Below are 57671 nucleotides of genomic sequence, written 5' to 3' on the forward strand. Positions count from 1 at the left end.
GCGTTGCGCTCGAATCGCACCACGGCACTCAACAGCGATTCGGTGGTCTGTTCATGGAAAAAGACCCCGGTCGGCCGCTCCGCGGGCAAACCCACGACGGATTCCAGCGCGCCGCCCCTGCCGAAAGCGATAACGGGCGTTCCGCATGCCTGCGCTTCCACCACCGAAATGCCGAAGTCCTCTTCCGCCGCGAATACGAACGCCCGCGCTCGCCGGAGATGATCGACGAGAACGTCGATGGGCTGATGTCCGAGGATCGTCACGTTCGCTCCGGCGACGGCCTTGATCTTCTTCATCTCCGGGCCGTCTCCGATCACCACCAGCCGCCGTTCGGGGGTCTGCGAAAACGCCTGCACGATGAGGTCGATACGTTTATACGGAACCATGCGCGAGGCCGTCACATAGAAGTCCTCCTTCTCGGCGGACATCGTCATGTTCTTCAAGTCGACAGGCGGATAAATAACCGTCGCTTCGCGTCGATACGCTTTCCTGATGCGGTGAGCGATGAACCTCGAATTGGCGATCAGGTAATCGACGCCATTCGCCGAGCGGGAATCCCATCCGCGGATGTAATGCAGCAGCACCCGCGCCATCATGGACTTCATGCCGCGTGTCAGGTGCGACTCCCTCAGGTACTGATGCTGAAGATCCCACGCATAGCGAATGGGCGAATGGACATAGCTCACATGAACCTGGTTGGGGCCGGTAAGCACGCCCTTGGCCACCGCATGGGAACTGGAAATAACGAGGTCGTAACCGGACAGGTCCAACTGTTCGATCGCCAGCGGCATGAGCGGCAAGTAGCCGCGGTAGCGCTTGCGGGCAAAGGGCAGGCGCTGAATGAACGACGTCTCGACGGACTTGCCCTTCACACAGTCACGGTCTTCCATGAAGTCGACAATGGCGAAGATGTCCGCTTTCGGAAAGCACTCGATGATGTTCTGGAGCACCTTTTCAGCACCGCCCGAAACGACCAACCAATCGTGAACAATAGCGACTTTCACTTCGACCTCCGTTGAGAGCACAACCCGGCACGACGCGTCGGAAAGAACCTTTTACTTATCCTTGGCGCCCGGCGGCACGCGAGCACCCCATGCCAGTCTGAACATACCGAGCGCCCGTTGCCCGCCGGGAACCAGTCCGACCAGTTCGAGGCGAACCATGATGCTCATCAGCATGACGGACAGCGTCGCTTCTCCGATCACGCGAGCCCATGCCATACCGATCGCCCCATAGCGCGGTGCGAGATAGAGCGCCGCCGCGAGATTCGCCACTCCCGAGACGGCGCCGGCTATCGCCAGCAAGCGGTCTTTCTTGCGAGGCACGAACACGTAGAACGCGACGAATTCATTGAACGCGGCAAATGGGAACATCCATGCGAAGCACTGCAGCACACGGGCGCTCGGTTCGAACTCCGCTCCCAGGATCAGGGGTAGCAAGAAAGGTGACAACGTCAGCGCGCCGCACAGAACAATGAACCCGTAGCCCATGAGCAACGCCGCGCCGCGCCGCGTGGTGACATGCGCGCCATCCTTGTCGCCTCGCGCGAGTTGCGCGGATATGGTGGGCACGAACACCTGCGCCGCCGGTCCCATCAGGCTCAACCCGATCGTCGCGAAGCGCTCCGCCGCGCCGAAGTACCCCACCTGCGCCGGCGTGGACAACAACGTAAGCAGATAAGTGGACGAAGCCGTGAGCACCACCGAACCCGACGAATAGCAGAACAGCATCGTCGAACCGCGGATCAGCGGTACGATGCCGGCGGCCCTTAAACGCGGCAGTCCGAGCTGCCAGGTGGTCAGCCCATATGAAATGATCATCGAGGCCACGCCTGCAATCAACAGACTTGCCAGCACCCATTCGGAGTCGGCGGGGCCCTTCACCAGATTCAGAACCAGCACCAGGCTCAAGGCGAAGCCGAACACCTCGATCATGATCGGCGTGCGAAAGTGCTGACGCCCCTGAAACAGCCAGCCGAGGTTGAGCGCGGAGACGACGCCGAGCAGCGTGGCGAGCACACCGATCAGCGGTCGTTCGGACAAGACCGGTGAACACATCGTGGCGACGATGCCGACGCATCCCCCCAGCAGCCCGAGACAAAGACGTGCGCTGGTATGCAGCGAATAAATGCTGTTGCATTCGCCGTTGGACTGCGCTCTCGATACCTCGCGCATGCCGACAAAGGTAAAGCCGTAGCTAGCCAGCATCCAGATGACGTTCATCAGCGACATCGCCGCCAGAACGCGACCGTACTCCGCCACACCGAGTATGCGTCCGTAAAACGGCACCACGATGATGAGGTAGACATACCTCATCAAATAGCCGCCATACACGAATGCGATGATATTGACGTGTTTTCGTCGATCCATCCCGCCTCCTTCAGGCCGATGCAACCGCTGTTCCAGGTGTTATTGCTCAACCGCTCGCCGGCGGGCGAGCGGGTTGTTGATGTAGCGAACCACGAAGTCGGACAGCGGCGAGTACGGTACGAGACAGAGGCACGACAGAACGAGGGTGCCGACTTTCTTCTTCAGGCTCCAGAACGGGTTCGCCACGATCGTATGCAGATAATCGTGCGAGTCGCGCATCATCCAGCGCCACCGCGTCGCAACCGGTGCGTGATAGACGCCCGAGCAGAACAGCGCCTTCTCATGCGAGAAGTCGTAAAACGCTTCTGGAAGATCGATCTGCAATCGGGACGCGGCGGTCGTTCTCAGGATCTGCCATCGCATGGTGAAGGCTTTTGGCGCTTTGTTGATCTGCTCCGAGTTGGCGAACGAGACGTTCGAGCTCTTCGTGTTGTGGACGCGATAACCGCCCAGCGATTTCGGAATGTCCGCGACCGGACCCACCAGGGCCGTTCCGTAGATCGCATAGAAGTCCGCGCCGTAGCGGTCGGCAATCGCCTCCGGAATCGGAAACACCTGTTTTAAAGCGCTTACCCGATAAGCGTTGCCCGAAGCAGGCGGCGAGGGATAGAGCCAGCCGCCTCGCAACAAGGTGTCGCAATTTCGCGGAGCGGAGGAGTTCGGCACATAAGCGCCGGTCGTGTTTCCGGCCGAGTCCATCACGTCAAGGCGAAACTGCACCTTCGCCCAGTCGCCGGTGCCGAACACCTGCATCACTTCCGACGCCGCGGACGGATACAGCAGATCGTCCGAATCGAGAAAGATGGCGAACTCCGCATCGACAATCTCGACCGCATGGTTGTACGCCGACACCTGGCCGCCGTTGCTCTTGAACACCGACTGTATCCGGTCGCCATAGCCTTCGATGATTGCGCGCGAGCCGTCGGTCGAACCGTCATCGATCACGATCACGTGCGTTGCCGCATAGTCCTGTTGCAGCGCCGAGTCGATTGCCGTGGCGAGATACCGCTCGTAGTTGTAGTTGCAGATGACTATTGTGATTCTGTCCATGATCTCGCAATGCTCTGTAAAGAGTTTAATCGGCCGGCAATCGCGGGTTCCAGCCTCCGCTTCGCCGATTCAAATGCCTATGCCGCGCGACGCACCACGATATATGCAAGATGTCTGGGGGGCTTCGCAAGCGGTCCGTTCACCTCGGACGGCACCTTGAAGCGGACATTCAACGTCGCGTCCTTCCACGTCAACGCGATGTTCTCGCCGTCGCTCCGTGCGCCAGTGAGGCCGTCGATCATTTCAACGGTTGCCGTTCTGGCAGCCGGCGGCTTCACGCCGGTCGCGGTGACGCTTCGCCAACCGGTCGCGGCGCTGACCTGAATCACGATATCGCTGTCGGACAGCACTGCCGTCCCCGATGTATCGCCGCCGAACGCAAGCGGTGCCGGAAAGCGCTGCAGCGATCCCGCGACGGTCCGGCGCAGCACCACGAGACTTTGTCCCGATACGTTATAAGTGCGCGCCGGCGGACCGCGATGCGTCAGACGGAAAGGCTCGTAACCATCCCAGTGATAAATCATCGATACGTACTTGTTCGGGTCGTTCCACTCGCGATCGAGCGCCCACGCCGCAAACTCGAAGAAGTAGCGCGGCAAGTAGTGGGGATCCTTCATGTACGTATCGCCGATCTCCGTCTGCCAGATGCCGCGGGCGGGACCGTGCTTCACGTATTGCTCGTAAAGCGGATCGAGCTCGTGGACAGGAAGATAATGGGTGTCGATGTAATCGACCTGGTCGAGCATTCGCTCGTCATAGAGCGGACTTCTGTATTCGAGCCATTGGCGGAAATTGTCGAGACCGCCCTGGTCCGGCCAGCCGCCATAAACGACATAGGCGCCGTAGCTGCGAATGATTCGCGCGGCGGGAAGATGGATTCGCTCGACATAGTCCTGCATGGCGCGCTCGTAGGGCCGTGACAGTTTCCGATCCTCATTGAAATGCGGGCCGTGCCAGAACGATGCCTGCACTTGTCCGCCGGACAATTTGCCCGCCGCCTCGTTCCAGATCTGAAAGTGGCGCAGATTGTAGGGTGGCGCGGAGTACTTGCGCACCACCGCGTCGACGTACCGCTTCCACGCGTCCACATCGACGGGAGCCGATTTCGAGTCGCCCGGCACCGACGCATTCCATTTGGGCGTATAGGCGAGCAGCAGCAGCGAGCGCACGCCATTGCGGTTATTGCGGATCACGACAGGCGGCAGTTCGCTGTTGTATTGAACGCCCGTCCTGTCGACACGCATGGGGTCGCGCGGCGAATCGGGCTGGCCGGGGCCGACCGAATCGCGGCCCCACGTCAGTCCCATCTCGCGCCACATGGCGAGGTCGCTCGCCGATCCGGCCCAGCCGTTGGTTCCAAGCATGTCTGTGATCCGCCTGCCGCGGCTTGCTTGCAACTGCGAGTCGGCAACGGCCGCAAACGACGCCGTCGGGCGCGCGAGCGGTAGCATCGCAGCCGCAAGCGCTGCCAGCTTCGACAACGCCCGGCGCCTTCCCGACACATTGCGGACTTGATAACGTCGCCACCTCGTCAGCATCGATTAACCCGCCGATACGTTCGGTGCAAGCGAGGCGAGGCTGTCGCTCGTCCGACCCTGCAGGATGTCCAGCAACTTCTGCGCCGAACGATCCCAGCGATACTCCCTTGCGTGAAGCAGGCCCTTGGCGCGGTAACGCTGCCGCAGCGCATCGTCCGTCATCATCAGGGAAATCTTTTCGGCAATATCATCCACCGACGTCGCGTCGCAGTACATCGCGGCGTCTCCACATGCCTCGGGTATCGAGGTGCGCGTCGAGGCGATCACCGGGCATCCGCAGTACATGGCTTCGAGCGGCGGCAAGCCGAACCCTTCGTAAAGCGACGGAAATATGAGGCAGCCCGCGTTGCCATAAAGTGCTTTCAATTCCCCGTCGGAAACGAATCCGGCCCAGGTCACCTGCTCGGCGTTCGTTGAACTCGAGACGGAGCCGTTGCCGAAAATACGCGGGTTCCTTCCGCCGACCACCACGAACCTGATGTCGCGCCGGTGCTTGAGCCGGCCAACGGCATCCAGCACGCGCTGAAGATTCTTGCGGGCATCGAGGCTGCCCACGATGACGCAATAGGCGTCCTTCTCGAGTCCTAGCCGCTCGGTTATCGACGCGTCGGAGACAACGCGATCCAGATGATCCGCGCCCGGCGTGACGACCGAGACGCGTGATTCGGCAATCTTCAGGTGTTCGCAAATCCGCGCTTTCGAAAACATCGACACGGTGAGTATCGTGGGATCCATTCTCGGCAGCATCGCAAAGCAGAACCGGTACCAAAGCAGGAACTTGCGCGAGAACCCGTGAGGCACGTCGTACACGGCCATATCGTGAACCATGACGATCTGCCGGCGTTTCAGAACCGGATTGGTATTGCAGAAGTTCAGAAGCGTCACGCCTCTTGCCGCAAGCGGAAGCGTGATCTGTTCCCAAAGCGTGCCGCGCAGCCACGGCAGGCGCCGCTGCCGCTTCAGCAACGCGCCGGGTTCGATGATGTCCTGCGGCACGAACACCTCCACTTCATCGCCCGGATGTGCGCGCATCTGCATGGCTCTCGTTAATTCATAGGCGACTCGCTGAACACCGGTGATCGGCTGCGAGGTGAACTTTCCATTGATTGCGAAGGGCATGGCACTCTCCGTTTTACGCAGTCACAAGAACTCTGACGACAATGTCCCTACTCGCCCACGTATGTCATTTCGTGGTTTCCACGTCGCCGAAGTCGCTCGCATAGTTAGTCGGATAGCCATAGTTCCGCGTGCTGGGCCGTAGCGGAATGCCATTGAAGACCGCACCGGCGATGCGCCCGTCCGAGCGGTCCATCTTCTTCACCGTGTCGGCAATCTCCTCCTCGCTCTGCATCCCGGAGCGCAGAACGAGCAACGAAGCGCCGGCCTCGCTCGCCATGATCGAGGCGTCCGTCACCGCGAGAAACGGCGGCGTGTCGATAATGACCAGGTCGAATTGATTGCCGAGCCGCTGCAGCACCTCCTTGAAATGCGGCTTCATCAGCAGGGCGGCGGGGTTCTCCGGGCGCGCGCCACAGGCGAGAAAAGACACCCCGTCGATACAGGTGCGCCGCACTGCGTTGCGCAAGGGCATTCGCTCGGCGAGTACTTCGGAGAGACCCTCACGATTGCTTTGCTTGAAGAAGGACGCGAGGTGGCCGCGGCGCATGTCGGCGTCGATCAGAACGACGCGGGCGCCGATCTCGGCGTGCAGGACAGCCAGATTGGCCGCCACGAAGCTCTTGCCCGCCGACGGCGTCGGCCCGATGACCATCACCACATTGTTGGGCGTATGCACGAGCTCACGCGCCATCGCGGTTCGCACGGCGCGCAGCGCCTCGACCGAAGGATCATGCGGAAAGCGCGCCGCGAGAATCCGATTGCTGCCTGTACTGAACGGATCCGCCGCATCGACCCGGTTTCCGGAAAGGAGCGGTTCGAGGCGGGCTCCGCCTCGCTGAAACGGCAAACTGCTGCGTCCGCCCGCCGGCAATGGCTTGCGGGTAGCGCCTGATGAATTCGGATTGAGCAGCGCTTGCTGCTGGCTAAACAGGATCTCGCCGAACACCGGCACGCTCAGGCGACGTTCGACGTACTGCGGATCCGTCACGCCGATCATCACGTGGCGACGCATGAAGACGAGGAGCATGCCCGACACCACGCCAAGCGCGAGGCCGGCGGGCAGTACGACGCCGGGCTTGGGTTTCACAGGCCGGTACGGTACGATCGCCGGGTCGACGATATGCGCGCCACCCGTGGTGCTGGCACGCCGGACCTGCAATTGCTCGGCTTTCTGCACCATGCCCAGATAGATCGTTTCGGCAACCTTCTGCGCGCGAAGCAGATCCACGCTTTCGCGCTCGGACGCGGGCATTCCGCCAAAGCGGTTATCGAATTGCGCCTTTGCGGCCTTCAATTGCTCCAGTTGCGTATCGATGCTCTGCACCCAGCGGCTACCCGGTTGAAAGCGATCCAGGAGTTGGGTCCGCTGCAGTTGCAAGCCCGCAATCTGCTTATCGAGGTCGAGACCGCCTTGCAAGTAGGCTTGGGCTTCGGAACCGGGCTGCATGGATTGTGAACTGGACCGAAAGCTCTTCAGCGCAGCCTCGGTCTTCTTCAGATCAGCCAGTAACCTGGGGAGTTCGCCGTTGATGAATGCGAGCGTCTGCGTGTCGTTCGCCTGACGGCTGGCGATGGCGGTTGCCAGGTATTGCCGTCCCAATGCGTTCGCCACTTCCGCGGACTTCGACGCACTCTTGTCCGAGTACTCGATTTCAAGCAGACCGGAATCCTTCACCTTGTCCGTCACCTTCACAAGGTCGTCGAAGCGCTTCAGGGCGTCGAGCGCGTTCCAGCGAATCACCGTAAACCGGGTTCCGGGCCGCGCGACCAGTTGCTTGATGAGCACCGACACGTCGTTTGCGTTTGCGTTCGCGACCGCACCTACCCTGCCTTCGACGAGCAGATCGCCTGATGGAGCGCGCAATTCGTACGCGCCGCCTTCGAGAGCAACGAGCGTGAGCTTCTCCTCTTCGAGATCGCGCGGAACTTTCAATGCGCCGACCTGAACGCTTTCTCCGCCCCATGCGAACGACTTCAATCCGAGCCACGGCGCTGCGGGCTTGCCCGGCGTGGCAAACCTCGCGGCGATGTCGCCCAGTAGTGGAATGGCTTGTGGCGTGACGCTGACGTCGAACCGGTATCGCTCGATGACAGGCCCCAATACCGAACGGCTGCGCATGACAGCCATTTCGGTCACGGGCGATGGTGCGGGAGGCGGTAGCGTCTCCTGGTTCTGCAAGGCAATGCCGAGCGCGTTTTGCTCGGGCGGGTCGACGCGTACGAGAACATCGGCCGAGTAGATCTTTGGCGCGATGAGTAGATAAAGTCCCGCCAGCATCAGGAATATCGCGGTAGTGGCCGCGATCTCCCAAACGTGATCGCGCATCAGATTCAACATCTCGCGCGCGGTGAGCTGACCGCGTTCCGTGACAGCGGCGTGAGGGAGCGAATTTTGATGGTAGTAATCCACCGGCGTATTCCTCACATGTTTATTTGTCGAACGTAAGTGATGCGGTAATGAACTACCGGAGAGCAACGAGGCACGTTTCGACGGCACCACGCCTGCGGCCACTCCATGGCAATCCAATCAATTCGACACGTAAAATTTCCATGCGACAAACAAATCGGCATTTGTTTCGCAATGCAGATTTGAAAGCGAATTGAAACGGCAATCGACCCGCGCGGGGTTGAAAGAGAACTACGACGTGGCTCGGGCAGACCGGTATCCACATGTGACTCACTACAAGAATTTCTTCCAATGCTGCATCGAAGCATAGTCCGCCATAAGCACTAGCGTCGGCGTCGGCATAAAGTCGGGTGCTATTGGCCCATTCAGTTGAATCGGCCAGATGAATGCAAGGACTCCCCTATCGTTGCGTCGGCAAAAACTTCCTTATTTGCTGCGCTTCCGTGTGATTTTTAGCGTGTTGCGCGGCAACAATTTCTCGAATTCGGACGATTTCGCCAATACATCCGGATAACCGGACAGGTCGCCGCATGAGTAATTCGGTACGTTATGCTCAAGGGGTGGAATGTACATTCCGTGCGGAGAATTTATATGATCGGTATTACAAACTTTCCCACGCCGCGTATTACAAATAGCAACGACGACTCAAAGGCTGAGCGCCATATCGGACTGCTGGTCTTTCAGGAATGCTCTGTTGCGACCACTGGGGCGATTGGGGAAGTTTTCCGCCTTGCCAACGCATTGCAACCGCCGCAAGGTGCGCCGCCGCCGTACCGACTTTCGGTTCTCTCGGACGAGGGCGGCTTTGTCGTGACCTCTTCCAGCATTCCAATCTGGACCCAGCGGCTCGAACGGTACAGCCTGGCCGATTTCCATGCGCTCTTCGTTGCTGGTTGCGACGCCGCGATCACGGCGGAGTCTAACGAGCGGCTGCTATCGTGGATCACGCAGCAGGGATTCATCGCATCGAGCGGTATCCGGCAAGGCGCCAGTGTCGCCATCGTGCGCAAGACACCGCTACAGGCAACCGTACCGGTCTTTCTTTTCGACGACGGCCCCGATGCGCCGCCGACGCATGGCGTCACGCCCACGGAAATGGCGCTGACTCAGATCGAGCGTGATCTCAGCGCCGACACTGCGCAAAAGGTAGCTCGCGCCATGCAGGCGAAGTTTGCCGAACATACACGACCCGAAATGGAAGGCGTCAGCATTGTCACGACAGCCGAAAAAATTCGCGCGTCCGCTCGATGGATGCACGAGAACTACAGCAAGCCGATTTCGGTTGCCCAGGCCGCCGAATCCGCGGCAATGAGCAAGCGCAATTATCAGCGTCGTTTCAAGGACGAATTCGGCACGACGCCGCTCGAGTACCTGTTGCGGGTCCGCTTCGACGTCGTTATCACCTTGCTCAGGACGAGCGATCTGCCCGTGGACAAGATTGCCCGACGCTGCGGCATGGGCGATGGAAATCGTCTCGGACGACTGTTCAAGGAACGATACGGAATGTCCCCGACGCACTTTCGCGCGCGCCAGCCATTTGATCCCGGCGCGCCGAACCTGGAGACTGAAAACGGATGTCGATACAGTACCGAATCGCTGCCGATGGAACTGGCGGTGGTGAAGACCTGCTAGCGGCTTCTCTCGCACGGACCGAAAAAACCTACACTCAGTCTGCTTCAAGATAACGCATAATCGCCGGAATCCACTGGCGGAGATCTGAAAGTGCATCGACAAAGTGAACCGACGATCCGGTCGCTCCTGACGAGCTATCACGGTGATCCGGAAGAGCAACACTCGATAGTCAGACGAATCAAGGAGAGGGCGAAGTTCACATTGCCCGATGTACTTTTTTTGAGTCTGTTACACCGCAAATGCATTGGCCGGTACCCCAAGCTCATTCACCCCGCCACTTTCAATGAGAAGATCCTGCAGCGCAGCCTCAAGCCCGATCCGCGTTTCGTCAACCTGACAGACAAGCTTACGGTACGCAACTATGTGGCGGCCAAGCTCGGCCAGGATCATCTGATTCCCCTGATCGCCGTTCCCGATGTCTTCAATCGTCAGGTCTTCGACGCGCTGCCGAACTCATTCGTGATGAAGGCAAACCACGGCAGCAGCTTTGTCGAGGTGGTCGGAGACAAAACGAAGACGTCGTTCGAGCGGCTGGAACAGATTGCCGCACGTTGGCTGTCCATCGATTTTTATAACGTTTCGCGGGAGCGGCATTACCGAAAGATCAGCCCGCGCATCTTCTTCGAACGGCTGCTACTGGATCAGCGTGGACAGATTCCCGCCGATTTCAAGGTGCACTGCTTCGGTGGTCGCCAAGGGCGACCTATCATGTACATTCTCGTGATTTCCGACCGCTTCGGGCCAAACACGCGAGGGGACGTGTACGACGAGAACTGGAATCATCTCGACGTGGCCATCGGCTACTACAAACGTAGCCCAGCTCCGGCGCCTCGGCCACAACATCTCGACTCGGTGCTGGATGCGGCAGTCCGGCTCTCCGAAGACTTCGATTACGTCCGGGTCGATCTGTACGCACCGGATAACGCGGTGTACTTCGGGGAGTTGACGTTTACCCCCGGCGCGGGCGTCTTGCCTTTCACGCCGGACAACATCGACTACGAATGGGGAGAACTGCTGGGTGAAGGAAGGCTGCGGCCTTCGCTCAACGGCGCCGTGGCGAACTGGTGATGCAGAGCAGCCGTCCGCGCCGGCCATGTTCATGCCGCGCGCGACCCGAGCTCATCCGGCAGTGCCCGTGACCTGTGAGCCAGCCCCGTTGCCGTCGACGTTCATCAACGCACGGACATGCGCCATCGTGCCGGTCGCGAGACCCTCCAGACTATAGCCGCCTTCCAGAATCGAAACGATGCGTCCTTCGCATGTCGCATCGGCTATATGCATTAGCTCGTCGGTGATCCAGCCGAAATCACTGTCTTCGAGATTCAGGCCGGCGAGCGGATCCAGGCGATGCGCGTCGAAGCCCGCGGAAATGATGATGAATTGGGGGTTGAACCGGCGTACGGCGGGCAACATGTCCGACGCAATCCGCGCGCGGAACAGCGTCGAATTACAACCGCCGGGCAACGGAATATTCACGATGTTGTGATTCACGCCCGTCTCGGATGCGGCGCCCGTACCGGGATACAAAGGCGACTGGTGGCTGGAGGCATAAAACAATTCCGGGCGATGGAAAAAAGCCGCTTGCGTGCCGTTACCGTGATGAACATCGAAGTCGACGACCGCGACGCGCTCCAGCTTGTGTACTTCGCAAGCGTAAGCCGCGGCGATCGCAGCCTGATTGAAGATACAAAAACCCATTGCCCTCGCCGGCTCGGCATGATGACCGCATGGACGCGTCGCGCAGAACGCGTTGCGCGCCTCCCTGTTCATTACCGCATCGACGCCGGCACACGCCGCGCCAACGCAGCGCATGACGGCTTCCCAGGAACCTGGCGACATCACCGTGTCGCCGGCATCGAGCGGCACATAACCTCGCTGCGGGGCAATCTGCTCGACCTCGTCGACGAACGCCGGGTCGTGGATCAATTGCACCTGCTCGAGTGTGCCCAGCGGCGCCTCGCGCCATTCCAGCGCCGCGAATTCCGGCGACCGCAATGCGCGCAGCACGGCCTTCAGACGTTCCGGCGACTCCGGATGACCGGAACCTGGGCGATGATCCAGACACGCTGCATGGGAAAAAACAAGGGTAGTCGTCATTTAGATTGATGCCTCACCGGCCCATCTCTTCTCATTGCAAGAAGCAAGCATAGGGCCGTCTGCAGCTTGACGACAATTAGACATTCCGTGGGAGATCATAGCCATTCGCTTATGGATAGCCAGCCTCGCGCGTAATCGGTTCTTCCCCTTTCCCCCGCCCGATCAGACGGCGTTCGCCAACATCGACTGCCGACAGTCCGCCGTGGCGCATCGGCACGCATACTGCGCTCTAATGTCTTCGTCGGGCGGATCGTCGGTTTCCAGCAGGTATTCAATAAACAGTTCCTCGCCCGCCTCGATCGGACGAAGCGTGTGAATGAAAATGCGGCAGGCGTCTTCGACGGTCTCGCAGTTAGGCGCGCACGCGTGGTTCAGCCAGCGGGCGCTGTTGCCGCCGCGGCTACCATCGATCACGCGCCCATCCGACAAGCCAAAAAGAAACGTGTGTCCGGCCACGCCTTCACGTTGGTGCCGGCGCACGGCTTTGCGCCAGCTGATTAACTCGCCTTTGTATTCGAGCACCCGCTCGCCCGCCGAAAGCGGCCGCATGGCGAATACGCCCTTCCCATGAACCGAAGATCGCCGGACGATCACGCGCCGCATAGCCTTCCCCTAAGTGGTGTTTGTGCCAGAGTATATGAGAGGCAATTTTCCGCTTCCAGTGGTTCTTGATGCGCGCGGCACGCACGGGTACAAGCTTCGCGGCAACGCCAGGCAAAAAAACCCGGCTTACGCCGGGCAAAAGTTCGCGCTCTCGCGCGCGAATGACGAAACGCCTTGCTTATTGGCGGAGTATTGGCAGAGCCGACATCTAGCCCGCGGGAGAACGCTCCTTCCGCTGACCGCCATCGCGCCGGCGAACAAGCCAGGACGGCAACATCGATTCCAGCGAATCGCTGCGATCCACGAAGTAGTGTTTCAACGCCATCAATACGTGTCCGCAGACCAGAATGGCGATCGCATACGCGAGAAAGATATGCACCTGTTTGAAGACGGGTGCAAGCGCGGGCGTCTTATCCATCAAGGGCGGCAAGAAGAACAGGCCGGCCACCGGAATCTTGAACCCCGCCGCCGAACTCCAGAGCCATCCCGACAATGGCAGTGCAAGCATGCATAAGTAGAGCAGCAGGTGCCCAACACGCGCTGCGGCGCGCTCCAGCGACGGCACGCCGCATGACGCCGCAGGCGCGCCGTGCATGAGCCGCCACGGAATCCGGGCCGCCAGCAGAAACAGCGTGATCGTCGCAATCGACTTGTGCAGCATGATGCTGTCAGTCTGAATCTTCTGCGGAAGACTCAGCGTGCTGGAGTAGTACCCCGCGATCCATGCGCAGATGATTGCTACCGCCATCGTCCAGTGGAGGATCTTTGCGATGGGCGTGTATTGTCTCCTTTCCATTTCAGCTCCTTTATGGGTTCGTCCAGCCGAATCGCTCAATTCGACGATGCGGGCACTGCCGGCGCTGCCTTCTGAGGGGCGGACTTGCGTTCCGCATTCAAAAGGTTCTCGGGATACTGATCGGGCGCTGCCTGCGGCCCATAGCCGTTGCGCTGAAGGTTCTGCAATTCGGCATTTCTCACCTGACGCGCCTGTTTTCTCTCGGCCTTGCGTTGTGCCTCGCGTTGTGCCTTGAGCGCCTGCCTCTGTGCCTTGCTGTCGGCCTTGCTCGCGGAAGCCGGCATCATGTCCGGCCGCGACGGCATGGGGGCGCTCGCCCCCATGCCCTGTGCTTGCGCGACGAGCGGCATCGCCGATATGAGCAACCCCGCGACCCATTGTCGTGAACATCTATGCACGATGATCTCCTCTTTGAAATCCATGTTGTTGGTTTGGGCAAACTGCGAAATTCCACGCCCGCAACGACTTAAACCTCGACACACGTCACCCGCTGCACACCGAGACCATCGATGCCGGCTTCAAGGACATCGCCGGAGCGCAAGTAGCGCCCATGGTGGGTGCCCAGGCCGGCTGGCGTACCGGTGCAGATCAGGTCGCCCGGCTCGAGCCGCGTGAAGCTGGAAAGATAGGCAATCTGCTCGCCGATACTGAAGATCATGTCGCTGGCTGCGCCCTCCTGCATCGATGATCCGTTCAGGCGAAGCCATAACCCGAGCTGTTGCGCATCGGCGATATGCCATGCCGGCACCATCCACGGTCCGGCGGGAAGCCAGCCCGGCCGCGCCTTCGACTGCAGCCAGTCCGCGCCCAATGCGGGTGCGTCCCGACGAAATATCCGCTCACGCAACGTGATGTCATTGACGACGCAATAGCCGGCGACGCAGGCGAGCGCATCTTCGGCGCGGACATGTACCGCGCTTTTGCCGATCACGACGCCAATTTCCACTTCCCAGTCGAGCGTCGTGAGGTCGCGCGAAACAGGCAGCAAGTCGTTCGGTCCCGCAACGCAGGCGGGGCCTTTCAGGCAGATGTAGGGAGCGCCTTCCCGCCGCCGCGTTTCGATGGAATCCAGCAGCGCGGCGCGGCGTGCGGCGGCGCCGGGACCATCCGGTCCGTCGTCCGCATCGAGAGCGGCTTGCAGTAGTTGGCTGCGGTAATTGCCGATCGTGCAATAGACCTGCCGCGGCGCGACCGGAGCGTGCATGCGAAAGCTCGACAGCGGCGCACCGCGTGTTTCGATTGCATCAGCCGTCGCGGGATCGTCGGAGATCCGCTTTAGCAAAGCCGCGTTGGCATCCCACTCACGCAGGAATGTCTCGATGCAGTGCGCCCCGCGCAAACCCACCCGCGCCCAATAGGCCAGCGCAAGCGCATGCGTTTCGGTCGACAACGCTGGAAACGGCGGGCAATCCGCGAATGAAACGTTGACAAGTACTGGGAGCATGGCGGTAATCGTGTTGGTGATGGCGAGCGTGTGTCTTTCGAACGCGAGTTCATGCGTCGCCGTTGCGCGCGATGACTCCGCCAATGCCGTCCGCAGCCGGCTGCGTTCGTGCCGCTTCGTCCCGGCGCTTGCGCGGCGCGGTTTCGATGAGGAAGAACGCAACCACGGCTCCGGTTGCGAGACTGTAAAGCGCGAAATCGAGCGTGCGTGCAAGGCCGAAATGCTGGGCGATGAAACCTGCGATGACCGGCGCAACGCCGCCGCCAAACGTCTCGCCTACGCCCGACACGAAGCCGATCGTCGACGCAATGAGTCCGACCGGCGCGGCCTCCGTCGCGATCGGGCCACTGAGCAGGCTCAACAGACCCATCGAGAACATCGCGACACCGAAGAGCAGAATGAACAGCATCGTCGGATTGGGACCCGTGCGCGAAAACAGATACAGAAGAACGGCCGCGCAGACGAACCCGATCAAGGCAGCCGGGCGGCGACCGATGAAGTCCGAGAGCCCGGCAAGCGCGAAACACCCGATAAAGCCGCCGAATCCCACTGCGGACGCAACGAATCCCATGCTTCGCATGTCGAGATGCACAACGGAAACCAGGTACATCGGCACCATCGCGCCGATCACGAATATCCCGCTCATGGCGCAAAGAATGGCGACGGTCGCGACGGCGACGTTGCGGCTTGCAAACAATTCAGTCCAGCGCGGCCGATCGACCGGTTGCCGCGACGCATGGACCGTGGGCGCATCGCGGTCACGCACGCAGCGCCAGATCAGCGCTGCCACGATAAAGCCGGGCACGGCCGACAGCGTGAACACCCAATGCCAGTTCGGGACGATTTCAAGCAATTGCGTGGCGGCGATAGGTGCGAAGCCGAGGCCCATCAAAGGAATCATGCTGATCTGTATGCCCTGATTCAGCCCGCGGCGCGCCGGCAGCGACGCCTCGCTATTCGCGGCGATGCTCGCCGGCGTGAATGCGCCCTCGGCGACGCCCATCGCGGCTCGCAACAGCAGCAAACTGATAAAGCCGCTCGCCAAGCCGGAAAGACTCGACAGTACCGAGAAGGCGATCATCGTCGTCACGAGAATCTTCTTGCGGCCGATGCGGTCGGCAAGCGGCCCCATGGCGATCGACCAAAGGCCCCACGCGACGCCGAGTATCCCCACGAGGCTGCCCAGTTGCGAGTAGTTCAGCCCCAGGTCGCGCATGATGTGCGGAAACAGCGGAGCGAGCAGCCAGCGATCGAAGCCGACCAGTCCAAACCCAATGCCGAGAAGCGCAAGTGTCCCGCGTTCATAGCGAACGTCGTGCCTAGGGGCGTTCATTGTGGTGTCTCCTTTGTATTGCGTTTATTGAGTCGCCGGTCCTGTCTGCGCAGGTCGGGAAACTGAAGCTGAATTCGATGCTGCGTGCTGCTAGCGGTTTGCGAACGTCGGCGTGGCGCGCCGGGTGGGCGGCGGAAAGACGCTCCATCGACCGTCGCCGTGCTGGAAGAAAAATATCGTCACGCGGTTCTCCGACTGCGGCGACACGACCTGGACACATCGATTCGGTCCCAGTTTCGCCGGCCTGACGCGGCTCACCTCCAATGACGAAATGGCTGTTCGCCCAAACCACTTTTCGACATGGAACCGCAAGGATTTCTCTTCAAACATGGCTTCCCCTCCTGCCCCCGCATAGCCGGCCAATGGCGAATGGACTTCGGCACGGACCACTGCGGTTACCCGACGCGCCCGCTTCATCTAGTGCGCTAACGTTAGCACAATGATAAAGGGCGTTTTTCCACGCGTCAAATAAATCTGGCTATGCAAATGAGCTCGCGTTAGCATTTGCAACCGCGAACTTCAGAGGCAAACGCGGCGATCAGTGGCGCACGGCTCGGTCCATTGCGAGCTTCACCGTTGTGCTATCGTTACAAAAAAAGCGCCTTGAACGGATAACTCAAATGGTCACCATCAAAGACATCGCCGCGCGTCTACAGGTCTCCCCATCCACGGTAGGACGGGCGCTTGCCGACGACCCACGCATCAGCGCAGCCACCAAACAGAAAGTGACTCAAGTCGCGGATGAAATGGGTTACGTGGCCAATCTCGCTGCACGCATGATGCGAGGCGTCTCGAGCAATCTCGTGGGCCTGGTTCTGCCGGACATCAGGAACGGTTTCTACGCGACCATCGCCCATGCGCTGTCGAAATGCTTGCAGGCAGCCGGCTATCAACTGGCCTTGTCGGAAACGGACGACGACCGGATGGTCGAGTTGCAGAGCGTCCGTGAACTGGCGAGCGCGAATGTCGCGGGCATCATCATCGTGCCGACCGCGAAGCCCCATCGCGAAACGATCCGCTTGATCAAATTGTCCCCGCACGTGCAACTGTTGCGCAGGCATGCGGCGATCGGGGATCAGTGGTTCGGAATTGACGATACAGAGGCGATCTTCGAGGCGACCAGTCACCTCGTGCAGCTCGGCCATCGCCGGATCGGCTATATCGGCGGCACAGACGATCTGCCTACGGGTTCCGCGCGCCTCAAGGGTTATCACAAGGCACTGAGCGGCGTTGCAGCGGGCGAGCCCGCCCTTGTGCAACTGGGCGCGCCGAGCGAGGTCGACTTCGGTGCTAACGCAACCCGCCGGCTCCTGTCGTTGTCCAAGCCGCCGACGGCAATCGTGGCCGGTTCGGTCCAGATGACCCAAGGCATCCTGGAAGAATTGCTGGCTCAGGGCGTGCGAGTTCCGGACGACCTGTCGGTCGTTGGCTTCGGCGACGAACTCGGCTTCCGGTGGTGGGGACCGGGATTGACCACCGTGGGACTTCCCGTACACGATCTCGCCACCGCGTGCGGGCTGTGGTTCGTGCATCACGTCCGGCAGAATTCCGCTACCGCTTCACCCTACACATCGATCTCGCCAGCGACACTCATCGTGCGGGGCAGCACGCGCAAACCGGGCTCGCCGACCAAGACATCGGTACGCGCTTCGCCGCGCGGCGCCACGGCTTGACGGATGCGAACACGGTTGTGCCTAACGATGATCGTCGGCAATCCGCTCGACGAACTCAGGCACAAGCGTAAACAGATCACCCACCAGACCATAATCGGCGACGCTGAAAATCGGCGCTTCCGGGTCCTTGTTGATCGCGACGATCACCTTGCTGTCCTTCATGCCCGCCAGATGCTGGATCGCACCCGAAATCCCGACCGCGATGTACAACTGCGGCGCGACGATCTTGCCGGTCTGCCCGACCTGGTAGTCGTTCGGCACGAAGCCCGCATCGACCGCCGCGCGCGAGGCGCCCAGCGCCGCGTTCAGCCTGTCGGCCAGCGGCTCGAGCACCTTCGTGTAGTTCTCGCCATTGCCCAGACCGCGGCCGCCCGAGACGATGATCTTCGCCGAGGTCAGTTCGGGGCGGTCCAGCTTCGTCAGTTCACGGCTCACGAACTGCGAGATGCCCTGGTCCGCGGCGGCTTCGATCTTTTCCACCGCTGCATTGCCGCCTTCGGCCGCGACCGCATCGAAACCGGTCGTGCGCACGGTGATGACCTTGATTGCGTCCTGCGACTGCACCGTGGCGATCGCGTTGCCCGCATAGATCGGGCGCTCGAACGTGTCGGCCGAATCCACCGCGGTGATGTCGCTGATCTGCGCGACGTCCAGCTTCGCGGCGATACGCGGCGTGATGTTCTTGCCGTAAGGCGTGGCCGGCGCGAGGATGTGCGTGTAGTCCTTCGCGATGTCGAGCACCGTCGCCTCGACGTTTTCCGCGAGGCCCGCTTCCAGTTGCGGCGCGTCGGCCAGCAATACCTTCGATACACCCGCGATCTTCGCGGCCTCGTCCGCCGCGGCCTGCGCGTTGGAGCCCGCCACCAGCACGTGAATGTCGCCACCGATCTTCTGCGCCGCTGCGATCGTGTTCAGCGTCGCCGGCTTGATCGATGCGTTGTCGTGTTCTGCCAATACGAGATTCGTCATTTGCCCTGTCTCCGCGTTTTACTTAAAGCACCTTGGCTTCGTTCTTCAGCTTCTCGACCAGCGTCTTCACATCCGCCACCTTCACGCCAGCGGAGCGCTTCGGCGGCTCGGCGACTTTCAGCGTCTTCAGGCGCGGCGTGACGTCAACACCGAGGTCCTCGGGCTTGAGCGTTTCCAGCGGCTTCTTCTTCGCCTTCATGATGTTCGGCAGCGTCACGTAGCGCGGCTCGTTCAGGCGCAGATCGGTCGTGACCACGGCGGGAAGCTTGAGCGACAGCGTCTCGGCACCGCCGTCCACTTCGCGCGACACGGTGGCCCTGCCGTCGGCCACGACAACCTTCGACGCAAACGTCGCTTGCGGCAGGTTCGCGAGCGCGGCGAGCATCTGGCCGGTCTGGTTCGAATCATCGTCGATGGCCTGTTTGCCGAGAATGACCAGTTGCGGCTGCTCCCGGTCGACCAGCGCCTTCAGCAGCTTGGCGACCGCCAGCGGCTGCAGTTCCTCGTTCGATTCGATCAGCACGGCGCGGTCCGCGCCGATCGCGAGCGCGGTGCGCAGCGTTTCCTGCGACTGCGTGACGCCGCACGACACCGCGATCACCTCGGTCGCCACGCCCGCTTCCTTCAGACGCACCGCCTCTTCCACCGCGATTTCGTCGAACGGATTCATCGACATTTTCACGTTCGCGATGTCGACGCCCGTGCCGTCCGACTTCACCCGGACTTTCACGTTGTAATCGACCACTCTCTTCACAGCAACAATGATCTTCAAAATGTCTTTCCCTTGGCGTTAAGGATAGGGATAAAAACCCTTCCCACTCTTTCGTCCGAGATAGCCGGCGTCCACCATTTCCTTGAGCAAAGGCGCCGGGCGATACTTCGGATCGTTGAAGTCGCGGTACAACACGTTCATGATCGCGAGCGTCGTATCGAGTCCGATGAGATCCGCCAGCGCCAGCGGTCCAATCGGATGATTCGCGCCTAGCTTCATACCCTCGTCGATCTCTTCGGCGCTCGCGTGCCCCTCGTGCAGTACGAAAATCGCTTCATTGATCATCGGTATCAGAATGCGATTGACCACGAAGCCCGGAGAATTCCTCACAGAAATCGCGGTCTTGCCGATACGCTTTGCGAGGTCGACGGTGGCGTCGAAGGTGGCATCGCTAGTTTGAATCCCGCGAATGACTTCGACGAGCGCCATCAACGGAACGGGATTGAAAAAGTGCATTCCCGTCAAGCGGCTCGGGTCATCGAGCATCGCACCGAGCTTCGTGACGGATACCGACGACGTATTGGTTGCGATGATCGCACTCGGCCGCACGATCGCATCCAGCTTCTTCAAGATCCCCTCTTTGATCTGAATATTTTCCGTCGCTGCTTCGATCACGAAGTCGCGGTCGGCAAGGTCAGTCAACAAAGTACTTCCCTTGATTCGTTCCAGCGCCGCCGCTGCCTCCGCCGGCATTGTTTTGCCCTTCGATACCATCCTGTCAAGATTCGCCGCGATACCTTCGATGCTGCGTTTCAGCGCGTGTTCATCGAGATCCGTGACGATCACGTCGAGGCCCGCTATCGCACAGACCAGCGCAATGCCTCTTCCCATTTGCCCCGCGCCGACGATTCCAATTGTTTGCATGTCGCTCTTCACTCACATGTTCGGATAGTTCGGCCCACCGCCGCCTTCCGGCGTGACCCACACGATGTTCTGCGTCGGGTCCTTGATGTCGCAGGTCTTGCAGTGCACGCAGTTCTGCGCGTTGATCACGAGGCGCTCGCCGCCGTCGTCGGTCTTCACGAATTCATAGACCGCGGCCGGACAGTAGCGCGCTTCGGGACCGGCATAGGTCTGCAGGTTCACGTTCACCGGCACGGTGGGGTCTTTCAGCGTCAGATGCGCCGGCTGGTTCTCTTCGTGATTGGTGTTCGAGATGAACACCGACGAGAGCCGGTCGAACGTCAGCTTGCCGTCCGGTTTCGGATACGTGATCGGCGTGCATTGCGACGCGGGCTTGAGCATCTCGTGATCGGCGTGCTGGTGATGCAGCGTCCACGGCACGTTGCCGCCGAACAGCTTCTGCTCGATGCCGACCATCAGCGTGCCGAGGTACAGGCCCTTGCTCATCCACTGCTTGAAGTTGCGCGCGCGATGCAGTTCGGTGTGCAGCCACGATGTGCGGAACGACTCCGGGTAGGCCGTGAGTTCATCGTTCCGACGGCCGGCCTGCACCGCATCGAACGCCGCCTCGGCGGCCAGCATGCCGGTCTTGATCGCCGCGTGACTGCCCTTGATGCGCGAGGCGTTCAGGAAGCCCGCATCGTCACCGACGAGCGCGCCGCCGGGGAACACCAGCTTCGGCAGCGACATCAGCCCGCCCGCGGTGATCGCCCGCGCGCCATACGAGACGCGCTTGCCGCTTTCCAGAAACCCGCGGATCGCCGGATGCGTCTTGTAGCGCTGGAATTCCTCGAATGGCGACAGATACGGGTTCGTATAGCCGAGGCCGACCACAAAGCCCACCACCACCTGGTTGTTATCCATGTGATAGAGAAACGAGCCGCCATAGGTATCGGTGTTCAGCGGCCAGCCGGCGGTGTGCATCACCAGACCCGGCTTGTGTTTCGACGGCTCGATTTCCCACAGTTCCTTGATGCCGATGCCGTAGACCTGCGGATCGACGCCGTCGCGCAGCCTGAATTTCTCGTCCAGTTGACGGCCGAGATGCCCGCGCGCGCCTTCGCAGAAGAGCGTGTATTTCGCATGCAGCTCCATGCCGAGCTGGAAGTTCTCGGTGGGCTGGCCGTCCTTGCCGATGCCGAGATTGCCGGTCGCGACGCCCTTGACCGAGCCGTCGTCGTGGTAAAGGATCTCGGCAGCCGGAAAGCCCGGAAAGATCTCGACGCCCGCCGCTTCGGCCATGGCGCCCAGCCAGCGCGTGACGTTCGCGAGGCTGACCACGTAGTTGCCGTGGTTCCTGAAGTTATCCGGCAGCGCCCAGCCCGGCACGCTCTTCGAGCCGGTTTCGGTGAGGAACAGGAAGCGGTCCTCGGTCACGTCCACCGTGAGCGGCGCGCCTTGTTCCTTCCAGTCGGGAATCAGTTCGGTGATCGCGCGCGGGTCCATCACCGCGCCCGAGAGGATGTGCGCCCCGATCTCCGAGCCTTTCTCCAGCACGCACACGCCAAGCTCGACGCCTTTCGCAGCCGCCAGCCGCTTCAGGCGGATCGCCGCCGACAGGCCGGCCGGGCCGCCGCCGACGATCACGACGTCGTATTCCATCGACTCGCGCGGGCCGCCGATTTCCGGGAGATTCATTTATCAATGTTCCAGGCTGGTTGCGCCGCTGCTGTACCAGGTAGCGGAATGCCCCCGCGACTACAGAAGCTTTGTGCGGCGTAAATCATCGATCTGCGCTTCGCCCATCTCGAGCCAGTCGCGAAGCACGTCGCCGGTGTGCTGCCCCAATGTCGGCGGGGATCGCAGGTACTGCACGGGCGATTCCGACAGGCGAATGGGATTCGCGACCAGCGCCACCTGCTTCGCCAACGGATGCGGCATTTCAATGCGCACGTTGCGAGCTTGCACGTGAGGGTCCGAGAACACCGCTTCGAGATCGTTGATCGGGCCGCACGGCACGCCCGCCGCTTCCATCACCGCAATCCATTCCTTCGTCGGACGGCGCAACGTCGCGGAGCGGATCATCGCGACGAGTTCGTCCCTGCTCTTCACCCGCTGCGGATTGGTGGAGAAACGTTCGTCGCTGCTCCATTCCGGTTTGCCCAATACAGCGCACAGACTCGCGAACTGACTGTCGTTGCCGACCGCGAGGATCATGTAGCCGTCGGCCGTCGGAAACTCCTGGTACGGGACGATGTTCGGATGGGCGTTGCCGATACGTCGAGGTATCACGCCGCCGACGAGGTAATTCGCCGCCTGATTCGCGAGACAGGCGATCTGCACATCCAGCAGCGCAAGGTCGATGTGCTGTCCCTCGCCGGAGCGCTCGCGCCGGGCGAGTGCGGCGAGAATCGCCACGGTCGCATACAGTCCCGTCATGACGTCCGTCACCGCGACGCCGACCTTCATCGGCCCTTCGCCTTCGGTGCCGTCCGCGCGCCCGGTGAGGCTCATGAGCCCGCCCATGCCCTGAATCAGAAAGTCATAACCGGCGCGCGCGGCATAAGGTCCGGTCTGGCCGAATCCCGTGATCGAGCAGTAGATCAAGCGAGGATTCAGTTGCTTGAGACTCGCGTAATCCAGACCGTATTGACCGAGGCCACCGACCTTGAAGTTCTCGATCAGCACATCCGCCTTGCCGGCCAGTTCCTTCACGAGACGCTGTCCCTCCGGCTGGCTCAGATCGATTGTGATGGACCGCTTGTTGCGATTCGCGCACAGGTAATAAGCGGACTCGCCCGTCGACTCATCGTCGGCATCGTTCAGCCACGGCGGTCCCCACGCGCGCGTATCGTCACCCTTGCCCGGCCGTTCGACCTTGACTACGTCGGCACCGAGGTCGGCCAGCAGTTGACTCGACCAGGGGCCGGCCAGCACGCGCGAAAGATCGAGCACGCGCAGACCCGCGAGCGCGCCTTGTTGATTAGTCTCGTTCATAAGCGATCAAAAAGCTGCAATGCCGGTGATGGCGCGACCGAGGATCAACGCATGAATATCGTGCGTGCCTTCATAGGTGTTGACCACTTCCAGATTGACGAGATGACGTGCTATGCCGAACTCGTCGCTGATGCCATTGCCTCCGAGCATGTCGCGCGCGACGCGGGCGATGTCGAGTGCCTTGCCGCATGAGTTGCGCTTCATGATGGACGTGATCTCGACTGCCGCGGTGCCTTCGTCCTTCATGCGGCCGAGGCGCAAACACCCCTGCAAACCCAGCGTGATTTCCGTCTGCATGTCGGCGAGTTTTTTCTGCACCAACTGGTTCGCCGCGAGCGGCCTGCCGAACTGCTTGCGATCGAGAACATACTGACGCGCACGATGCCAGCAGTCTTCGGCCGCACCCAACGCGCCCCATGCAATACCGTAACGTGCGCTGTTCAGGCAAGTGAACGGCCCCTTGAGACCCCGCACTTCGGGAAACGCGTTCTCTTCCGGGCAGAACACTTCATCCATCACGATCTCGCCTGTGATCGACGCGCGCAGACCGACCTTGCCGTGAATAGCCGGCGCCGACAGTCCTTTCCAGCCTTTCTCGAGCACGAAGCCGCGGATCGCGCCTTCGTCGTCTTTCGCCCAGACGACGAACACATCGGCAATCGGGCTGTTCGTGATCCACATCTTGCTGCCCGTCAGCGAATATCCGCCGTCGATCTTTTTCGCGCGAGTCATCATGCTGCCGGGATCGGAGCCATGATTCGGCTCGGTCAGGCCGAAGCAGCCGATCCATTCGCCTCTCGCGAGTTTCGGCAGATATTTCTGGCGCGTCGCTTCATTGCCGAACTCGTTGATCGGCACCATGACGAGCGACGATTGCACGCTCATCATCGAGCGGTAGCCGGAATCGACGCGCTCCACTTCCCGCGCGACCAATCCGTAGCAGACATAGTTGAGACCGGCGCCGCCGTATGTTTCGGGGATCGTCGCGCCGAGCAATCCAAGCTCGCCCATCTCGCGAAAGATGGCCGGGTCGGTGGACTCGTGACGAAAAGCTTCGAGCACGCGCGGTGCGAGCCGCTCCTGGCAATACGCGTACGCCGATTCCCGCACGAGGCGCTCCTCTTCCGCCAACTGCTGGTCGAGCAGCAACGGATCATCCCATTGAAACGACGGCTTGTGCTTCGAACTCATTTCATACTCGCTAGAGAAACTGTCATGCCGCGAATTTATCGGCACATGCGCGTCACGACAAACGATTTGTTCGCACTGACCTGTGCGAAAATCGCACAGGTCATCGACAATACCGGCGAGTCACGAGCATGCGCAGAAAGATCCCTTCGACAGCAGCGCTATCCGCATTCGAAACGGCCGCGCGCCACCAAAGCTTTACGAAGGCCGCGGACGAACTCGCGGTCACGCAAAGCGCGATTTGTCGGCAGATTGGTTCGCTGGAAGATTTTCTCGGCGTGAAGCTTTTTCGCCGCGATCGCCGCGGCGTGAGCCTGACCGAGGCCGGACAGATCTACAGCAAAAAAGTGGCGTCGCGTCTGAATGAAGTGGAACAGGACACGCTCGAACTCATGGCCAAGGGCGGCCACGGCGGCACGCTCGAACTCGCCGTGGTGCCCACGTTCGCGACAAAGTGGCTGCTCCCCCGATTGCCGCTTTTTATCGCGGAGCAACCGGATATCACCGTCAATCTCACGACACGGACTCGTCCGTTTCTCTTCGACGACACCGGATTCGACGCGGCAATTCACGCGGGCGCCGCGATCTGGCCGGGATCGGAAGGGCTCTTTCTGATGCGCGAAAGTCTGATCGCCGTGTGCAGCCCAACGCTGATCGCGCCGCGCACACGCTTGACGGCGTCGGACTGGCGGCGTTACCCGCTTTTACAGCAGAGCACGCGTCCGTACGCATGGCGTGACTGGTTCGCATCGCGCGGCATGCAGGTGGAAGGCGATATGTCGGGGCCGAAGCTGGAATTGTTTTCCATGCTCGCGGAAGCGGCGATTCATGGTATCGGCATCGCGCTGATCCCGCGCCTGCTCATCGAGGACGAACTGGAACGCGGCGTTCTGATCCAGGTGGCTAAGCACGAGTACTCGAGTGGCCGCTCCTATCACCTGATCTACCCCGAGCGCAAAGCCGGCGATTCGGCCCTGGTAGTGTTCGGAGCATGGATTGCCGACCAGGCGAAGCAATATCGGCGAACCATGGGGCTCGACTGAAGTTCGGGCGATCGAGTCCCGTATCTGTCGCACGGATGGGTCGCGCGAGCGGCGACAGCCATCCGTTCGCGACGATGGTCAGAACTTGACGCGCAGTCCCGCACTCGTGAGGAATTGCCGGTTCGTCGACGAAGGGCCGCCACTTCCGCCAATGAACGCACCGCTGAAAATCGTCCCCGCCGCACCCGTGACATGCTGATATTCGGCCATCAGGTAAACGTCGGTGCGTTTTGAAAGCGAATACGAAGTCATCAGATTGAACTGGTTCCAGCGCGGCTTCGCATGCAGGGACGCGTTGGAATACGAACCGTCCGTGAAGGTGTACGAGGCCGCGACCACCCATGCCGGATTGATCAGATAGCGGATATTGGCTTCAAAGTTGTCGAAGCCAAGATCCGTGGGCGACCTGGTGGCGGCGGGCGCCAGCGTGCTGCCGCGGTACACGGCCGTCGTATTGTCGTAATGCGAGTGACTCCACACCAGCCCCAGCGTTGCCGGGCCAATCACATAAGCGCCGCCGACGCCCCATACCTGCTGTCGCGCCGCATGGAACGTGGCGTCACCAGACGTAGACGAACCGTCGAGCGCGCCCGCCGCTCCGTCCCCCGGATTGTCGATGCGCATGTATGCCGCGCTTACCGTGAATGGACCGTGGTTGTAAGTCGCGCCGGCACTGAACGCACGATTGTCGGCGAAATCGCCCGCCTTGTTCGAGAACGCGTACAGGCCGCCGAATTTCAGACCGTGGATGTCCGGACTCGCAAATTTGACGGCGTTATCGAGCCGGAAGAAATCGCCGAAGTTGTCGTTGTCCATCGGGTGCATGAATTCGAGCCCGCCCACGAAGCTCTGCGCGACACTACGTGGCGCAAGATAGTCCACCACCGAATCATACTGACGGCCCAGCGTGAGCGCGCCATACGAACTGGACATGCCGACCCACGCTTGTCGGCCAAACAGGCGCCCGCCCTGCTGGAGACCACCGTTGGTTCCCGTAAAGCCGTTTTCCAGTTTGAAGATCGCTTGCAGGCCGCCGCCCAGATCCTCGCTCCCGGTCAGCCCCCATCGATTGCCGACGATGTTTCCCTGAGATGCAAAAACGTTGCTGTGACCCGCACCGCTCGCCGTGCGCTGATTGCTGACGTACGACACGCCATTGTCGATCAGCCCATAGAGCGTGACCGAACTCTGCGCATGTGCGGCCGCACCTATGCAGCCGCAAATCGCGGGTACAAGAAGCCTCTTCATTCGTTGTCTCCTGCCAGTCGTGATATTTAGGTTTTTCTGCGGGTGCTGCATTTTTCAAAGGCGTGGCACCGAACGCCATGCAGGCGTCGCCTGATTCTGAACAGGTCTTTTATTGGCGCACACGTCGACGCCTTCGCCCTTTGGTCGTACCAGCGATCGCTGTCGGCTCATTGAAAGATCGAGCGGGCCATCGAGTCGGCTTGCGATCTGTGCCTCTGTAGCGCGAACGTTAGCATCGACGGATTGAGTCTAGTTGCCGCTTTCCGGCATGTCAATCCGGTATTTGACTCCATGAATCAAGGGTTTTTACTGAATTTTCGTGCCTTAGGCTACGCCACCCAGGCGAACCACGGCTTGGCACTGCATGATTGCTATGCTAACGTTAGTGCAATCAGGCAAGGTTCGCGGGGTCCCGCGAACCACGCGGTCATTCCGTTCACCATCAGGCCCAGTTCCATGATCGATACAGTCTTCCTCACCGACTATGCGTGGCCCGACGATAGCGTCGAGCGCGAGATCGTCGAATCCGCCGGCATGCGGCTAGTCAGCGGACCGGCCGCTCCCTTGCCCGCGTCCGGCATCGAAGCGCTGGCCCGCGAGCATCTGCCTTCCGCGATCCTGACGTGCTGGGCGCCGGTGTCGGTCGAAACCATCGCGGCTTCCTCACGGCTGAAGATCGTTGCAAGGCTTGGCGTAGGGCTCGACAACATCGCCGTGGATGCGGCCACCGCCCGCGGCATTTTCGTCACGAACGTGCCGGACTATTGCGTCGACGAAGTCTCCGATCATGCGGTCGGCTTCGCGCTTGCATGGACCCGCGGGCTGGTGATTTTCGATCGTGAAGTGCATGCCGGGCGCTGGTCTCCCGCCGATGCCCGTCTTCGCCGCCTGGGCGCGCTTACTTGCGGGCTGGTCGGCTTCGGCCGCATAGCGCGCGCCACGGCGCGCAAGCTCGGCGCGTTCGGCTGCCGGCTGCTGACGCATGATCCTTTCCTGCGCGAGCCGGTGGCGGGCGTGCAAGCCGTGGCGCTCGACGAACTGCTCGCCAACAGCGACATCGTGATCGTGCATGCGCCGCTCACCGACGGCACGCGCCACCTCATCAACCGCGAGCGAATAGCGAAAATGCGCTGCGGCAGTCTGCTGATCAACGTGAGCCGCGGCGGCATCGTCGATACGGATGCCGTTATCGAAGCGCTGCAAAGCGGGCAACTGTCCGCCGCAGGGCTCGACGTGCTCGACTCCGAGCCGCGCGTTCCGGATGAACTGCTGCGCCAACGCGGCGCGATGTTGACGCCCCACGTCGCGTTTTCGTCAGACGCATCCTTGCTGGAACTTCGCAGACGAGCTACCGAAGAAGTCGTGCGGGTACTGCGCGGCGAAGCGCCGCGCAATCCATGCAATTCGCCGGCGGCCTGACCGCTTCAACCGTTTCATTTCAACCACTCGTGATGACGCAATTCAATAGCCCCGACCCGCAACTCGATGCGTTTCTCGTCGAACACGAACTCGCGCACAAGGACGAAGCGGCCGCCTGGCACCCGCTCACCGGCGGCGTTTCGTCCGACATATGGCGTGTCGATGTTGCCGCGGGCTCACTGTGCGTGAAGCGCGCGCTCTCCACGCTGAAGGTATCGGCAAGCTGGCAAGCGCCGGTGTCGCGCAACGCCGACGAATGGGCCTGGATGCAATTTGCCGCGCGGCATCGCCCCGACAACGTGCCGGTTCCGCTCGCGCACGACGCCAGGCTCGGGGTGTTCGCCATGTCGTTTCTCGCGCCGTCGGCGCATCCCGTGTGGAAGCAGCAACTGCTGCACGGGGAGGTCGAAGCGGACACGGCCCGCGCCGTCGGACGGCTGGTCGGGCATCTGCACGCAGTCAGCGCCGACGATGCGGAGCTGCGCGACAGGTTCGACACGCTCGACAATTTTCAGGCGCTGCGTCTCGATCCTTACCTGATCGCCACATCGCGGCATCATCCGAAACTCGAATCGAAGCTGCGCTATCTGGCCGGGCGCACCGCGAGCATACGCACGGCGCTCGTGCACGGCGACGTGAGTCCGAAGAACATTCTCGTGGGCCCCAGGGGGCCGGTATTGCTCGACGCCGAATGCGCGTGGTTCGGCGACCCGGCCTTCGACCTGGCGTTCTGCCTGAACCATCTGCTGCTCAAGTGCCTCGCCCGTCCCGATCGGCGGGAAGCGCTGATCGCTTCGTTCAAGGCGCTGACCGAAGCCTATTTCGACGAAGCGGACTGGGAACTGCGCGCGGCGCTCGAGGCGCGCACGGCCGAGTTGTTGCCCGCTTTGCTCCTCGCGCGCGTCGACGGCAAATCGCCGGTCGAGTATCTGACCGATGACGCGCAACGCGACCACGTCCGCGCGGTTGCCACCCGGCTGCTGCTGCAGCCGGTGGAATATCTCTATCAAGTGGCGCAAGCATGGCTGGAAGAGATCGAGTCGCGACAATCCTGAGAGGGTAGCGGAGAGCGTCGCTGCGTTGGCGACTCGTATGCGACTCGACGCGCAGGCGCCGCATCCGCCCTGCTAACGTTTGTCCTTTTCGCACGATCAAAAGCCTTGCCGAGCGTGCCGGTTTGAGCATTTAGCAAGAAAAACCGCCTTAAATTCCCTATTGACAATGCACCGCAGCGTTTGCCACAATTTGTGCGAACGTTAGCAAAAACAGGAGACATCGTGAAAGACGTCAACGCCGATCCCCTCCGGTTCGAGGCCCCGATCATGGGCGACGTGCCGCTAGCGCTTCGCCGCATCGTCACCGGCCACGACGCAAGCGGCGCATCGACAGTCGCACTCGATTCGCCGCCGCCGCGCTCCGACGCATACCGGCACATCCCCGGCATGGTCTCCCGTCTTGTCTGGGCAACGGAACCGGCGCAAGCCATTCCTTTCGACGGCACGGACCCCACCCCCGCTGTCGCCACGTTCGTCCCCGCAGCGGCGGGCACGCGCTTTCTCATCGTGACGTTTCCTCCGGATAGCGTGTTCCTTGCACCCGATTTCGACCCGCAGGCAGCGGCCGCTGAAAACCTCGCGATCAGCCCTGGGCTTGCGGAGCTTTTCGAGGAGGACGGCATGCACGCGACCCCGACCGTCGATTACGGCATCGTTCTCGACGGCGAAATCTGGCTCGAACTCGACGAGGGACGCGCGGAGCTGCTGCGCAAGCATGACGTCGTCGTGCAGAACGGAACCCGTCATGCATGGCGAAACAAAAGCGACCGTCCCGCGACGCTGGCCTTCGTTCTGATCGGAGCGCGCGGCAGCACGTGACCGCGGCTCGACGTTGCGAACGCTCCGCGCGCTGCAAGGACATGAATCGACCATACAAATCAACCGCACAAATCAACCACCAACGAGGTAGACATTCCTTATGACTGAATCAACGATCGCCCATGTACGCGGCCGACGCGTCTGGGACTCGCGCGGCCGTCCGACAGTGGAAGTCGAAGTCGCCTTGCACGGCGGCATGAGCGGTCGCGCGATCGCGCCCGCGGGCGCTTCGACCGGCAGCGGAGAAGCGCTCGACTTGCGCGACGGCGGCGCCGCCTTCGGCGGCCTCGACGTATCCAACGCGCTGTCGAAGGTCAACGGCGAGATCGCGAGCGCGCTAGAAGGCGCCGATGCCCGCGATCAGGCCGCTATCGACGCCCGCCTGGTCACCCTGGATGGCACGCCCAATCGCAGCCGTCTGGGCGGCAATGCGATCGTCGCCACTTCAATGGCGGTCCTGCACGCCGCCGCTGCCGCCAGCACGCAGCCGCTATGGCGCTATCTCGCCGGAGAACGCGCGGTGCGCCTGCCGTTGCCGGAGATCCAGATATTCGGAGGCGGCGCACACGCGGCGCGCCGCGTCGACGTGCAGGACTTCATGATCATGTGCCCCGCCGCGCGCAGCTTCACCGAGGCGCTGGAGTGGACGGCGGAGGTGTACCGCGCCGCCGGCTCGTTGATGAAGCAGGCGGGCAAGCTTCAGGGCGTGGCGGACGAAGGCGGCTACTGGCCGGCCTTCGACTGCAACGAAGACGCCCTCGACACGCTGGTGCGCGCCATCGCCGACACGGGCCTGCAAGCCGGCAAGCAGGTCGGCATCTCGCTCGATATCGCCGCGTCCGAATTCGGCCGCAACGGAACGTACACGCTGGCGCTCGACGGCCGCACGCTCGACACCGCGCAAATGATCGACATGCTGGGGCGCTGGCTGGATACCTACCCGATCCTGTCGATCGAAGATCCGCTCGCCGAAGACGACGTCGAAGGCTTCCGGCTCTTCACGAAAGCCTACGGCTCGCGTTGCCAGATCATCGGCGACGACTTTCTCGTCACCAACGCGGACCGGGTCAGAACCGCCGCAACGGACGGCGCGCTCAATGCCGTGCTCATCAAGCCGAATCAGGCGGGCACCGTCACCGAGGCCTACGAGGCGCTGCAAGCAGGCAAGACAGCCGGATTCGGCACGATCGTGTCGGCGCGATCCGGCGAAACGGAAGACGTCACCATTGCGCATTTGGCGGTCGGCTGGGACGCGGGTCAACTCAAGGTCGGTTCATTCTCGCGGTCGGAACGCATGGCCAAGTGGAACGAGGTATTGCGAATCGAGGAAGCGCTGGGACGGCAGGCGCAATTCAGCGGATGGTCCGCGCTGCCCTTCATTCATCGCGCGATGTGAATCGTCGTACCGTCGCCGAAAGCTCGCCATCAACAATCGAGAGGTCATCATGCTGCCTGCTGTCAATCACCGGCCGCCGTTCAATATCACGCGCGCCAGCCATATCGTATTGAACGTTGCCGACCTGGCGAAAAGCCGGGACTTCTATGTCGACATCGTCGGCCTCGTCGTGACGGAGCAAACCGCCGACACGTGCTATCTGCGCGGCCTGTCCGAAGCCTGCCACCATAGTCTGGTGCTCGTGCAGGCCGACAGCAACGCACCCATCTGCAAGCGGATCGGCTTTCGCGTTTTCCTCGAAGAAGACCTGGATCTTGCCTATCAGTTCTTCAAGGAAGAAGGGCTTCCCGCCGAATGGGCCGAAGTCGCGCATCAAGGCAGAACCTTGCATGTCTCCGATCCGTTCGGCACGAAGATCGAATTGTGCGCGCAGATGGAAACGCGTCCCCGTCTCTATCTCGAGCGCAACCTGTTCAAGGGCGCACACGCGCAGCGCATCGATCATTTCCAGATCTTCTCGCCGAACACCTACGAATCGTGTGCGTTCTATAGCAGGCTCGGCTTTCGCAACTCCGAGTATCTCGCGCACGGCGAGCGGCTGCTCGGCGCCTTCATGTATCGCAAAGGCACGTGCCTCGATCTGGCTATCGTCGAGAACGACGGACCCTGCATGCATCACTTCGCGTACATCGTGCCCGAATCGCACGACATCTTCACCGCGTGCGACCTCGCGGGCATCTACGGCCACGCGCATGAAGTGGAGCGCGGACCGGGCCGCCACGGCCCCGGCGGCATGCTGTTCGTCTATCTGCGCGACCCGGATGGTCACCGCGTCGAACTGTGCGACGGTCATTACCAGACCATCGACATCGAAATCGAGCCGGTCCGCTGGGATGCCGCTTCGCTAAGCACCAGCGTGCGCTGGGGTCTGCCGGCGGAGCACCGCTGGTACTTCGAGGCCTCGCGGTTCGAAGGAGCCGAACTGATCGAAACAGCCAACAAGCCGCGTCCCACGACGCTCGAAACCTACATTCAGAACCGGCTTGCAAAAAGCTGATAGCGCAAGGAATAACCACTATGGCACGCGTCAAATACCTTCAGCGTTCGGACCTCGCAGGCGTCGACGACGCCCTCTTCGACCGGCTCGAACAGGAGCGGAAAGTACCCACGGCGAACATCTTCTGCGCGCTCGCGCACGCACCGCGGATTCTCGATCAGTTCCTTTCCTACGCGAACGCGATCCGCGCGTCGTCGATCAGCCCGAAGTTGCGCGAACTCGCGATTCTGACCGTCGGACACTGCACCGGCTCCCAATACGAAATCGCGCATCACCAGTCGCATGGGCTGAAGGCGGGCATCAGTGCCGGGCAACTGAACGCGATCCCCGACTTCGAAACCTCGCCCCTGTTCACCGAGGAAGAACGTGCGGTGATGGCGGTCGCGAAAGAGTCGACGCTGAAGGTCGACGTCAGCGACAAGACCTGGAACCGGATCGTGCCGTTCCTGAACGATCAGCAACGCGTCGAGCTCGCATTGAACATCGCCTGGTACAACTCCGGCGTGCGCATCATGGGCGCACTCGCGATCGAACTCGAGGAGAGCTATCGCTGATAGAAAGCCCGGCCCGGATCGACAAACAGACCGGCTGCACCGAACCGGCCGCTGTCCAAAGCAATGCGTGGTACTTCCGCACGGAATGGCGGATACCGCGGAAGTCTTCACAGAGAAAGAGGAACGTATGGAACGAACGATGGTTGCAGCGCGGCTGCATGCTCTTCACACTCCGATGACGCTCGATACCATTCCGGTGCCGAAACCGAGACCCACCGATGTTCTCGTGCGAGTCAAGGCATGCGGAATCGTGCCGAACATGGGCAACGTCATCAATAACTGGCCGAGCTGGTTTCCGCATCAGCCGCTGCCGAAGTTTCCCGCTATCTTCGGTCTGGACCCTGCCGGGGTCGTCGAAGAGGTCGGCGAAGCGGTGCTCAACGTCAAGCCGGGCGATCGCGTCTATGTGAGCCCGTTGCGTTCATGCGGATCGTGCAAGGCATGCCGCGCCGGCCGGCGCAGCGAATGCCGGTACTACACGTTGAACGGCTACTTCAGCACGAGCCGCGACGGTCAACGCATTTTCGATCTTTACCCGTATGGCGGCTTCAGCGAATACATGACCGCGCCCGAATATGCGATCGTCAACCTCCCCGATAACATGAGCTTCGAGCAGGCCGGCCGGTTCGGCTATCTGGGCACCTCGTACGGTGCGCTGAAAAACGCCGCCGCGGGTCCGGGCCAGGTCGCCCTCATAGACGGCATCACGGGCACGCTCGGCGTGGCCGCAACGGTGCTGGGCCTCGCCATGGGCTTGTCGCGCATTCTCGGCACGGGCCGTGGCGCAGCGCTGCTCGAACGTGTGAAGGCGCTCGCGCCGGAGCGCATCGAGGTGACGCAGCTCGGCGAAGGCTCGACGGGCGAATGGGCCAGGTCGCTGACGGGCGGTGAAGGCGTGGACTTCGTGATCAGTGCGCTCGGCGCCAAGGCGCCCGCGGCCACCATGCTCGATTCCATGAAGGGCGTTCGGCGCGGCGGCAGGGTGGTGAATGTGGGCGGCGTGGCCGACGACCTGCCGATCGACGTGAAGTGGCTGATGGACGAGCAGGTGCAGATCATCGGATCGAACTGGTTCACGACCGCACAGGGTCAGGAAATGGCCGACATGGTGAGCACCGGCGCAATCGACCTGTCGTATCTCGAACATCGTCGGTTCCCGCTCGAACGCGTCAACGAGGCGATCTCCGGTCTGAAGGATCGCGACGGCGGCTTCAGCAACTATGTCGTCCTTCCCTGACTAGCTTCACTGCGTGACCGGAAGTGCGACTGCGCCCGCGGTCGCACACCGGCTCGCGCAAGTTTCGATCCGCTTCCTACCCGGTAAAAACCCATGAAAATCGCGCGATATTCGATTGATGGCAATGAGCATTACGGCATCCTCGGCAGCGACGGAAATATTCAGCGACTGAAGCGCTCGCCGCTCGAAGGACTGCATCCTTCCGGTCATGTCGACACGCTCGAATCGGTTCGCGTGTTGAGCCCGTTTCACCGCCCTCGCGTTTTCGGTCTCGGCTACAACTACCGCGCGCATTCGCAGGAAGTCGGCAAAAGCACGCCCACGGTTCCGGTGCTGTTCATGAAACCCAGCACCACGGTGATCGGCCCGGACGAAGCCATCGTCTATCCGCCCGACGGCGAGAACATTCATTTCGAGGGGGAGCTGACGGTCATCATCGGCAAGGAAGCGCGCCATGTTTCCGAAAGCGAGGCACTGCGTTACGTCTTCGGCTACACATGCGGCAACGACGTCAGCGACCGGGTGTTGCAGCGCCGCGAGAGCGAGTACGGCTGTCTGCTCATGGGTAAAGGCTACGACACGTTCGCGCCCATCGGTCCCGTGGTCGAGACGGATATCGATCCGTCGAACCTTCGTCTGCTCACCCGCGTCAACGGCGAGGTGCGCCAGAACGGCAACACCGCCGATCTCGTGTATGGCGTGCCCGCATTGATCGCCTACCTCAGCAAGTACATGACGCTCCTTCCCGGCGACCACATCATGACGGGAACGCCGGCGGGAGTCGGCCCCATCAAGCCCGGCGACACGATCGAGGTGGAGATCGAGGGCATCGGCGTGCTGCGCAACCGTGTGATCGCCTCGATCAGCGCGGCTTCCTGAACGAAACCAGGCTCCGAAAACGAAAAACCCTCGAAGCATCGCTGCATCGAGGGTTCAAAAAATTCCAGCAATCGGACGGAGTTCTACCTGGTGCCGGGGACCGGACTCGAACCGGCAAGCCGTGAAGCGGCGGATTTTAAGTCCGCTATGTTTACCAATTTCATCACCCCGGCAGGGTGCGATCGCGTGGACGCGAATTCTACCATTGCCGGGCGAGCGCACCAAACCGGCGGAAGTCGACCGCCGTCCGTTTCACTCGCCGCGTGGCGACGATAAAAATCGCAGTCATCCGCGAGTCACAAACCTTTCCGATAATCCGCTCACGAAAACGTTTACATCCGAGTGGATAGCCATGACCCCGACGATCAAAGATGTCGCCGCCCACGCCGGCTTCTCCATCGCCACTGTCTCGCGTGCGATCAATGCGCCGCATACGGTGAACCCCGTCACGCTGGATACCGTGCGCCGATCCATCGACGCCCTCGACTTCCGCCCAAGCGCGTTGGGCCGCCAATTGCGCGGCGAGCGCACGCGCCTGATCGGCGTGATCCTGCCGACGCTCGCCAATCCCGTGTTCGCCGAATGCCTGCAAGGCATCGACGAACTCGCGGCGGCGCAAGGCTACCGGCTCATGCTGATGACGACGCAGTACGACACCGAGCGCGAGCGTCACGCGATCGAAACGTTGCGCGAACACCGCGTGGAAGGCCTGATCCTGACCGTGGCCGACGCCGACACGCACCCGCTGCTCGACGAACTCGACCGCGCCGGCCTGCTCTACGTGCTGATGCATAACGACACGGTGCGGCGTCCGTCCGTCTCGGTCGACAACCGGCTCGCCGCGTACGAGGGCGTGCGCATGCTGATCGCCCACGGTCACCGCCGCATCCTGATGCTCGCCGGCACGCTGGCCGCCTCCGACCGCGCGCGCCAGCGTCACCTCGGCTACGCACAAGCGATGCAGCAGGCCGGCCTCGCGCCCGCGCCGGCGCTCGAAGTCGATTTCAATGCCGACGAACTGTCGCCGTCGGTGCTCGCGCATTTGACCCGCGGCGCGAACCGGCCCACCGCCCTCTTTTGCAGCAACGACCTGCTCGCGATGGTGGTCATGCGCGGCCTGCGCCGCGCGCGTCTGCAAATTCCGCGCGACATGTCGATTCTCGGCTTCGACGGCCTCGCGATGGGTGAACTGCTGTCGCCGCCGCTGGCGAGCGTCTGCGCGCCGAATCGCGAGATCGGCTGCGCCGCGTGGCAGCGCTTGCTGGCCCGCGTCACCGGCGGGTACGAGACATTCGCGGAGACGCCGCTCGCGCTGACGCTGCCGCACAGCTTGCGCGAAGGCGCCACCATCGCGGCGATTTCGAATCGCAACGAAACAACGCCGGCGCGGATTTCCGTGCGCGCATAACGGCGTCTCACCCATTTCAACCCTGAACCACCCGCTCTCGTCCTCTCCAGGAGACTCGCAGTGATCCGCTCTTCCACACGCTCTTCGTTGCTCAAACCGCTCTGGCGTCGCGTCGCGCGCGCCACGACCGCGGCGTTCTCGGCGGGCATGGTCGTCACCGCCGCGCTCGCCACGCTCGCCCCACAAGCGGCCCACGCCGACGAAACCGCGATCTGCTACAACTGCCCGCCCGAATGGGCCGACTGGGCGAGCCAGATCAAGGCGATCCAGCAAAAGACCGGCATTCGCGTGCCGTTCGACAACAAGAACTCCGGCCAGTCGATCGCCCAACTGATGGCCGAACAGAAGAGCCCGGTCGCCGACGTGGTGTACCTCGGCGTCTCGTCGGCATTCCAGGCGAAGGACAAGGGCGTGATCCAGACGTACAAGCCCGCGCACTGGGACGACATTCCCGCCAACATGAAGGACCCGCAAGGCTACTGGTTCACGATCCACTCGGGCACGCTGGGCTTTTTCGTCAACAAGGACGCGCTCGAAGGCAAGCCGGTGCCGCGCTCGTGGGCCGACCTGCTCAAGCCCGAATACAAAGGCATGATCGGCTACCTCGATCCGTCGAGCGCGTTCGTCGGCTATGCGGGTGCGGTCGCGGTGAACCAGGCGCTCGGCGGCACGCTCGACAACTTCGAGCCGGGCCTCGACTGGTTCCGCAAGCTGAAGGCCAACGCGCCGATCGTGCCGAAGCAAACCGCCTACGCACGCGTGATGTCGGGCGAAATTCCGATCCTGCTCGACTACGATTTCGACGCCTATCGCGCGAAGTACAAGGATCACGCGAACGTGGAGTTCGTGATCCCGAAGGAAGGCACGATCTCGGTGCCGTATGTGATGAGCCTCGTGAAGGGCGCGCCGCACGAAGCGAACGGCAGAAAGGTGCTCGATTTCGTGCTCTCCGACGAAGGCCAGAAGCTGTGGGCCGATGCGTATCTGCGCCCGGTGCGCGCGAACGCGATGAGCGCGGAAACCGCCGCGAAATTCCTGCCCGCGAGCGAGTATGCGCGCGCGAAACCGGTCGACTTCGGCAAGATGGCGGAGAAGCAGTCGAGCTTCGGCGAGCGTTATCTACAGGTGATGCATTGAACGACATCACGTTCCCGCTGCGCTGGCGCATTGCGTTGATCGCGCCGGCGCTGGCGGTTTTCATCGCGTTCTGGTTGCTGCCGATGGTCGCGCTCGCGCAGTTGAGCGGCGACGGCCACGCGTTCGCCACCTATCGCGCGATGCTGACGAATCCGCGCTACATGTCGAGCCTGGGCGCGACGGTGCTGCTCTCCGCGGCCGTGACGGCGGCGACGCTGGTGCTCTCGGTGATCGCCGGCTTGCTGCTGGCGCGCCGTGAGTTTCCCTTGAAACGCACGCTGCTCGCGCTGCTGACCTTTCCGCTGGCGTTTCCCGGCGTCGTGGTCGGCTTCATGGTCATCATGCTGGCGGGACGTCAGGGGCTGATCGGCGCGCTCTCGCTGAAACTCACCGGCGACCGCTGGGTGTTCGCGTACTCGATGAGCGGCCTCTTTCTCGGCTATCTGTACTTCTCGATTCCGCGCGTGATCGTCACGGTGATGGCGTCGGCGACCAAGCTCGATGCGTCGCTCGAGGAAGCGGCGCGCTCGCTCGGCGCGTCGCCGTGGCGCATCACACGCGACATCGTGTTGCCCGCGCTGTCGCCGGGATTGATCGCGGCGGGCGCGGTGTGCTTCGCGACCGCGATGGGCGCGTTCGGCACGGCCTTCACGCTCGCCACCGACATCGACGTGCTGCCGATGACCATCTACACCGAGTTCACCCTCAACGCGAACATGGTGACGGCCGCGGGCCTCTCCATCGTGCTCGGCATCGTCACGTGGGCCGTGCTGGCGTTCGCGCGCAGCGTGACCGGCTCGGCGGTCGCGGCCAGCGCATGAGCGGCGTTCTCGAACCCGACGACAAGACTTCGATGAACTCCATCCCCGCTCCTCTGCCACGCGCCGCGAAGCCGCATTCGAGACTCAGGTGGCCAGGCTCGCGCACGTGGCTCGCGGCCGGCCAATGGCTCGTCACGCTGCTGCTGTGCGCCTTCCTGATCGTGCCGGTCGTGATGTCGATCGTGGCCGGCCTGACCGTCAACTACTTCAAGGGCGTATCGAGCGGACTGACGCTGCGCTGGCTCGGCGAAGTGTGGACGCAGTATCACGGCTCGGTTTTTCTCTCGCTCGAAGTGGCGGCGGCGACGCTGCTGATCACGCTGGTCACCGGCGTGCCGGCGGGCTACGTGCTCGCGCGCAGCAAGACGCGGCTCTCGCGCATCATCGAAGAGTTTCTGGTGCTGCCGATCGCGTTGCCGGGGCTTGCGTCCGCCCTCGCCTTGCTGGTGGTCTATGGCGGCTTCACGATGTTCCGCATGAGCGTCGCGTTCATTGTGGTGGGGCATGTGGTGTTCACGCTGCCCTTCATGGTGCGCGCGGTCGCCGCGGTGTGCGCGAGCAGCGATCTGCGCACGCTCGAGGAAGGCGCGGCGAGCCTCGGCGCGAGTTTCTTTCAGCGCTTCACCACGATCGTGCTGCCGAATGCGCGGCCGGGCATCGTCGCCGGCGCGCTCGCGGTGCTGACGCTTTCGATCGGCGAATTCAATCTCACGTGGATGCTGCACACGCCCGACACCAAGACGCTGCCGGTCGGTCTCGCGGATACCTATGCGTCGTTGCGCATCGAGATCGGCAGCGCCTACACGATTCTGTTTTTCATCATGACGATGCCCCTGCTCGTCGCGATGCAATGGCTCGGCGTCGATGCAACCGGCCAGCGCAGCGCGGCGAGGAAACGCGTCGCTGTCTCACCTTCATCTTCAACGACCACGCCATGAAACTCGCTTCCGTTCCCATCGCGCTGACGCAATGCGCGAAAACGTTTCGCGGCACACGCGTGCTCGAACCGCTCGACCTGCGCATCGGCGCGGGCGAAACGCTGGTGTTGCTCGGCCCCTCCGGTTGCGGCAAGACCACGACGCTGCGCATGATCGCGGGTCTGGAGACGCCCGACGCGGGCGGACGCATCGCGTTCGGCGACGACGACGTCACCGCGCTGCCGATCGAAAAGCGCCAGGTCGGCATGGTGTTTCAAAGCTATGCGCTGTTTCCGAACCTGACCGTGCGCGGCAACATCGGCTACGGTCTCAGGATCAAACGCGTACCGGCCGACACCGCGCGGCAACGGGTCGACGAATTGCTCGCGATGATGCGCCTCACCGCGCACGCGGATAAACCGATCGACCAGCTTTCCGGCGGCCAGCGTCAGCGTGTTGCGCTCGCACGCGCGCTTGCCGTGCAACCGCGCGTGCTGCTGCTCGACGAACCGCTGACCGCTCTCGATGCGCGTTTGCGCGACACGTTGCGCGGCGAGATGAACACGCTATTGCGCGAACTGGGCATCACGACGGTCTACGTGACGCACGATCAGGCCGAAGCGATGGAACTGGGCGACCGCATCGTCGTGATGAGCGCCGGGCGTATCGAGCAGATCGGTTCGCCGCGCGACATTTACTATCGTCCGGCGAATCGCACGGTCGCGCAGTTCGTCGGCACCATCAACCGGCTGGCGGGCGAACGGCGCGACGGCATGCTGAGCACGACCGGCGGCGCCGTGCCGCTTCCGTCGGGCGCGACGCATGCCAGCTCGGCGCACGAAATTTTCTTTCGCCCCGAGGATGCGTATCTCGCCGACCCGGCCCATGCGCAGTTGCGCGGCAACGTCGAAAGCACCGCGTTTCTCGGCGAACGCACCCGCCTGACGATCGGCGGCGCCGCGCCGGACGCTTTGCTGATCGACGTCGCGGGCCGCGTCGAGTTGGCGCGCGGCACGCCCGTCGGCATCTCGATCGTGCAGGACGCGCTGATCGCGCTATCGTAATGAAGCCGCGCTGCGCTCGTGGCAGCGCGCATCGATCACAAGGACATCCCCATGCTGCTGGCTCAAATTAGCGATCTGCATATCAAGCGGCCCGGCGCGCTGGCTTATCGCCGTGTCGACACCGGCGCCGCGCTCGCGCGCTGCGTCGCCGCGCTCAACGCGCTCGAACCGCGTCCCGACGCCGTGATCATGACCGGCGATCTCGTCGACCAGGGCGACCCCGAGCAGTACGCGCATCTCAAGCATCTGCTCGCGCCGCTGGAGATTCCCTACTTCCTGCTCGTGGGCAATCACGACGAACGTGCCGCATTGCGCGCGGCGTTTCCTGAGCGCGTGGAGTTGCACAGCGGCGGCGAGTTCGTGCACTACGCGGTCGATGTCGGACCGCTGCGCGTGATCGCGCTCGATTCGTTGGTGCCGGGTCGAAGCGCGGGCACGCTGTGCGACGCGCGGCTCGCCTGGCTCGCGACGCAACTCGATGCGGCCCGAGGCAAGCCGACGGTGGTCGCGCTGCATCATCCGCCGTTTGCTTGCGGCATCGGACACATGGATGCGCTGCGCCTCGACCAGGCCGCGGCCGATCGACTCGCCGCGCTGGTCGCGCGTCATCCGAACGTGGAGCGGGTGATTTGCGGGCATGTGCATCGGCCGATGTTCGTGCGCTTCGGCGGCACGATCGCCTCCGCCGTGCCGGCGCCCGCGCATCAGGTCAGGCTCGATCTGCGCGAGGATGCGCCGTCGGCATTCGTCATGGAAGCGCCCGCGTATGCGCTGCATCGCTACGATCCGGCGACCGGCATCGTCACGCATCACGCGTATGTCGATCAGGCGGATGGCCCGTATCCGTTCTACGAGCCCGAAGGCGCGTTGATCGATTGAACGTAAAACCGGTCACAACCCGTCAGGCGTTGACGAAGGTCTCACGAACGCGCCGGGACAGCCTGAAATACGGTATCCCGAGCGCGGCTGCGATGACGGCCTGAACGAAACCGTCGAGTGGAATCGCGATGGCGATGCCGATCACGTGCGTCATGTAATCGCCGAGCAGATAAGCGCCCGTGCGCATGACGACGATGGCAAGCAGCCACGCCTGCACCTGCACCGCAAAGCGCGCCGATTTGCGCCACACGAGAAGCGTCAGCCAACCGGCGCCCGCGACGATGAACGCGCCGATCATCACGTCGCAGCCGACCATCGTCATCACCGCGCGATACCAGCCGTGCGTTTCGCTGCGCGCGAACACGGCCAGCAGTTCCCATTCGAGCATCAGCTTGAGTGGATCGCGCAGCGCGATCGCGGTGGTCAGCGCCCATGCGGCGAGGCAGAGCAAGGCAATCAGCAGACAGCCGCCGATTCGCCGCGGTTCGGTTTTTGTGCTTGTAGTCATGAAGTCGGGTCACGTGGGGGGATTTATCGCGCGCGCCGATTCTACGAACGACCGCCGAAGCGGCGTCTCATTTTTGTCCGACGGACGTTTTTCAATTGCCTTACTTCGCGCGCGTCACGCGCGAGCCGCAGCCGAACATGAACGGCTCGCACGGCCGCGACCGTCAGCACGATCCATCGTGCTCCGGTATGATCGGCACGCTTGAGGACCGCGCATGGGCCGGTCCGTCGATCGCCCCTCTCATGTCCACTTCCGACGCTTCCACTTCCGCTTCCGACAGGTCGTTGCGCGGCTTGCTGCTACTGCTCGCGACCATCGCGGGCGTGGCGGTCGCGAACATCTATTACAACCAGCCGCTGCTCGACAACTTCCGTGAGTCTTTTCCCACTAGCGCGTCATGGGTCGGCGCGGTGCCGGCCGTCACGCAACTCGGCTACGCGGCCGGCATGCTGTTGCTCGCGCCGCTCGGCGACCGCTTCGACCGGCGCCGCCTGATCCTGTTGCAGATCGTGGGCATGTGCGTCGCGTTGGTGACGGCCGCTACGGCGCCGACGTTGCCCGTGCTGATCGTCGCGAGCCTCGCGATCGGCGTGCTTGCCACCATCGCGCAGCAGGCGGTGCCGTTCGCCGCCGAACTCGCGCCGCCGGCTCAGCGCGGTCATGCGGTGGGCACGGTGATGAGCGGTTTGCTGCTGGGGATTTTGCTGGCGCGGACGGCCGCTGGCGTCATTGCCCAGTATCTCGGCTGGCGCGCGGTGTTCGGCGCGTCGGTCGTCGCGTTGCTGGCATTGGCGGTCGTGATCGTCATGAGACTGCCGAAGAGTCAGCCGACCTCGACGCTGTCCTACGGCAAGCTTCTGATTTCGATGTGGCATCTGGTGGTCGAGCATCGCGCGCTGCGCGAAGCGTCGCTGACCGGTGCGGCGATGTTCGCCGCGTTCAGCATTTTCTGGTCGGTGCTGGCGTTGTTGCTGGCGGGCGCGCCGTTTCATCTGGGACCGCAGGCGGCCGGGCTATTCGGCATCGTCGGCGCGGCAGGGGCGATGGCCGCGCCGCTGGCCGGCAAGTTTTCCGATCGACGCGGGCCGCGCGCGATCATCACCGTGTCGATTGGGCTCGTGGCGCTTTCGTTTGTTGTGTTTGGGTTGTCGGCGGCCAGTATCGCGGGGTTGGTGGTCGGTGTGATCGTTCTCGATGTCGGGGTGCAGGCTGCGCAGATTTCGAATCAGTCACGGATCTATGCGCTCAAGCCTGATGCGCGTAGTCGGGTCAATACCGTTTATATGGTGGCTTATTTTATTGGCGGTGCGGTTGGGTCTGGGGTCGGGGCCGTGGTTTGGGCGGGTTTTGGATGGGGTGGGGTTTGTGTGGCGGGGGTTGGGTTTGCCGGGCTGGCGGCCTGGAATCATTTGAGGCTTTCCGGCAAGGGGTGATTGGTTCTGGTTTTGTTGCCTGCTTGGGCGGTTGTTTGGATGCTGTTTTTTTTGGGGTGTTGGGCTTTCCTTGATTTGTTAGTGGTCTATTGGCGTTGCCCCTGTGCGGGGCGGCACCTACTTTTCTTTGCCGGCCGCAAAGAAAAGTAGGCAAAAGAAAGCGGCTCACACCGCTAGTTTTTAAGCGGGTCCCCTGGCGTGGAGGAGGTAGTGGTGCATCTGGAATCCGTGTTCTCGCACACTCCGCGTTCGTGACACAGCAGTCATTCTTCCGGCGGCGCCGCGCGCGCCGTCGCGGTGCTTCGTCGGGGCGAGCCGTTGGGGGTTCGATTTGGTGGGAGCGAAACATGTTAATCGGAAACTATCCGTGTATTCGCCCCTGGCGCGCCTGGAGCATTGAAGCCATGAATGCCGCCGCCGCGCCCGCACGCTATTCAACGCGACGTCACCCTGCCCCGTTCGCTCACCACCTCGCCGCGCTGCAAGACATACGCGAGACGCTCGCCTTGTCCCGTGAGCACGCCGATATCCTTGAGCGGGTCGCCGTCCACCACCAGCACGTCGGCAATCGCGCCGGCTTTCACGACACCGAGCTGGCCGCTCGGATCGACGATCTCCGCGGCGATCGTGGTGGCCGAGCGCAACGCTTCCAGATTGCCGAGCACCTCCGCGCGAATCCGCAGTTCGTCGCTTTGGAACATATGCATCTCGCCGAGCAGGTCCGAACCGAAACCCATCGGCACGCCGGCCTTCGCATAGATCTGCAAGGAGTCGCGCCCCGCTTGCCGCACGGTTTCGACCTTGGCGATGGAGTCGGCGGGCAAGCCATAGTCGGCGCCATGTTTGGCCAATGCGTCGTAAGTGACCAGCGTGGGCACCACGAACGCGCCGTGCTCGCGCATCAGTCGAGCGGCGGCTTCGTCGACCAGGTTGCCGTGTTCGATCGTGCGCACGCCGCAGCGAATCGCCCGCGAAATCGCGCGGCCGGTGTACGCATGCGCCATCACGTAAGTATTCGCCGCTTGCGCTTCGGCGACGATCGCGCGGATTTCATCCTCGGAATACTGGGTGTTGCCGATCGGATCGGTGGGCGAAGCGACGCCGCCCGATGCCATGATCTTGATCTGCGTCGCGCCCTTCTGAATCTCCTCGCGCACGGCGAGCCGCACCGCATCCACACCGTCGACCACGCGCGCGATCGCCCCGGCGCGAAAGCAACATGAACAGGGTTCGAGCATGTCGCCGCGTGCGCGAAAGTCGCCGTGGCCGCCGGTTTGCGACAGCGCCTTGCCCGACGGAAAAATGCGCGGCCCCGGAATCAGGCCGCTTTCCAGCGCTTGCGTCAAACCCCAATCCGCGCCGCCCGCATCGCGCACGCTCGTAAAGCCGCGGGCGAGCATCGCCTTCAGAATCGGCAGCGCACGAATCGCGGTGAGGATGTTCGGTTGCGTTGCATTCGTGCCGAGATTCGCGCGCGAAGCCAATACATGTACGTGACAATCGATCAATCCTGGCATCACCGTCTTGTCGCGCGCGTCGATCACGCGCGCGTTCGGCAGATCGACAGGGCGATCGGTGACTTCGACGATGTGGCCGCTTTCGATCACCACATGATGATGCTCGAGCCATGCGCCCTGGACCAGATCGAGTACATTGCCGCCGCTGATTACCGTCATGCTCATTGCTATCTTCCTGACTTGATGAGGGAATCCGTCCGGCCTCTTTCCGTCCCGGCCGGACACGCCGCTTCAGGCGCGGCCGTGGCGCTTGTCGTCCATGCCGCGCACGAAGAACGTGCCGGTCAGGCTGATGGCCGCCGCGATCATCACGTAGATCGCGGGCGCCATGTTGCTGCCGGTCGAGGCGATCAGCCACGTGATGAAGAACGGCGCGAAGCCGCCGAAAATCGTCACCGCGAAGTTGTAGGCGACGGAGAGCCCCGTGGACAACACCTTGGTCGGAAACAGTTCGGAGAACGCCGCGAGAATCGGTCCGGTGTAAGCGGCGATCAGCAAGCCGAACACGCCCTGAAACACCAGCAGCGAAGCGAGGCCGGGCGCGCTGTTGATGTACGCGAACATCGGCCATGCGAGCAGCAGGATGGATACGGCGGCGCCCGAGAGAAAAACGCGGCGACCGAAGCGGTCGGCCAGTTTGCCGACAACCGGCGAGAAACACATGATCATCAGGCCGCCGAACATGCCGGCGGAAAAACCGGTGGATTGCGGCAGGTGCAACGTCCGCACCGAATACGTCGGCATGTAGAACAGCAGCACATAGGTGCACACGGTCCACAGAATCACCATCGAAAAGCTCGCGAAGGTTTCGCGCGGAAAGCGGCAAAATACTTCCGCGAGCGGTGAATCGCTTTTGGCTTCTTCGGCGACCGCGCTGAATGCCGGCGTTTCATCCATGCGGCTGCGAATGAAATAGCCGACGGGGCCGATCAGAATGCCGATCAAAAACGGCATTCTCCAGCCCCACGAGTGCAGCGCATCGGCGCTCAGACTGGAGGTCACGAACGTGCCGACCGCGGCGCCCAGCAGCACGGCGAAACCGATGCTCGACTGAATCCAGCTCGAATAGAAAGCACGCTTGTGCGCCGGCGCGTACTCGGTGAGAAAGGCGGTGGCGCTGCCCATTTCGCCGCCCGCCGAGAAGCCCTGCAGCAGCCGCGCGATTACGATGAGGACCGGCGCCCACACGCCGATCTTTTCGTAGGTCGGCGCGATGCCGATGAGCGCGGTGCCGCCCGCCATCAACAGAATGGTGAGCGAGAGCGCGGCCTTTCTTCCGACTTTATCGGCATACACGCCGAGCACGATACCGCCCACCGGCCGCATGAAAAAGCCCACGCCGAAGGTGGCGACGGCAAGCAGCAGCGAGCTCAGTTCATTGCCGGTCGGGAAGAACAGCCTGGCGATGATGACCGCGAAAAAACTGTACACCGTGAAGTCGAACCACTCCAGCCCGTTGCCGAGCACGGTGGCGATAATGGCGCGGCGCCGCTGCCGCGCGAGCGCGTCAACGGGTAATGCGACGTTGGATGAAAGCGTTCCTTGCATGGTCTCTGTCCTCATGTGGCTGCCTGTCGGGCGGTGATGCCGGCAACGCGCCACGGCGTGACCGAGCGGCGCTTTCGCATGCATCACGCCGATCGTAGAGAGACCTGATTTGTTTTCGAAACGAAAGATTCGCATGCATGCATGCGTGTAGCGCATGCGAAGCGGGTTCAGGCCGCGGCCCTGCCCTTCTGCTCCTCGGCCTGCTCGAACAACCAGCGCGTAAACCGGCGCGACGCCTGGTTCTGCGAGCGGTCGTTCGGCGACACCACGTAGTAGCCGCCGCCGTGGCTCGCCGAAGCATGCGTCGCGCGCACCAATAGTCCTTCATCCAGACAGGCGTCGATCATATGACGCCAGCCGAGCACGACGCCTTGGCCGAGAATCGCCATCTGCACGAGTTGCGGATAGTGGTTGACGACGACCGCCCGCGGTGAAGCGGGCATCTGCACGTCGTTGAGGCGAAACCATTCGGACCACGCCATCCATTGGCGCTGACCGTCCTCCTGCATCAGCAGCGTTTCGCGCGCGAGGTCGGCGGGTTGCAGCGCGCGGCCGGCAAGATAGCCGGGCGAACAGACCGGATACACCTCTTCGTCGAAGATCCGGCGCGCGGTGAAGTGCGGTTCGGCGCGCTGGCGAATGTAGTACAGGCCCACATCGAACTCGGCGGGCGACAGCGACGCGAGCCCGTCGCGCACGATCATTCTGATCTTGACGTTCGGATGAGCGGCGCGAAACGCGCCCAGTCGCGGCGTGAGCCACAACACGGCGACCCCGGATGAACATGCGATCGTCAATTCCTGATCGCCGTAGCGCTTCATGACGTCGAGCGTGGCTTCGGAGCAGGTGGCGAGCAACCACTGCACGTGCTTCGCATAGCCCTCGCCAGCGATCGTCAGACGTAACGAGCGATGCTCGCGCACGAACAGCGAGCGGCCGAGAAAGTCTTCCAGTTGCGCGATCTGCCGGCTGATCGCGCTTTGCGTCAGATGCAGTTCGGCGGCGGCTTTGGTGAAACTGGCATGCCGTACCGCAGATTCGAACGCGACGAGGCATTGGAGCGGAGGTAGAGGGGTAATGCGCATGATGACCACACCCGAGTGACGATCGCACCATCATAGCGGGTCGAAACATGCGTCAAATCATGAGTTCGGGGAAGAGCCTCACTCCCAACATCCGTTCCGCAAGGCTTGTCACTCGCTACGCGGAACCGCCGATTTCTTCAAACGCTGCACGGCTTCATCGACGTCGGAATCGCTGTCGGTGTCGTAATCGATCGTGATCTTGCCTTCGCGCGTTCTCGTCACCCGAGTCCCAATCGCGCGCTCGACGTTGCGTTCGATGACCCCTGGGGTGTCGATCCGCGCCTGCGCCACGCGTGAAAGCCAGAACGGCCCGCGGTGCCGGGTATCGTCGAAGCCGAGGTCTTCCGCGCACGTGCCGCACGGCCGCATCGTGCCGCCAAGCAGTTGGGGATCGACGGCCGCACTGAAATTGTCCTGCACGTGGTGCTTGATCCGGCGCTCCGCGTGCAGATCGACGGTCTCGCCGCGATGGGTGAACTTTCGATCGGACACCTGGAGCCCGCCGTTCGACATCATCTTGTCCAGCACCTCTCCCGGCGTGCCGGGCAGCATGTTCGCGGAACCGATGCGAAGCGCCGCACGCAACTTTTCCACATGCCGCCGCTCCCTGCCGGCAAGCGGCGTATCGCTTCGGGCCAACGCTTCGGCCATTTCGCTCACATTGCCGCGCCCGAGTTGGTTCGCCAATTCTGTGTTCATCACGTTCAGGTTGGAGGAGACCACGAGTGTTTTTGCCGGCGCGTGGTAGTAGGACTGAATCTCTTTCGAGTCCGGAAATCTGGCCTTCAGAAGCGTCGATTGCCAGCGCAGCATTTGCCTTGCTCTGTCCGCTTCGTAGGAGCGCGGCTCGCTAATCTGCTCGGGATTATTCGCAAAGACCTTTTCGAGCCGGTTCGCTCGCCTCGCCTCCGAGTCCTCGCTCGTGGACCGGACGATCAAGACCTTGGCCGGCATCTTTCCCCGGGGCGGCAATGTCATCGTCTTCATGGCGGACTCCGCCACGGCGCTTACCGGCTCGCCGAGCGAAGCCGCGTGTAAGCGGTCGAGCTGTTTCTCGATGCCCGCCCTCAGGTATCCCTCGAAGTGCGTCAGCAACGCATGGACCGCCGCGCGTTCGCGCACGATTCCGCCTTCGCCGATCACCGCCGTGAACGTTTCGGGATGCAGGTTCGACTCGATCGCCGCGTCCCGGGGCGACATGGTCGGGTTGCCTCGCAGCGCGTTCATTGCCGCAACGATGCGGTCCAGATCGTCGCGCAAGACTGCCAGGAACTGCTCGGCGTCGACGAGCGGCAGCGGCAGCGCGGCGGCCTGCGTATGCAAACCGCGCGCGGCGAGCGCGGCGGCGAGCGCTTCGCGGTTCTGCCCATAGCCGGGCAAGCGCTGAACCGCGCCGACATCGCGAAGGCTGCCGTCGGCGGGCACGATATGCAGCGCCAGGCACGACGCGCCGACGCCGACGGCAGGGCCGATCTTCCATAGCTGCACCTTGCCCTCCGCGGGAATGGCGCGCAGCGCATCGGCGAGCAGCGCCGCCGTCATTTGCTGTATGGCGCCCTCGCCGGAGACAGGCAGGCTGTCCGCCGTCTGCACGTCGCCCAGATCCCTGAAGAGCTGTTGCAAGTCGTTCTGCACGTCGGCATAGTCGGCAAGGCGCGCCACCGCGGCAGCCGGCTTTTTCAACGCGCCGTCCACCACCGACAGCCAGCCCGCGATCGTGCTTTCCTTATGGCCGGTTCTCCGCGCGACGGTGCCGAGCGCGCCGGCGTTCTGGCCGCGCGTCGCGCCTCGCCTCACCCCGAGATCGACCAGCGTCTGGAGCATCGCTTTCAGCGCGTGCGCGTCCATTGCCCGCCGCCCGGCGCACGGCTGCGGCAGATCCTTCGTCGTGAAGCCGAGCGAGCGCGCGAGGACGTTGAGCCTGTCGCGAAACAACGGATAGTCCGGCATCTTGGCGAGGCGGTCCGGCAAGTTCCGGTACTGCCAAAAATTCGGATTCCGCCAGGACGTGACCGTTCCTTTCGGAAATGAATGCGCGTCGAGCGTGTCCTTGAGCGCGGCGCCTCTAGCCCGGTCCGACAGAATCGTGTAGACCATTGCCGCGGTCGCGCTTTGCCGCGATCGGCCAGCGGGTGCGGCGACCGCAGCGGCGTCCTGATGGTTTGCCGCCGGCATCGCACTCGCTAGCGCGACGTCCAGGGACGATGCAGCGGCTTGTTCACTTGTTCCACGAGGCAACGGCGTGGCCGGCAGATCCGCCCAACGCCAGTTCGCACCCCCGCGGCCCGCCTCGGCGCCCTCACCCGTTCGCGTTCGTTTGCCCGTGCGTTGCCACCCCGGCGACGGTTCATTCAACGCAGCGGACGACGGCGACGAATCGGGCGGCCTGCTCGCCGCGGCACGGCCACCGGTTTGCGACGACGACCCCTGCGCGAGCGATCGAGCGCGCCGCGCAGGCAGTGGGGCGAGCAATGGCGTACGCGCCGGCTCGGCACGCCGCGCCCTGCTGGACGAAGCGATCTTCTCCGGCCGCTCGTCGCTGGTCGTTGCGGCGGCTTTATTTGCGGGGGTGTTTCCGATACGCATGCCGAGACTCCGGAAAAACGGCCTCGGATGATGATTCATGAGCCGTGCCGGTCTATCTTCCGGGCCGCTGATCGGGCGGGTTTGCGCGGCGGCGAATTCTCAGCGCCGCCGGCGAACCACGGCGTGCCTGCTTGCGATCCTGATGGCGACGCGCGCGCCGCCCATCACACGGAGTTCACGGCACGAGCAGCCCAAGCACGACACGCGCGCCCATGCCCACGGCAACCACGACCGGCGGCCGGAACGTGTCGACGCCGCCCTGGTCGACGAGACGCGGCTGCGTGATATTGGCGGGCGTTGTCGTGGCGCCCCGAAGCGGCGCGTTGAGCCACGGAATCAGCCGATTCTGGCGGACCGTCGCGCCCAGCCCCCGGTTGGCGCGAAACAGATCGATATAGCTCTGGCGGTAACCGCTCGCGAACAGCAGATCGGCCACCGCTTTCGACAGGTCCGCCGCGCCGGCCGCGTAATGGCCGGAGGCGAACGCATGCGGAACGGCGGCAAGGTCGGCCAGCATGAACGGGCCCGCGCCGATCACCGCCGCCGCCCTCATGGCCTGCTCCTGCACGCGCATCACCGGCGAAGGCTTGCGAATCCGGCTGCCGTCGGGCAGCGTCGATGGATAAATCACCGCCTCACGATCGCCGAGGCCCTGCAACCACTGCACGAGCGCGGAACGGTCCGCGTTGCCGCGATAGAAGCCGCGCATGCGCGCGCCCTCCGCCTGGACTTCGTGATCGCGATCGAACCGCGCGCCGCGCGCGCCGAGCAGGTGCGCGGCCAGCGCGCTGCCGTTGTTGCCCCAGTGCACGGGAATGAAAGCCGCGGTCGCGAGATTCGAAAACGTCCGGCTCGCGTTCGACACGTTCAGAAGGCCGGCTTGCGGATCGAGCCAGATATTGGCGAAGACGCGCGGCCCAGCGGCATCGTTGATGCCGTAACTGGCGAGTCGCAGCACTTCGAGCGCGCGGCCGAGCGGACTCGTCAGCGCGAGCATCTGGTCCGACGCGCTTTCCAGTCGCCGGAACGCCTCGCCGTCCTCGGGATTGACGCGCAGCAGCTCGCTCGCAAAAGCGAGTTCGTCGCGCGCGCTTCGCGTCAGGCCGCGGCTGACGCCGCGCCACCCGCTGACCTGCCGCTGCACGACGTCGAGCGCCGCTCCGGTGGGCTCCTCGCTCGCGCGTTGCACGCGCACGGCGAGGCGGCTTTGCGCGATATCCGTCGCGCCGCCGACGGCTGCCCGATAGCCGAACATCGCGAGCGCCGCCTTGATCAGCACCGCCTGGCTCGCGAGGTAGCCGCCGTCCATGACGCCCCAGCGCAGGCTCGCGTACGTGCCGGTCGCGCCCGCGACGATCACGCCCGCGCTCTTGTACGCCGCGCGCCGGAGCTCTTTGCCGCTCATGCCGGTCAGCGTCGGATTGCCGTGGATTTCGCCGGGCTGCACGTCATAGCGCGCGTCGCGATTGACGGCGGTCTCATGAAACAGGCCGCCCTGAGGATTGATCACGGGGACGCCGCCCGACAGCATCTCCGTTGGAATGTGGCCGTTGCCGATGGCGGCGCGAAGCATGCGGGCAGGCGCGACGATGCGATATAGCACGGGCAGGCCGGGCGCGTTCCCGTCATCGGCGCGTTGAGCGAATTCTTCGTTGAAAAGCCGGGTGGCTTCGCCGCGCGCGCCCGTGATATCCGCCCAGATGCGCGTGTTGCCGGCAAGGCTCAAGCCCGCGCCGTGCGGGCCCAGGCTTTGCTGAAGCGGCACATCCGACGAAGCGAACGCGACCACGTCACGCCGCGGTCCGCTCCAGAAGCCGCCGTCGTCACTGCGCACAAGGCGTATGCGCTCACGCAGCGGCGTGCGCGGCGGCATGTAGCGCGGGCCGGCCTGGGTCAGGAAAAACCATTGCGCCTCCTCCACTTCGGTAATCCGATGCGGGCGCCTGCCGGTGCCGCCGCGCGCGAGCCGCAGCGCGCGATCCATCAGATCCTCCAGTTCCTCGGCCGTTGCCGGCCCGCTCGGCTCGGGCCGCGTCAGGTCCGCCGCCGCAGGGACGGTTTCGACGAGCCCGCGCTCGCCGCCCGCCACGGCGATCTCGGTGACCGGTGCGGACTCCGCGCCGGCGTTCGCACTGCGCGCGGCATCGGCGGCCGCCTGAGCGGCGGGCTGCGAGCGCACGAACAGTTCACGCAGACTCGCGTCCTGCGCCGCGGACAGCCCCTCGGGAAGACGCAGCAACTCGCGGCTGCGCGCGTTGCCAAAGAACCCGTCGTGGCCGGGAGGCTGGCTCGCGTAATGCGTTTGCAGCGCGGCGCGGCGCAGGGCGAACTCATCGGCGATTTCATCGGTTTCGAGCGGCACCTGGATCGTGTTCGCCGGATCGAGCGGGACCATGTCTCTGAGCGCGTACCACCCTTCCTCCACGGCTTCGACGACGGGTGGCGCGTTGCCGCCATGCGTCGCGGCGAATGCGCGCGCGGCCTCGTGAGCGATCCGGCTGGCCTTGTCGTGCGCGGGATGGATGCGTGGATCCGTCGAGGTCGTCAGGATCGCCGCATATTCGTGGTTCGCCAGTTTCTCCTCGAGCAGCTCGTTGATTTTCCGGCGATCCCACGAGGCCTTGATTCCGTAATCGACCGTGTTGCGTGCGACGCGAAACGGATTGAAATCAGGGTTGTCCATCACCGTCACGGTCAGGTTGGTGCTATTGCCGCCTAGTTCTTTCCAGAAACCCACCGTCTCTTTCACGCGGATGCGTCCATAGGCTTGCGGATCGGTTTCCTCCTTCCCGGTCGCGTCGTATTTCGGCTCGGGAATGCCCTTGCTCGACAGGCTGAACATGGTGCCGCCGTTGCCCTTCGTCAGATACACGACGTCGACGTGAATGCCCTGCGCCAGCAGCCGTCTGAGCGAGCCGGAAAACAGCGACTCGTCATCGGGATGCGCGAGGACGACCAGCACCCGCTTCGGGTCCGGGCGTTCTTCCGGCGACGGCAGGCGCGCACTCTCCGCGGTTGCGGCAGGGTGGTCACTCGCCGCTTGAGCGCCGGCTTGCGCGCGATGAGGCAATACATTCGGGAGAGCCGCCGGTCGCGATGCGCGGGGCGGCGGCGCATCGCTGTCGTTGTCGTTGTTGCTGTTTTGCCGGAAGCGCACGGTCGCGGAACGTTGCGCGTGCGCGTCGGAAAAATACGGCGCGAGAAACTCGTGCGCGGCGCGGGTCGGGCGTGGAATGGGCACCGCGGGCGGATCGAAAGAAGAAGAAGAAGAAGAAGAAGAAGGTTCCGTGCCGGCGGGAACGGACGGTTGAGCGTCGGGGCCGCGAACAGTCGACATATCGGTCCTCGCAAGGTTCGCGGACGACGCCTGTCGAAGCCGCGCGGCAGGCTCGCACGGCGTGGATGTCGCCCGCCGCATGAACGGGATTCAGCGTGTTGCCCTGGTTCCGTCTCCACCATTGCGCTCGGGGCTGTCGTGGCTGCCCTGAATTCGCGCGGTCCGCGCAACACTCTATGCTCCGAGCGTATCGAGTGGATGGCGCGATACCGCGTTGCGACCGAAGGCATCGATGTGCATGCGAACGTCGCCAGAATTCAGAGCAACGCCCAATCCGCCGTGTCAGCTCGATCCGCGTTTTAGCCGGCTCAATCGCTCTCGTAACGTCGGAACAGGCGTGATCGCGGATGGACGCGGCGCATGCGCTGAAGAGGGGGCAGCCTTAGCCGGCTTGACGTCGGGTTTTGCGCCTGAATTCGCCGAATCGTTATCGGGCAGTGCGTCGAGTTGCGGCGATGCGCTTCGCGCGGTAGGCGTCACCTGCCCGCCTGCGGTGCCGGAATCCCCGTCTCTTTTCTTCGCGTCTTTCGCGACTGCGTCAACGTATTGCATCGCGGGCAGCATGCTCGTCAGTTTGTGCGGTATCCAACTCATCTCGTGACCTCTCCTGTTTTCGTATCGGGACGCCTATGGAACCCGAAAACGGGAACCGCGGCTGACGCTGAACGAAGACGTCGTCGATCGAACGAAGAACAGGCGAGGCCCGACGTCGCAATGGGAGACACCGCGCTCGCAAGAGCACCGGGGACGATTCATGGGCTGTGCCGGCCTATCTTCCCGCCCGCTGATCGGGCGGGTTTGCGCGGCGGCGAATTCTCAGCGCCGCCAGCGAACCACGGCATGCTTGCAATGCGTTCTCTTACACCAACGCCTTGCTGGATTCCGCGTCAGCCGCCGAGTTCTTTCGCTGAAAAAAAGCGGGGATTTTATGACCCAATGCGATGCACGGCTTCTCAAGCAAAAACCACGATAGAACCGCAAGAAGAAGCGCGCATACAAACGTCATCGCCTGATTGCCATGTATTCCCGACTTCGGAAATAGATTGGCGAAAGTATTCTGGATCGGCCATCCGAATACGTAGACGCCGTATGAGAAATCACCAGGCAGCCGAATCGCTTTCACGACGCGAAGCGACATGACCCATAGGGCTGTCATGAGAAAGGCGAGGCAGAACGCGTATTCGAACGCGGGACCATGTCTCACCGCGAACGCGATGAGCGCGACGCCGATGCAAAGCCGCCCGTCTATCCGCACGCGATCCTTGTAGAGTGCGAGCAGCGCGCCAAATGCAAAAAATGCCGGGAGGCGTCCACCCGCATTGACGTTGGACAAACCTATCGCGGTGATGCTTTCCGGCCGGATCAGGCAGACGGCGATCACCGTCACAAGCACTGCGGCGGCTATCGGCTTATAGCGAAACAGGCCGCACATGCCGGCGCCGAGCAGTAGCGCGTACAGCATCAGTTCGTATTTGATGGTCCAGATCGAACCGTTTGCATGCGGATATAACGCGTGATCGAACACGCCCGGCAACAGGTATTCGTTGTAGGGATGCAAGAGCACATGGACGAGTTCGGCCCGGTGATGGAAGTAATCCGACGTCGACAGCGACGTGAGCGCCGGCCCCATCACGACGATCGTCGCCACGGACGCGGCGATCAACAGCGGGAAAATACGGAAAATGCGGGCCGAGGCGAAACGAATTGCACTCGGCTTTGAAAGCCAGCTATTGGTAACGAGGATGCCGCTCAGAAAGAAAAAGAACTTGACCGCGAGCGAGCCGGAATAATCGAAGCCCAGCAGATTTTGAATGGGATCGTCGACGCCCGGAACGGGAACCAGCCTGTATCCGTGGCCCCAGATGACGGCGGCCGCGGCGATCAATCGAAGCAGGTCGGCGTTGTTATTGCCACGGCGAAGCAATTGGTCAAGCGTCATGATCCGTATCTTCCCGGTGCCGACCGCACGTTAGCGCGTTGAAAAGAAAAACGGGCCAGGAGGCCCGTTTTCATTGATGTGATGTCCTGGCGGAGAGACGGGGATTCGAACCCCGGATAGGCTATTAACCTATACACGCTTTCCAGGCGTGCGACTTAAACCGCTCATCCATCTCTCCGGCGGGGAGCCGAATTATAGCAAACTTCACGCCCCGCGCCACGCCTCTCCGGAAAGCCGGTCAAGGATGCCGGATGTAATCCACCAGCGCCCGCGTATACGCATCCGGTTTCCGATCCACCAGACTCACGCCGATCGCCACCAGGAAGCCAGCCGGCACGCCGAACACGCCCGAACTGATCGGCTCGATGCCGAACCATCGCGCGCCCGCGAAACCCGTCAACTGCGTGAAGAACGGGTACGTCGAGACGATGTAATAGATGCACACCACCAGCCCCGCCACCATGCCCGCCACCGCGCCAAGCCGCGTGGTGCGCTTCCAGAAGACCCCCAGCACCAGCACCGGAAAGAGGCTCGAGGCCGCCAGCGAAAACGCCGCGCCCACCAGAAACAGAATGTTCCCCGTATTGAGCGACGCCACATACGACGCGAACAGCGCCACCCCCAACAGCAGAATCTTTGAAATCGTCACGCGCCGCTGACTCGATGCGCCAGGATCGACCATGTGGTAATACACGTCGTGCGATAGCGCATTGGCGATCGTCAGCAGCAAGCCGTCCGCGGTCGAGAGCGCCGCGGCCAGCGCGCCCGCGGCGATCAGCCCGGACATCACATACGGCAGCCCCGCGATTTCAGGCGCGGCGAGCACGACCATATCCGGCTGCATCTGAATCTCGCTCCAGCGCACGATGCCGTCGCCGTTCGTATCGGCGAGACTGATCAGGCTCGGCTCGACCTTGCGCCATTGCGTGACCCACTGCGGCAGATCGGCAAAGTGATGGCCGACCAGGTTGGTCAATATCTCGTACTTGATCAGCACGGCCAGCACGGGCACGGTCAGGTAAAACAGCGCGACGAAGAACAGCGTCCAGCCGACCGAGCGTCGCGCGGACGCCACCGAGGTCGTCGTGTTGTAGCGCGTGAGGATATGCGGGAGGCTCGCCGTGCCGAGCGACAGGCACAGCAGCAGCGAAAGAAAATTGCGCTCGTGCGTGCGCCGCTCGTCGGCGCTCGCGCTGGGAAACGGTTCATGCATCGGCACCGGCGCGGCCGCGCGCATCAGCATTTCGTCGCGGCGCTGACTCCACACGACCTGCGCGGCGGCGGCATCGCGGGGAAAACGTTCGAGCGCCCTTTCGCGCTCCTTGATCTCGCGCAGCGGACCGTTGCGGCGGCGCAAGTCCGCGACTTCCTGCACGAGACGCTGCTTCTCGTCGACGAACGATTGCGGCAAGGTATCGAGCCGCACCTGCATCAGCGCGGCGCGCCGCCGGTAATCGTCGCGTACGGTCTGTTCGAGCGGCGCGTCGCGCACCTGTTTCTCGAGACCTTCCACGCGCTGCATCAAGTGTCCGTAGTTGAATTGCGGGAACCAGCCGAGGCCCTCCTTGTGCGCGATCATCGACACGGGAATCAGGATCGCCGCGATCAGGATGATGTATTGTGCGACCTGGGTCCACGTCACCGCCCGCATGCCGCCGAGAAACGAGCACACCAGAATGCCGGCGAGTCCACAGAAAATGCCGACTGTGAAATCCACGCCGATAAAGCGCGTCGCGATCAATCCGACGCCCTGGAGCTGCGCGACCAGATAGACGAACGAGCACAGGATCGCCGCCAACGCGGCGAGGCCGCGCACCGCGTTGCTCGAAAAGCGCGTGCCGAGGAAATCGGGAATCGTGTAGCGCGCGAGCTTGCGCACGTACGGCGCGAGCAGGAACGCGACGAGGCAATAGCCGCCGGTCCAGCCCATCACATACGCGAGACCGTCGTAGCCG

46 protein-coding genes and 2 tRNA genes (2 of these 48 cut by a window edge) are annotated in these 57671 nt (G+C 62.8%); 19 read left to right on the forward strand and 29 right to left on the reverse strand.

The window, feature by feature from the left end:
• The 6 genes from ACTJLC_RS19015 to ACTJLC_RS19040 form a co-directional block, all read right to left on the reverse strand.
• Nucleotides 1-1004: the 5' portion of a glycosyltransferase family 4 protein gene (locus ACTJLC_RS19015; RefSeq protein WP_073427501.1), read on the reverse strand. 199 nt of this gene lie to the left of the window's left edge; the window shows 1004 of its 1203 coding nt (coding positions 1-1004); it begins with the start codon at nucleotides 1002-1004; its stop codon lies off the left edge, out of view.
• 51 nt (nucleotides 1005-1055) lie between these two features.
• Nucleotides 1056-2369 carry a lipopolysaccharide biosynthesis protein gene (locus tag ACTJLC_RS19020; RefSeq protein ID WP_073427500.1) on the reverse strand — a complete coding sequence of 438 codons (1314 nt, stop codon included), beginning with the start codon at nucleotides 2367-2369 and terminating at the stop codon, nucleotides 1056-1058.
• A gap of 39 nt (nucleotides 2370-2408) precedes the next feature.
• The gene (locus tag ACTJLC_RS19025) at nucleotides 2409-3419 is read right to left on the reverse strand and encodes a glycosyltransferase family 2 protein (protein WP_073427499.1); all 1011 of its coding nucleotides are present in this window, start codon (nucleotides 3417-3419) and stop codon (nucleotides 2409-2411) included.
• 77 nt (nucleotides 3420-3496) lie between these two features.
• Nucleotides 3497-4957, reverse strand: coding sequence for a hypothetical protein (locus ACTJLC_RS19030; RefSeq protein WP_440844864.1), 1461 nt, complete (start codon nucleotides 4955-4957; stop codon nucleotides 3497-3499).
• Nucleotides 4958-4960: 3 nt separating this feature from the next.
• Nucleotides 4961-6076 carry a glycosyltransferase family 4 protein gene (locus ACTJLC_RS19035; protein ID WP_073427497.1) on the reverse strand — a complete coding sequence of 372 codons (1116 nt, stop codon included), beginning with the start codon at nucleotides 6074-6076 and terminating at the stop codon, nucleotides 4961-4963.
• Between the two features lie 64 nt (nucleotides 6077-6140).
• On the reverse strand, nucleotides 6141-8486 hold the full coding sequence (locus ACTJLC_RS19040; protein WP_235004804.1) for a polysaccharide biosynthesis tyrosine autokinase: 2346 nt from the start codon (nucleotides 8484-8486) through the stop codon (nucleotides 6141-6143).
• A gap of 591 nt (nucleotides 8487-9077) precedes the next feature.
• On the opposite strand from ACTJLC_RS19040, the gene ACTJLC_RS19045 reads away from it, so the two are divergent.
• Nucleotides 9078-10115, forward strand: coding sequence for a GlxA family transcriptional regulator (locus ACTJLC_RS19045; RefSeq protein ID WP_374709850.1), 1038 nt, complete (start codon nucleotides 9078-9080; stop codon nucleotides 10113-10115).
• Nucleotides 10116-10229: 114 nt separating this feature from the next.
• Nucleotides 10230-11183: an ATP-grasp fold amidoligase family protein gene (locus ACTJLC_RS19050; protein ID WP_073427688.1), complete on the forward strand. Its 954-nt coding sequence runs from the start codon at nucleotides 10230-10232 to the stop codon at nucleotides 11181-11183.
• Between the two features lie 51 nt (nucleotides 11184-11234).
• Here ACTJLC_RS19050 and ACTJLC_RS19055 read toward each other — a convergent pair whose 3' ends face one another.
• The 6 genes from ACTJLC_RS19055 to ACTJLC_RS19080 form a co-directional block, all read right to left on the reverse strand.
• On the reverse strand, nucleotides 11235-12212 hold the full coding sequence (locus ACTJLC_RS19055) for a histone deacetylase family protein (RefSeq protein WP_073427495.1): 978 nt from the start codon (nucleotides 12210-12212) through the stop codon (nucleotides 11235-11237).
• A 162-nt stretch (nucleotides 12213-12374) separates the two neighbouring features.
• Complete coding sequence (locus ACTJLC_RS19060; protein ID WP_073427494.1) at nucleotides 12375-12815, reverse strand: SET domain-containing protein; 441 nt, start codon at nucleotides 12813-12815, stop codon at nucleotides 12375-12377.
• 208 nt (nucleotides 12816-13023) lie between these two features.
• Nucleotides 13024-13611 (reverse strand): cytochrome b, encoded by a 588-nt coding sequence (locus ACTJLC_RS19065; protein ID WP_073427493.1) that lies wholly within the window; start codon nucleotides 13609-13611, stop codon nucleotides 13024-13026.
• Between the two features lie 35 nt (nucleotides 13612-13646).
• Entirely contained in the window at nucleotides 13647-14033 is a 387-nt protein-coding gene (locus ACTJLC_RS19070) for a hypothetical protein (RefSeq protein WP_440844868.1), read from the reverse strand.
• Nucleotides 14034-14077: 44 nt separating this feature from the next.
• Nucleotides 14078-15055 carry a fumarylacetoacetate hydrolase family protein gene (locus ACTJLC_RS19075; protein ID WP_073427686.1) on the reverse strand — a complete coding sequence of 326 codons (978 nt, stop codon included), beginning with the start codon at nucleotides 15053-15055 and terminating at the stop codon, nucleotides 14078-14080.
• A gap of 49 nt (nucleotides 15056-15104) precedes the next feature.
• Nucleotides 15105-16388: an MFS transporter gene (locus tag ACTJLC_RS19080; RefSeq protein ID WP_073427492.1), complete on the reverse strand. Its 1284-nt coding sequence runs from the start codon at nucleotides 16386-16388 to the stop codon at nucleotides 15105-15107.
• 620 nt (nucleotides 16389-17008) lie between these two features.
• Between ACTJLC_RS19080 and ACTJLC_RS19085 the strand changes: the two genes are divergently transcribed.
• The gene (locus ACTJLC_RS19085) at nucleotides 17009-18061 is read left to right on the forward strand and encodes a LacI family DNA-binding transcriptional regulator (RefSeq protein WP_073427490.1); all 1053 of its coding nucleotides are present in this window, start codon (nucleotides 17009-17011) and stop codon (nucleotides 18059-18061) included.
• Nucleotides 18062-18082: 21 nt separating this feature from the next.
• On the opposite strand, the gene ACTJLC_RS19090 is transcribed toward ACTJLC_RS19085, so the two are convergent.
• From ACTJLC_RS19090 to ACTJLC_RS19115, 6 genes are read right to left on the reverse strand one after another with little or no spacing between them, the layout of a single operon-like run.
• A complete protein-coding gene (locus ACTJLC_RS19090) occupies nucleotides 18083-19030 on the reverse strand; it encodes an electron transfer flavoprotein subunit alpha/FixB family protein (protein WP_176035716.1) in 948 nt (315 codons plus the stop codon).
• Between the two features lie 22 nt (nucleotides 19031-19052).
• Complete coding sequence (locus tag ACTJLC_RS19095; RefSeq protein ID WP_073427488.1) at nucleotides 19053-19802, reverse strand: electron transfer flavoprotein subunit beta/FixA family protein; 750 nt, start codon at nucleotides 19800-19802, stop codon at nucleotides 19053-19055.
• An 18-nt stretch (nucleotides 19803-19820) separates the two neighbouring features.
• Nucleotides 19821-20666: a 3-hydroxybutyryl-CoA dehydrogenase gene (locus ACTJLC_RS19100; protein ID WP_073427685.1), complete on the reverse strand. Its 846-nt coding sequence runs from the start codon at nucleotides 20664-20666 to the stop codon at nucleotides 19821-19823.
• 12 nt (nucleotides 20667-20678) lie between these two features.
• A complete protein-coding gene (locus ACTJLC_RS19105; protein ID WP_440844872.1) occupies nucleotides 20679-22343 on the reverse strand; it encodes an electron transfer flavoprotein-ubiquinone oxidoreductase in 1665 nt (554 codons plus the stop codon).
• Between the two features lie 60 nt (nucleotides 22344-22403).
• On the reverse strand, nucleotides 22404-23642 hold the full coding sequence (locus ACTJLC_RS19110; RefSeq protein WP_073431458.1) for a CaiB/BaiF CoA transferase family protein: 1239 nt from the start codon (nucleotides 23640-23642) through the stop codon (nucleotides 22404-22406).
• Between the two features lie 6 nt (nucleotides 23643-23648).
• The gene (locus tag ACTJLC_RS19115) at nucleotides 23649-24833 is read right to left on the reverse strand and encodes an acyl-CoA dehydrogenase (RefSeq protein ID WP_310129276.1); all 1185 of its coding nucleotides are present in this window, start codon (nucleotides 24831-24833) and stop codon (nucleotides 23649-23651) included.
• A gap of 128 nt (nucleotides 24834-24961) precedes the next feature.
• On the opposite strand from ACTJLC_RS19115, the gene ACTJLC_RS19120 reads away from it, so the two are divergent.
• Nucleotides 24962-25873: a LysR family transcriptional regulator gene (locus tag ACTJLC_RS19120; RefSeq protein ID WP_073431456.1), complete on the forward strand. Its 912-nt coding sequence runs from the start codon at nucleotides 24962-24964 to the stop codon at nucleotides 25871-25873.
• A gap of 78 nt (nucleotides 25874-25951) precedes the next feature.
• On the opposite strand, the gene ACTJLC_RS19125 is transcribed toward ACTJLC_RS19120, so the two are convergent.
• On the reverse strand, nucleotides 25952-27121 hold the full coding sequence (locus ACTJLC_RS19125; protein WP_073431455.1) for a porin: 1170 nt from the start codon (nucleotides 27119-27121) through the stop codon (nucleotides 25952-25954).
• A gap of 456 nt (nucleotides 27122-27577) precedes the next feature.
• On the opposite strand from ACTJLC_RS19125, the gene ACTJLC_RS19130 reads away from it, so the two are divergent.
• From ACTJLC_RS19130 to ACTJLC_RS19165, 8 genes are all read left to right on the forward strand, one after another.
• Entirely contained in the window at nucleotides 27578-28540 is a 963-nt protein-coding gene (locus ACTJLC_RS19130; protein WP_440844875.1) for a C-terminal binding protein, read from the forward strand.
• A 32-nt stretch (nucleotides 28541-28572) separates the two neighbouring features.
• Entirely contained in the window at nucleotides 28573-29595 is a 1023-nt protein-coding gene (locus ACTJLC_RS19135; RefSeq protein ID WP_176035723.1) for an aminoglycoside phosphotransferase family protein, read from the forward strand.
• Nucleotides 29596-29862: 267 nt separating this feature from the next.
• Complete coding sequence (locus ACTJLC_RS19140; RefSeq protein ID WP_073431469.1) at nucleotides 29863-30414, forward strand: cupin domain-containing protein; 552 nt, start codon at nucleotides 29863-29865, stop codon at nucleotides 30412-30414.
• A gap of 100 nt (nucleotides 30415-30514) precedes the next feature.
• A complete protein-coding gene (gene eno / locus ACTJLC_RS19145) occupies nucleotides 30515-31810 on the forward strand; it encodes a phosphopyruvate hydratase (protein ID WP_073431453.1) in 1296 nt (431 codons plus the stop codon).
• A gap of 49 nt (nucleotides 31811-31859) precedes the next feature.
• Nucleotides 31860-32867, forward strand: a complete 1008-nt coding sequence (locus tag ACTJLC_RS19150) for a VOC family protein (protein ID WP_073431452.1) — start codon at nucleotides 31860-31862, stop codon at nucleotides 32865-32867.
• 20 nt (nucleotides 32868-32887) lie between these two features.
• Complete coding sequence (locus ACTJLC_RS19155; protein ID WP_073431451.1) at nucleotides 32888-33421, forward strand: carboxymuconolactone decarboxylase family protein; 534 nt, start codon at nucleotides 32888-32890, stop codon at nucleotides 33419-33421.
• 127 nt (nucleotides 33422-33548) lie between these two features.
• Nucleotides 33549-34658 (forward strand): alcohol dehydrogenase catalytic domain-containing protein, encoded by a 1110-nt coding sequence (locus ACTJLC_RS19160; protein ID WP_440844879.1) that lies wholly within the window; start codon nucleotides 33549-33551, stop codon nucleotides 34656-34658.
• Between the two features lie 93 nt (nucleotides 34659-34751).
• On the forward strand, nucleotides 34752-35537 hold the full coding sequence (locus ACTJLC_RS19165; protein WP_073431450.1) for a fumarylacetoacetate hydrolase family protein: 786 nt from the start codon (nucleotides 34752-34754) through the stop codon (nucleotides 35535-35537).
• Nucleotides 35538-35625: 88 nt separating this feature from the next.
• Here the strand turns inward: ACTJLC_RS19165 and ACTJLC_RS19170 are convergent.
• Nucleotides 35626-35710, reverse strand: a tRNA-Leu gene (locus ACTJLC_RS19170).
• Nucleotides 35711-35889: 179 nt separating this feature from the next.
• Here ACTJLC_RS19170 and ACTJLC_RS19175 point away from each other — a divergent pair.
• The 6 genes from ACTJLC_RS19175 to ACTJLC_RS19200 are packed head-to-tail and all read left to right on the forward strand — an operon-like array spanning nucleotide 35890 to nucleotide 41763.
• Entirely contained in the window at nucleotides 35890-36945 is a 1056-nt protein-coding gene (locus ACTJLC_RS19175) for a substrate-binding domain-containing protein (protein ID WP_073431449.1), read from the forward strand.
• A 60-nt stretch (nucleotides 36946-37005) separates the two neighbouring features.
• The gene (locus ACTJLC_RS19180; protein ID WP_073431448.1) at nucleotides 37006-38082 is read left to right on the forward strand and encodes an ABC transporter substrate-binding protein; all 1077 of its coding nucleotides are present in this window, start codon (nucleotides 37006-37008) and stop codon (nucleotides 38080-38082) included.
• Nucleotides 38079-38903 carry an ABC transporter permease gene (locus ACTJLC_RS19185; RefSeq protein WP_073431447.1) on the forward strand — a complete coding sequence of 275 codons (825 nt, stop codon included), beginning with the start codon at nucleotides 38079-38081 and terminating at the stop codon, nucleotides 38901-38903. The genes ACTJLC_RS19180 and ACTJLC_RS19185 overlap by 4 nt, the downstream gene beginning before the upstream one ends.
• Nucleotides 38904-38935: 32 nt before the next feature.
• On the forward strand, nucleotides 38936-39841 hold the full coding sequence (locus ACTJLC_RS19190) for an ABC transporter permease (RefSeq protein ID WP_073431467.1): 906 nt from the start codon (nucleotides 38936-38938) through the stop codon (nucleotides 39839-39841).
• Nucleotides 39838-40884 carry an ABC transporter ATP-binding protein gene (locus tag ACTJLC_RS19195; protein WP_073431446.1) on the forward strand — a complete coding sequence of 349 codons (1047 nt, stop codon included), beginning with the start codon at nucleotides 39838-39840 and terminating at the stop codon, nucleotides 40882-40884. The genes ACTJLC_RS19190 and ACTJLC_RS19195 overlap by 4 nt, the downstream gene beginning before the upstream one ends.
• A gap of 51 nt (nucleotides 40885-40935) precedes the next feature.
• Nucleotides 40936-41763 (forward strand): phosphodiesterase, encoded by an 828-nt coding sequence (locus tag ACTJLC_RS19200; RefSeq protein ID WP_073431466.1) that lies wholly within the window; start codon nucleotides 40936-40938, stop codon nucleotides 41761-41763.
• 22 nt (nucleotides 41764-41785) lie between these two features.
• On the opposite strand, the gene ACTJLC_RS19205 is transcribed toward ACTJLC_RS19200, so the two are convergent.
• Nucleotides 41786-42271 (reverse strand): DUF2569 domain-containing protein, encoded by a 486-nt coding sequence (locus tag ACTJLC_RS19205; RefSeq protein WP_073431445.1) that lies wholly within the window; start codon nucleotides 42269-42271, stop codon nucleotides 41786-41788.
• 242 nt (nucleotides 42272-42513) lie between these two features.
• Between ACTJLC_RS19205 and ACTJLC_RS19210 the strand changes: the two genes are divergently transcribed.
• Nucleotides 42514-43704, forward strand: a complete 1191-nt coding sequence (locus ACTJLC_RS19210; protein ID WP_073431465.1) for an MFS transporter — start codon at nucleotides 42514-42516, stop codon at nucleotides 43702-43704.
• 434 nt (nucleotides 43705-44138) lie between these two features.
• Here the strand turns inward: ACTJLC_RS19210 and ACTJLC_RS19215 are convergent, their stop codons facing one another.
• From ACTJLC_RS19215 to ACTJLC_RS19250, 8 genes are all read right to left on the reverse strand, one after another.
• Entirely contained in the window at nucleotides 44139-45386 is a 1248-nt protein-coding gene (locus ACTJLC_RS19215) for a metal-dependent hydrolase family protein (RefSeq protein WP_073431444.1), read from the reverse strand.
• A gap of 66 nt (nucleotides 45387-45452) precedes the next feature.
• The gene (locus ACTJLC_RS19220) at nucleotides 45453-46769 is read right to left on the reverse strand and encodes an MFS transporter (RefSeq protein ID WP_073431464.1); all 1317 of its coding nucleotides are present in this window, start codon (nucleotides 46767-46769) and stop codon (nucleotides 45453-45455) included.
• A 167-nt stretch (nucleotides 46770-46936) separates the two neighbouring features.
• Entirely contained in the window at nucleotides 46937-47854 is a 918-nt protein-coding gene (locus tag ACTJLC_RS19225; protein WP_440844885.1) for a LysR substrate-binding domain-containing protein, read from the reverse strand.
• Between the two features lie 108 nt (nucleotides 47855-47962).
• Nucleotides 47963-49951 carry a hypothetical protein gene (locus ACTJLC_RS19230; protein ID WP_143031990.1) on the reverse strand — a complete coding sequence of 663 codons (1989 nt, stop codon included), beginning with the start codon at nucleotides 49949-49951 and terminating at the stop codon, nucleotides 47963-47965.
• Between the two features lie 664 nt (nucleotides 49952-50615).
• Nucleotides 50616-53777, reverse strand: a complete 3162-nt coding sequence (locus ACTJLC_RS19235; protein WP_159442596.1) for a PIG-L family deacetylase — start codon at nucleotides 53775-53777, stop codon at nucleotides 50616-50618.
• An 859-nt stretch (nucleotides 53778-54636) separates the two neighbouring features.
• Entirely contained in the window at nucleotides 54637-55716 is a 1080-nt protein-coding gene (locus ACTJLC_RS19240) for an acyltransferase family protein (RefSeq protein ID WP_073431440.1), read from the reverse strand.
• An 87-nt stretch (nucleotides 55717-55803) separates the two neighbouring features.
• Nucleotides 55804-55894, reverse strand: a tRNA-Ser gene (locus ACTJLC_RS19245).
• A 60-nt stretch (nucleotides 55895-55954) separates the two neighbouring features.
• Nucleotides 55955-57671, reverse strand: partial view of a sodium:solute symporter family protein gene (locus tag ACTJLC_RS19250; protein WP_073431439.1) — the 3' portion only. The gene runs 302 nt beyond the window's last position; 1717 of the gene's 2019 nt are visible here — the last part of the coding sequence; the start codon falls outside the window, past its right edge — the gene reads right to left on this strand; its stop codon occupies nucleotides 55955-55957.

Origin of the sequence: Paraburkholderia sp. 22099, from assembly GCF_052045835.1 — a bacterium.
Taxonomy (GTDB): domain Bacteria; phylum Pseudomonadota; class Gammaproteobacteria; order Burkholderiales; family Burkholderiaceae; genus Paraburkholderia; species Paraburkholderia terricola.

Coding starts and splice junctions, on each gene's coding strand:
- ACTJLC_RS19020 (WP_073427500.1), bottom strand. CDS start 2,369: ATGGATCGACGAAAACACGTCAATATCATCGCATTCGTGTATGGCGGC.
- ACTJLC_RS19025 (WP_073427499.1), bottom strand. CDS start 3,419: ATGGACAGAATCACAATAGTCATCTGCAACTACAACTACGAGCGGTAT.
- ACTJLC_RS19030 (WP_440844864.1), bottom strand. CDS start 4,957: ATGCTGACGAGGTGGCGACGTTATCAAGTCCGCAATGTGTCGGGAAGG.
- ACTJLC_RS19035 (WP_073427497.1), bottom strand. CDS start 6,076: ATGCCCTTCGCAATCAATGGAAAGTTCACCTCGCAGCCGATCACCGGT.
- ACTJLC_RS19055 (WP_073427495.1), bottom strand. CDS start 12,212: ATGACGACTACCCTTGTTTTTTCCCATGCAGCGTGTCTGGATCATCGC.
- ACTJLC_RS19060 (WP_073427494.1), bottom strand. CDS start 12,815: ATGCGGCGCGTGATCGTCCGGCGATCTTCGGTTCATGGGAAGGGCGTA.
- ACTJLC_RS19065 (WP_073427493.1), bottom strand. CDS start 13,611: ATGGAAAGGAGACAATACACGCCCATCGCAAAGATCCTCCACTGGACG.
- ACTJLC_RS19070 (WP_440844868.1), bottom strand. CDS start 14,033: ATGGATTTCAAAGAGGAGATCATCGTGCATAGATGTTCACGACAATGG.
- ACTJLC_RS19075 (WP_073427686.1), bottom strand. CDS start 15,055: ATGCTCCCAGTACTTGTCAACGTTTCATTCGCGGATTGCCCGCCGTTT.
- ACTJLC_RS19080 (WP_073427492.1), bottom strand. CDS start 16,388: ATGAACGCCCCTAGGCACGACGTTCGCTATGAACGCGGGACACTTGCG.
- ACTJLC_RS19085 (WP_073427490.1), top strand. CDS start 17,009: ATGGTCACCATCAAAGACATCGCCGCGCGTCTACAGGTCTCCCCATCC.
- ACTJLC_RS19090 (WP_176035716.1), bottom strand. CDS start 19,030: ATGACGAATCTCGTATTGGCAGAACACGACAACGCATCGATCAAGCCG.
- ACTJLC_RS19100 (WP_073427685.1), bottom strand. CDS start 20,666: ATGCAAACAATTGGAATCGTCGGCGCGGGGCAAATGGGAAGAGGCATT.
- ACTJLC_RS19105 (WP_440844872.1), bottom strand. CDS start 22,343: ATGAATCTCCCGGAAATCGGCGGCCCGCGCGAGTCGATGGAATACGAC.
- ACTJLC_RS19110 (WP_073431458.1), bottom strand. CDS start 23,642: ATGAACGAGACTAATCAACAAGGCGCGCTCGCGGGTCTGCGCGTGCTC.
- ACTJLC_RS19115 (WP_310129276.1), bottom strand. CDS start 24,833: ATGAGTTCGAAGCACAAGCCGTCGTTTCAATGGGATGATCCGTTGCTG.
- ACTJLC_RS19120 (WP_073431456.1), top strand. CDS start 24,962: ATGCGCAGAAAGATCCCTTCGACAGCAGCGCTATCCGCATTCGAAACG.
- ACTJLC_RS19125 (WP_073431455.1), bottom strand. CDS start 27,121: ATGAAGAGGCTTCTTGTACCCGCGATTTGCGGCTGCATAGGTGCGGCC.
- ACTJLC_RS19130 (WP_440844875.1), top strand. CDS start 27,578: ATGATCGATACAGTCTTCCTCACCGACTATGCGTGGCCCGACGATAGC.
- ACTJLC_RS19135 (WP_176035723.1), top strand. CDS start 28,573: ATGACGCAATTCAATAGCCCCGACCCGCAACTCGATGCGTTTCTCGTC.
- ACTJLC_RS19140 (WP_073431469.1), top strand. CDS start 29,863: ATGGGCGACGTGCCGCTAGCGCTTCGCCGCATCGTCACCGGCCACGAC.
- eno (WP_073431453.1), top strand. CDS start 30,515: ATGACTGAATCAACGATCGCCCATGTACGCGGCCGACGCGTCTGGGAC.
- ACTJLC_RS19150 (WP_073431452.1), top strand. CDS start 31,860: ATGCTGCCTGCTGTCAATCACCGGCCGCCGTTCAATATCACGCGCGCC.
- ACTJLC_RS19155 (WP_073431451.1), top strand. CDS start 32,888: ATGGCACGCGTCAAATACCTTCAGCGTTCGGACCTCGCAGGCGTCGAC.
- ACTJLC_RS19160 (WP_440844879.1), top strand. CDS start 33,549: ATGGAACGAACGATGGTTGCAGCGCGGCTGCATGCTCTTCACACTCCG.
- ACTJLC_RS19165 (WP_073431450.1), top strand. CDS start 34,752: ATGAAAATCGCGCGATATTCGATTGATGGCAATGAGCATTACGGCATC.
- ACTJLC_RS19175 (WP_073431449.1), top strand. CDS start 35,890: ATGACCCCGACGATCAAAGATGTCGCCGCCCACGCCGGCTTCTCCATC.
- ACTJLC_RS19190 (WP_073431467.1), top strand. CDS start 38,936: ATGAACTCCATCCCCGCTCCTCTGCCACGCGCCGCGAAGCCGCATTCG.
- ACTJLC_RS19195 (WP_073431446.1), top strand. CDS start 39,838: ATGAAACTCGCTTCCGTTCCCATCGCGCTGACGCAATGCGCGAAAACG.
- ACTJLC_RS19200 (WP_073431466.1), top strand. CDS start 40,936: ATGCTGCTGGCTCAAATTAGCGATCTGCATATCAAGCGGCCCGGCGCG.
- ACTJLC_RS19205 (WP_073431445.1), bottom strand. CDS start 42,271: ATGACTACAAGCACAAAAACCGAACCGCGGCGAATCGGCGGCTGTCTG.
- ACTJLC_RS19210 (WP_073431465.1), top strand. CDS start 42,514: ATGTCCACTTCCGACGCTTCCACTTCCGCTTCCGACAGGTCGTTGCGC.
- ACTJLC_RS19215 (WP_073431444.1), bottom strand. CDS start 45,386: ATGAGCATGACGGTAATCAGCGGCGGCAATGTACTCGATCTGGTCCAG.
- ACTJLC_RS19220 (WP_073431464.1), bottom strand. CDS start 46,769: ATGCAAGGAACGCTTTCATCCAACGTCGCATTACCCGTTGACGCGCTC.
- ACTJLC_RS19225 (WP_440844885.1), bottom strand. CDS start 47,854: ATGCGCATTACCCCTCTACCTCCGCTCCAATGCCTCGTCGCGTTCGAA.
- ACTJLC_RS19230 (WP_143031990.1), bottom strand. CDS start 49,951: ATGGTCTACACGATTCTGTCGGACCGGGCTAGAGGCGCCGCGCTCAAG.
- ACTJLC_RS19235 (WP_159442596.1), bottom strand. CDS start 53,777: ATGTCGACTGTTCGCGGCCCCGACGCTCAACCGTCCGTTCCCGCCGGC.
- ACTJLC_RS19240 (WP_073431440.1), bottom strand. CDS start 55,716: ATGACGCTTGACCAATTGCTTCGCCGTGGCAATAACAACGCCGACCTG.